The following is a 57671-nucleotide window of genomic DNA, read 5'->3' as shown; positions in this document are numbered from 1 at the left end:
AGTTGAAGTTGAATGCAGCATCCTGAGCATTGAAAAAAGCATCATTTAAAGCTTTTTCTTCAGTGAAAGTCGAAGATGATATGATTTTATCTGCTTCCTTAGAAGAGAATGGATATGTTCTGTGAAGTATCTGTCCCTGAGCAACATCCTTGCCGCTTGAATCCTTGCAAGCATTGTTGCAAAGCTTTATAACATGGATATTTCCTTTAAGATAGTTAACATTTGCGCCGTCATAGCCTACTGTATTCTGGAAGTGTGAACTTCTGAATTCCTCGACTTTAGCTGCAATATCTTCATCATCAACGCCGTCTACACCATTTGCATCGAGCTTATCAGATGTACATACCCATACATCTTCTGCATACTCCAGCTTACCCTGAAGGTTAAGCTGGATATTGTTTGCATAAGAATATGTTTTTTCTGAAAGAGCTGTTTTCTGGAACAATCTCTGTACCGGTCCTGTTAGTGCCATTACTGCAACCATAAGGATCGAGAATATCGCCATAACAACTATGAGTTCTACGAGAGTAAAGCCCTTTTTTACACGATGTTTCATTGACTTTCCCTCCTCATTATGTTGTTGGTTCTGTAGTTGGTTCTTCTTCTTTTACTTCAAAGAAATCGAGATTGAGCTTTCCGTTTGCTTTCTTCTGCATTTCTGCGATCTCCTCGTCAGTCATTCCGTCAGTCATAAGCTTCTCAGTGGAATACTTAGTGGCTTTCATATCAACAACTACATTACCGTCAGCATCACCATAAGATATCGGTATTTTTGAATTCGGATCATTAGGATCATCATCCCAGTATTTTCCGCTTGCATGGATCTTAACCTGTATATCCATTTCGCTTGCTGGAAGAGTAACAGGCTCACCTGATTCAGCATCCATTCCAATTTCTTTAATATGATTTGCCGCATAAGGCGACTCAACTACGACCTTATTTTTAAGATTGTTAGTTGCCTTTGAGGTAGCATCAATATGTGTACCTACAAGTATCAGCAAACCGCCCATTAAAGCAAATATAAATATAGATATGATCATTTCGATCAGAGTCATGCCCTTTAGCTTCTTTTTGCTTTTTTTCATAAGAACATTCCTCCTTTATGAACCTGTGAAATACGATATCTCGTATGTACCGATAGCTGTATAAGCTTTTTTAGTATTATTTGTTGCTCCGGCACCGCCTGAGTTAAGAACTCCGAAGCTGTTCTGTGCATCAGTGATCTTGTTAAAGAGCGCGCTACCAACGATAGGTGCCTGTGTATTAGTTCTTTCTACACCATATTCATCAACATACTTACAAGGTGTCTTACACTGAACCTTATTTGAGAATGTGGTATTCGGGCACATAAATGTACCAACTAATGTACACTCATTCTGATACATATCAATTTTAGATCCTTCAGTACCGTAATACTCAATGCCCCAGCATGACTTTGGAGTAACCTTACAGCCTGATGTGTAAGCCTGAACACCGCCGCCTGTTACTGTAGGTCTGATATCAGTCTTACTAATATCAAGTGTGCCGTCGATGAGGAAGCAAACCTTACCTGCTGATGTATCACAGAGGAAATCAAGATTGTGCTTTGATTCTGTGTGTACATTTCTCAGTATGATCCATATTCCTTCACCTGAACCCTGAATATTAACATTTCCGTTAGGTGTAAATGCCTTTGTATCATCCTCAGGATTTCCGATTATACATGAACGGATGATCTTGCCGCCTGACCATACACCTGAAGAAGTGTTTGGAGTGCCGTCTGCATTGTATGCATATGGCAGCTTGTTTCTCTGATCCTTGTTTTCAGCTGTGTTGTACAACGGATCATTAGGATCATCAATAAATGTATCATCACTTGCGTTAGTACAGAACTTCTTAGGAACGTGATTATGATAAACATTCTCATCATAGTCACCGTTTTTATCCATATTGAGTTCCTTTCTTACCTCAACAATGTTCTTTACGAGTTTTGTCTTGGAATCAGCAGGGATAAATTCGTGTGAATCAGGATCCTCTTTTCCGTAAATAGCTTCACGAGTCATTGAAGCCGGATATGCAGGTTCTTTACCGCTGCCCGAATATGCAGGGAAAGCACCTACTGTAACATTCTGGAATGCTTCTGCCTGGCTGACGATCTCGCCTGCCGGATTAGTATAATATGTACGAACAGCATCAGACTTATCAGCAGGATCACCTACTGTGCCGTTCTCATTAAGTTTGTAGTATGAGAACTCATCATCAGTTGGCTCGTCAAGTATAGTATCAATATCATTAGGATCAACCTTATATCTTGATACAGGTGAATCTATAATGTCGTCATGGTCTACTGTACCGTCATACTTTGTAACATAATATGGCTTATTTCTTGTCCACTTATTGCCAACGGCATAAATAGCGAATTCTTTTGCCGGTGCGCCTTCATAATCATCATTTTCCCAGCCAAGAATAGTAGGTTCTGTAGCACCAGGGAAAACTATACCAACTTTCCAGCCATACTCTTCTTTCTTCTCAGCCTGAATAAATTCATACTCTGTTTCCGGAACAGCATCATTATTATATGAAGCATTAGGAATTATTGTATAGCCGTCTACAAGCTCGTCACGATGCTCAGTATAACCAGGTTTAATCTGTGCTTCTTCCTTAGTTGTTGATACACCTGAAACGGTATCACAGTAGATTTTTCCCTGAACACTGTTAGTATCTCCGCCGTCAAAAGTAAGAGTTCCCTTAACTATAAGATCTTTCTTGATAGTAACGCCGCTCTTGATAGTACAGTCACCGTTTACTCTTACCTCACCGTTTACTGTACAGTTCTGGAGAGTAAGATTACCCATGCTGTATAAGTTACCGCCTGTTGACTTGTGCTGTGAATCTGTCTTATGAATGAAAGAGCTCTCCCAATCGTAAAGAACTGCACTGCTTGATGACTTACCGAAGTAATTATCACCCTTGACAATACCGGTTATATCATCGGTTGTAGATCTCGAAACGTCTTCCTTAGCTAACTCGTCAACACTGTAGCTTCTGTCTGCATACATTACTGTATACTTCTCAGATGGTGTATACTCATCTAACAGATAGAGATCAGCACCACCGATCTGGATATCATTGATCGTCTTAGTACAATTCAATGTACCGATAAATACATTGAACGGAGCCTTACCCTTTTGGTTTGCGTATGCATTGTTCTTTCTGACTCTGCCGATCTCAAGACCTGCATTGCCAGCTATTGTCTGATCAATATAGAGATAAGGGATATCCTTCTGTGAGTAGTCAGATGTCATCTCATAATCAAGATTAACTAAAGCCTTTGTATCACGAACATATACACTGCCCATGATAGCTGTCTTTGAATTTGGCATAAGCTTTACACCGCTTTCGCTGACAGGATTCTTTATATTGATCTCGAAAGATGATGTACCGATAACTAAGTTACCATTGATGAATGTTGATTTTGTCTCTACAGTAGTCTGGTTGTGTGCAACATAAAGACCTGTTGCATCCTTGGAAATACCAAGACCGAAACCACCTGTGATCAAACCACCATTACCAAATGAGTTACCGCCAACCTCCTGAAGTCCGTCAAGACCTCCGGGAGACTGCTCGTTATGAGTAGCAGCTGTCTTTCTAATGTAAGCAGAAGCAGTTTCTTCTTCTCTGCCCACTCTGCAAGTAGCTGTAACCTTAACAGCATTTACAGCTACCCACTTAGCACCGTTGCCATCGAGATCAGTATACATATAACTATCCGAATTTGCAACAGGCTCAATTATAATTTTTCCTTCTCTCCATACACCTTCGGAATAGCTTCCTATGACACCAAGTGATGGATCGTTGAGCTTCATCTCGACATCAAGTGGATCGGATCCCATATCCTCGATTGCAGCAGGGATACCAGCTTCACGTTCCATTGATTGTACAAATGCGTCGATTGCAGCTCTCGCTGTGTAACTTGCCTGTGATGATGCATATGACTTATGTGCTCTGTTACTCGAAGCTGATGCAAGAGCAAGAGTACCTGTCAGGAATATTATCAACAGTGCCATTACACAAATAACTGTAAACAATACAGAGCCGCGCAATGTTTTCCTGTTCTCTGTTTTCATTTTTCTCTAACCGCCTTTCAAGTTATAACAATTGAATAACCTTAGCGTATGGTATAGAAAGCCTGCATCTTAATTTGCAGAAGGAACTTCGTCAACATTTGGCTTTGTCATTTCGTATACTGAGTAAAGTGTAACGACGATTTTTACATCCTGTGCATTTGAGATTTTTTCACTACCAGTTTCAACTATTGTCTCCTCGTCAGCATCCTTTGAATCAGGAAGTGAAACGTTAGCAGCCTTTGCTTTATACTGACCGAAGCTGTAATCATCAATACCAACTGAATTGATATTAGCTGTCTTGTCAAAATTCTTGAGCTGTTCAAGATATGCCCATACAGCCTTCTTAGTGCCATGGATAATGATAGCATACTGTGTCTGCATAATTGATTCCTTAGCTCTCTGTGATACAGCTGTACTTTCAGCAGTCAAAGCCTCATATGCCTTTGTAAGGCTTCCGTCAGCATCAGCTGCTTTACGCATTTCTGCAAAATTATCTTCCTGTGAATTGTAATAATACTCAATAGGTGTGAGTTTAGCTTCCTTGAGCTCTACCTTCATAAGCTTTGCCTTTGACTTATCAGCAAATTCCTGCATATACTTATCAATAACTACAGGATCCTGTACTTCTGTGATAGGTACAAAGTTTGCAGTGATTACTGATGTATCCTCATAGATCTTTAAGATAGCTTTCTTAAGACCAGGGATCTCATCGATCTTAGCCTGGATCTCTGCCTGTGTTTTCTTAACGTCTTTAAGAGTCTCCTGATGTGTCTTTACATCCTTATACTTTGGTTTGATAAATGCAAAGAAACCGATCAGAAGAATTGTGATAGCTATAAGAATAGCAGCTATGATCTTATCTCTGTAATTAAGTTTCATTATTAGTTAGCCTCCTCATCTCATTCTGCTTTATCAGCGTTTTCCTCATCAGGTCTATAAGCACTCTTGAAACCTGTCAGCTTAGCACTTGAGGCAAACTGCATCTTATAAACAGGTTCCTTACCTGGCTCTTCAAACTTAGTTATATTGTATCCGCCGTAGCTTGAACCGCAGAACATTGGATCTGAAAGGATTTTGTCAACAAAATTTGAGGGAAGCTTCTGCGAAAACTGATCCTTATTAGCATCACATTCTACTGTAAATTGTATTGTACCGTCTGTGTATTTAGGAGTAAGGATCTTGAATTCCTCGATCTTCTCCTTCTCGCAGGTTTCTTTAAGGATCTTTTCGATCTCCTCGTAAACCTTACCTTCAACAACAGGCTTTGACTGATATGCATCATACGAGTTATTTACCTTTGTATAATATGCATTTACAGACTTCTTCATTTCTATGAGACGATCACGGTGTGCGAGCTTCTTAGCTGTATCATCTGAGTTGATGAAAGTCTCACACTCCTCAATGTCGCTCTGTATGCCCTTATCCTTGATGTAATACCAAGCATAAATACCGCCTGCGATAACAACAGAACCGATAAGTGCAGCTAACATGGCAACATTGCCTGAGCTTTCGTTTCTGATCTTGTTCTTAACAGCAGTACCGAAGTCAGTTTCAAGAAGATTGATCTTTTCGATCTCTCTGTTTCTCTTGAACATAGCACCGATAGCGTTAGCATACAGTGAGAATTCAAGATTTTCATGACCGTGGATCTGTGGTGGAACGTTGATAAGGCTTGTTTTAAGATCAAGCTTTTCAAGTTCGTCAGTAAGTCTTACATACTCGTGAGTATCGCCGTAGAAAATTACGTTCTCTATGGACTCACCTGTGTTACGGCTTCTGTGGAACTGAAGCATACGGAAGATGTTCTCGTTAACGGCTTCAAATACGTAGTCGTCCGAATATCCGTAGTCAGCAGCATCGATAGAAGCGAAACGTGAGAATGAAAGCTGTCCCTGCTCATAAAGGTTGAGAGAGATGAAGTTGTTGTCGATCTGTACAGCAAGGAGAGGCATCTTTGATCTGATCTTTGTATCAGCAAGAAGAACCTTTGTGATACAGTTACATCCGATCATTACTGATCTGAGTGTAATGCCGAGAAGCTTGAACATTTCTCTGTAACTGTTAACGATCTCGTAAGGACAAGCTGTAGCAAGTATCTTGTACGAAGGCTCGCTAACCTCACTGCTGTCTGCGTCACCAACTATGATGTATGACACGCTGTATGAATCATCGAGATTGAGTTCTGCCTGCATCTGAAGCTTTACTGTCTTCTGGAGATCCTGACCTCTGCCCTTGGCAACTGTCATTTCCTTGAAGATCGTAAGGTTGGAGGAGATCGAAACGATCGCTTCCTTATCAGGCATTCTGTGCATTTTGATTACGTTGTTAATGAGTGTTGCAACCGCAGGAACGTCCTTAACGTGTCCGTTAACGATAAGTCCCTCTTCAACATTGACTGTAGCAGCGGAATTGATCTTGATCTTTCCGTTACCCTCAACACCTCTTACTACTCGTATATTTCTATCTGTAATATCAAATGAAAGCATTTATCTTTCCACCTTTCCTTATTAACCGTTTTCGAGGCTTTCCAGTGAGCCGTAAAGTGCAGGGTAAATACCGCACACAACCAAACCTATGATAACACCCATGAAGATGAGAAGGCAAGGTTCCAGCATACCAACAAGTCTCTGAACAGCTGCATCTGATTCTTCTTCGTAGTAATCCGAAGTCTTTTCGAGGATAGTATCAAGAGCACCTGACTCTTCACCAACGTATATTACAGAGCAGAACATAGGCTCAAATATCTCTGTACGTGTTATTGCTGATGAAAGCGGTTCGCCCTGCTTTACCTCATCAATAACTGTCTCGAACTTTTCATCTATATATGAATTTCCGAGAATTGCTGAAGCTCTCTGCAGGCACTCTACCATTGGGATACCACTTGAATAGAGTGAAGAAAGGGTTCTGGAAAATCTTCCTGTGTATATCTTTGTTATAAGAGGACCAAATCCCGGTCCCTTTATAAGCATTCTGTCAAATTTCTTTCTGAAGCTTGGCACCTTCATTGCATATCTTAAGCCGAATACAAGACCGGCAACTACGATAATGAGGATATACCACTTAGTCTTCAGGAAGTCACTGATAGCTGCAAGTATCTTAGTGAGGAGAGGCATCTTGCTCTTATCCTCGAACATGTCGATAAATACTGGCATGATAAACGTAAAGAGGAAGATAACTATGACAATACAGAGGGTAAGAAGGATGATCGGGTAGACCATTGCGCCTCTGATCGTGTTTTTAAGTTTGTTTTCCTTTGCGTAGTGATCAGACATACGAGTCATGATGATATCCAGCGAACCGCTGCTCTCGCCCGCGCCGACCATGGAAATAAGGAACTCAGGGAATGAACCCGAGTGCATCTCGAGAGTTGACGAGAAAGATTCACCTTTCTGTACATTCTCGTAGATATCCTGCCATATTGCTCTCGCCTTTTCGTTCTCCTGCTCCTTGGTAAGGATATCGATGGCTTTTACAAGCGTCAAACCCGAAGTAAGCATAGCACTGAGCTGTCTGCAACAGAAGTTTAGTTCCTTCGTGTTGAACTTGTAGATTGATTTTGCGTCACCTGAATCGCTTTCCTTATAATCCTTAACATACAGTCCTTTTTCCTTGACTTTCTGTAAGAATTCCTGCTCATTTTCCGCATTGATGACTCCCTTGACCTGTCTGCTTCTTGCGTCCTGAGCTACATAGGAAAAACTCTTCATGAAACCACCTCCATAATTAATTACTTGTGATGAACGTTTCACACTGCCTTAATAATAACAATTATAACATTTTAATAGTTACTTTTCAATCGCTTTTTTGACATAAATAATCTACCGTTTTTTATCAATATTTACCAAGAAAAATACTATCTGTAATACCGACTGCTACAAACGGTTAGCTTTTTACAAAAACACAACATCAAAGGCAGCCCAATATATGGTATATGCACACGTATACCAAACATTGTTAAACTTCCACAATAATTATATCACACTCACTTTTAAATTGCAACATAAAAGCTCATATTTTCTGCTAATTTTTACAGAATTGTAAACTGCGGCAATTTGATTATTGCTAATTTAGTTATTTTGACTGTTATTGCATAAAAACGTTGTATTCACAGTCGAAAAACCGGAGCGCATTCTGTGGACAAGTTTGCTGTTTTAACTATATCTACACCGAAATCGGTCTGACCTGTTACGTATACTATTATAATATAATGATTTTTGATGTAATATTCCTGCTGATTTTTTCAGAGCTCCTGTATGGTTTTCCAGAGCTCCTTTGCGACCTCCATATTAACCCCGGCAGCAGCCGCAAGCTCCTCGGGAGAAGCACTGCGCAGATTGGTTATGGTCTTGTACTCCATAAACAGCTTCGCTGCCTTCTTTTCGCCTATTCCACGTACATTCAGCAATTCCGAGCTATAGGTCTTTTTCTTGTGGCGCGAGTGCATGAAGCTTACGGAATAGCGGTGTACCTCGTCCTGTATCCGCGTCACAAGGTCAAATACCGACCTCAGCTCGTTTATCTGTATCTCTCTTCCCCCCGTTGCAATAGCACGGGTGCGGTGCTTGTCGTCCTTGACCATGCCGAAGAGAGGTATGTCCAGACCTAATTCACGCAATACAGGCGCAACCGCGTTCACATGACCTTTGCCGCCGTCAAGGAGTATAAGGTCGGGCTTTCTTGTGAAGTACTCATCGCCCTCACCTGTTACGATGTGCATGAGCCGCCTTTTGAGTACTTCGTGCATACTGCCGTAGTCGTTCTGGAACTGCTGTTCCTTTATGGTGAAACGTTTATACGCCTTTTTCAGCGGTCTGCCGTCCTCAAAGACTACCATTCCAGCAACCATTGACTCCGACGACAGGTTGGATATATCGTAGGCTTCGATATATCGGGGCGGCTTTGAAAGTCCAAGGCTGCGCCCAAGCTGCTCAAGTGCAATGACCTCTTTTCCCGTACGGTCATTTTTTATGGCGGCGTACTCCGCACTGTTGTTTTTTGCAAGTTTCAGAAGCTCCAGCTGTCTGCCCTTTTGCGGCACATGGAGTTTCACCTTGTGCTGCGCCTGTTCCTCAAGCATCTCAGTGAGCAGTTCACTGTCCTCGGGAATATGATCAACTATGACCGAACGCGGTATGTCAGGCTTTTTATAGTAAAATTGCAACATGAAGCTGCTGAGTATGTCCTCACCCTCATCTGGCAGCGGAAGCTCAAATACCGCCTTATCGAAGAGTCTGTCCTCACGGTACATCAGCACGGAAATGTAAAGTCCGTCGTAAAATTCTGCTATACCGATAACGTCAGCTGACTCAACGCCGCTGTTTATTATTTTCTGCTTTTCGGAAGCCTTTTTCACCGCCGCTATCCTGTCGCGGAGCATTGCAGCTTTCTCAAATTCGAGTGCTTCGGCTGCCCTGTTCATTTCCTCTTCCATGCGCTCTACCGACTCGGAGCTTCCGTTTTTGATGAACTCTATCGCCTGCTCAACTGCACTTTGGTAATCTTTTGCACTTATCTTACCTCTGCAAACTCCCATGCACTGCTTTATATGGTAATTCAGACAGGGACGCCCCTTGCCGAAATCCTGCGGAAATTTCCGCTTACAGGTAGGCAGCATAAACACTCGGTTAGCCTCATTTACAGCTTCTTTGGTTATAGCTCCGCTGGTATACGGACCGAGATATCTGCCGCTCTGTTTTGTGTTTTTTTCGTTGGTTATGCGAGGGTACTCCTCATCTGAAATACGAATATAATGATATCCCTTGTCGTCCTTCAGAAGGATATTATACTTGGGTTTGTGCTGCTTGATAAGACTGCATTCCAGCAGAAGTGCCTCGAATTCACTGTCTGTAACGATGAAATCATAGTCATACACATTTGAGACCATAGCCGCCACTTTCGGCGTATGATCGGGATTTTCGCGGAAATAGCTGCTGACGCGGTTATGCAGGTTCTTCGCCTTGCCGATGTAGATTATAGAACTGTCCTTGCGCCGCATTATGTACACGCCCGGCGATGTGGTCAGTTTTGACGTCTTTTCGCGGAGATATGGCAATCTCGGGTTCATTTTATCTCACCTCTGTTCTTAAAATGCAGAGGACGCCATCAGGCGTCCTTTTCAAATCTCACTTCATCTTTCTGACCTGTCTGCGGATATAGCGGAACACCTCGTCCTCGCCCTTATCACGAAGCATGGTAAGGAGAAATTCCAGCTTTTCCGCTGTTGTTTTTTCAATCTTGCGGCGCGGCTTAGCTCTGAGGAAATACTCCAGAGGCATTGACTCATTGTACTTTTCCTTGTTGTATATCTTTGAAGCTGCCACACGGTCGCAGAACATCTCAAAAATGAAGATATCAGGCATTTTCACAGGTTCCATAAGCTTTGTTTCGGGATCATAGTCCGTCCAGTACTCAAAGTGGTGACGATTACGCCCCTTATGGTGCATCCACGCTTTTGAGCTGCCGTCCACTTCCCTTTCCTTCTCGTTTGGACTGCGGTCGCCCTGAAAGTACTTAACTCCCGGAATGAACTCCGTAGGCGAGAACTTTGACAGGTCATGTACAAATCCGCGCCACGGTATACCTGCTTTAACGCAGTGTATGAACACCTGATGTCTGTGCTGCTGAACGGTTTTAAAATGACCTAAAAAGTTTTGTATCTTCATTAAGTCACTCCCTGTTATAGCTGCCTGTTATATCAAGCACGCTCTCTTTTTCAATAAGCTTTCCGCTTATGATGCGTCTGCCCTCGGAATATGTTGGATCAGAAAGCTTCTTCGCCATAATTCCCACAGATACCTCTGCCATTTTCGCAAGGTCTACCTCTACCGTAGTTATGGTCGGTATGCATATGCTCGACACGGTGTAGTTGTCGTAACCGACTACGCTTATGTCATCTGGAACTCGAACGCCCTTTGTCTTTAAAGCTGATATAACGCGGAAAGCAGTCTCATCGCAGTTGCACACGAAAGCAGTCGGCATATCGGCAGGGAAATCAATCTTATCGTTGAGTATACCCTTTTCGTTTCTGTCGCCGATGACCCATTCTATGCGGAACTCAAGCTCGTTTTCCATTATGCACTTCAAGTATCCGAGGTATCTGTCATTGATACTGCTGGTAGCGTTGAGCGTACCGAAAAAGCCTATCCTGCGGTGTCCCTTTGAAACAAGATAGTCCGTAAGCATATATCCGCCGTTGAAGCTGTCGGATATAACTGAATCGACATGGTATCTGTTGTCGTAGAAATCCACGAAAATAAGCGGTATAGTCATCTTGCTGAGTATCTCTATGTAGCTTCTGTGTACCTGTCCGATAACGATAACGCCGTCTACCTTGCCGTCAACTATCATATTCGGCAGTATGCCGTCCTTTTCATTATCAGCTGATATACACTCGTATACTGTGCATACGTTGAGTTGTGAAAGCTGATTTGAGATACTTGCTGTAAGCTCCCAGTAAAAAGTGCCCCTCGCACCCACAAAACGCTCAGACGTAAGTATACCCACGTTTTTGCTTATCTTAGGTATAGTCATACGGCGTTTCTCGCTCTTGGTATTTGAAGGTTTGTAGCCCATTTTTTCAGCAGTTTCGCAGATACGCTTACGCATCTGTTCACTAACTCCGTCACGGCCTGCCAGTGCATTTGAGACCGTTACAACGCTGACGCCGAGCTTTGTGGCGATATCCAGCATTTTTACTCCGTTTTTCATAAAACTCCCCCGATCTATTAAGTTCTTGTATAGCTATGTTATGCATAATTACTTGTTGCTGCCGAAGTAACGAATTAAATTAACCTTGTCTATTATATCATGCTTTAAGTAATAAATAAAGTAGTTTTGCAAATTTTGGTACATATGTCAAATTTGATGTGTTTTTATTGTACATAATAACAAGACTGCGGAGGTTATTCCCCGCAGCTTTTAATGTTTTCATCTTTATCGCCGCCATATTCGGACAGATAAGGACAAACCTCATCGTAAGAGCTAAGCTGAACGCTGTCCCCTGCGGCAAAAGGAATAAGTCCCGTTATATCTCCCCACGAAGCATAGGGACAGATATATCCCTCTTCTTCGGGCTCGGGAACGGGTATTTTTTTCTTGCTCATTTTATCATCTCCCACAGTTATTATCTGTGAAAGCAACGTATTTATGCATAAAAAGGCACTTCCATTCGGAAGTGCCCTGATATTACTCTTCGGGTGAATTATTCACCGTCTGTGTTATATTTGGCTGTTCGCCTGTTGCCTCGTCTCCGTTTCTAACCAGCGGAGCATCAGGCTCGTATTTGAGTATGACCTTCTTGATCTCCTCATCGCGTGTAAGGTTGTATGTGAGCTTCAACGCTTTAAGAGCATTTGGGATATCCTTATCCATGAGATAATTCGCAGCAAGCTTTGCAGCTACAGATACAACATCCTCATTCGGTCCGTAAGGTATGTCGTACTTCTTCATTACTTCGTTTATATCTTCCTGAGTAGGAGGCTTTATCGGACTTCCCTTGCGCTCAGCAACATCTCTGAGTTCATACGGAATGGCAGGATGCGGAGCAAATATAAGACTTGCCGACAGGAACAGAGCTGCATCATCGTATTCACCCATATCCGTAAGCGCATAACCCACATTGGCATAGCATCTTGCTATCGCAACAGGTGAAGCTGCAACTTCAAGAGTTTCCTTTGTGGTCTCTATAAGCATTCTCTTGTTTTTAAGGAGCTTATACACCTCTGCAAGCTCAAATCTCGGGTTGCAGTCGAGGGGATTGTACTCGATAGCCTTTTCAAGTACGGGAATAGCATCAAGAGGCGAACCTGCTTCTGTAAGAAGATATGCATATGTAGTGATATATGAAGGGAAATCAAAGGGAGCACGGTTGAGCACCTTCTGATCCTTCTTGTATTTGAGCTGATACAGATTATCCTCAAAAGGATTTCTAAGCGAAACAAACCTTGCTGTTTCAGTCTCTCTGTAGTCAATGGTTATCTTCTTGTAAAGACGCTCAGCAAGCGACTTTGCCTCTGTTGTATTCTTCTCATTTATGAGCTTAACTATCTTATTCTGCATTTCATCGAGGCGCATACCGTCGAGATGAGTAAGTCTCTCGACCTCGTCCTTCTGATCCTGCGGCATTATTTCCACAAGAAGCAGTGCAGCGGCGTTCATGCCCTCTATGTTGCCCTCCTTGGCATAGGTCTCAGCCACGCCGCGGAGATATTTGGTATTTTCCTCGGTAGAGCCTGTGAGCTTTGCTCTCAGCTCTTCAAGGATCTTGTTTTCTGCCATTGATTTTCCTCATTTCATCGCGAGATATTAAACAGTAACCGTCAGGATCATCTGACGGTTACCATAACTGATTAGAAACCTCTCTTGGACATTTCCTTTCTGAACTTAGCATCGATCTTATCCTGCTTCTTCTTAGCCTTGAGCTCAGCCTTTGTCATGTAAAGGGCATCGTTCATTGAAGAAGACTGCTGTCTCGGAGCAGAGCTTCCGCCTCTGTAGCTTGTTTTCTGAGGTGCCTTATATTCATCAAATACAGGAACATTCTGCTGTGCCTGTGCCTTTGCCTGCATCTGTCTCTTTGCAGTCTCATCGCCCATTGTTGAAAGAACGTCCTCAACTGATGTAAGAACAGGGCTGTTAGCCTTGAGTCCCTGTGTCTCGATGAGGTTCTTGTCAGCATAATCCTTTGAGCTTGCGATAGCATTGATAAATGCCTGTGAAGTTGACTTGCTGTGTGGATTTACAGCGATCTTTGAGATATTTGCCGAAGGGATACCGCTCTGCTGTACAGGCTTTCTCGGAACAGGTGACTTTACCTGAGCCTGCTGAACAGGTGCTACAGGTCTCTGAGCCTGAGCCTGCTGTACAGGAGCTGCGGCTGCTCTCTGAGCCTGAGCTGCTGTCTGCTGAGCAGGAGCTGCTGCCTGCTGACCTGCAGGTCTCTGCTGAGGCTGTGCGCCAACAGGAACGTATACAGGCTGACCGTTCTGGTCGCGTCCTACAAGCTTCATCTGAACATACTTGTATACAGGCTGATTATTTGCGTCATATCCTGCAAGCTGCGGAACTTTGATTATCTGCTGAGGCTGCTGTGCCTGCTGTTTTGGCTGTTCTGCCTCGTTTGTATTTGCACCTGCGCCCGGTGCTACATAATTATAATCACTCATAATATTATCATACTCCTCTTCTGCCATTACTGGCTCATTAAATGTTTGTGCGGAAATATCCTCTATCACCGTTTCACCTGCATCGCCAAGTACAGGCATATCTTCAAATATCGGTGCTGTCAGATCTGCTGCTGCCGAAATATCATCAATTATCGGTGCAGCTGTGTGATCTGCCTTGGGTATTTCATCAAATGCCGGGACTGCAATATCTTCAACAGTGGGGATACCGTCGCTTACAGTATCTGCTGCTTCCTGAGCCATTGAGATATCGTCAATGACAGGAGCCTGTATATCCTCAACGCCTGAGATGTCGTCAAGAACAGGAGCTCCGATATTGGGAACGGAAGGTATTGCTTCTGGAATAGGTGCTGATATATCTCCTATAGCAGGGATATCAAGCTCATCCATTTCCTTCGGCATATTCTCGTTATACTGAGGATAAACGGGAGCTGATACAGGGACACCCTGCTGAATAGTCTCATCATATCCGTACATAAGGTTCGGATCGTACATTTCCGTGCCCTGTAATGGCTCGGCAGGATAGATCATATCCGGCTGGATATACTGTCCGTCAGGCTGAAAATACTGCTGATCCTGAGGTATATAAGGCTGAACGATCTGTCCGTCCTCCGTGTAATATACGGGCTGATCTCCGCCGTAGACAGGCTGCTCATAAACAGGCTGACCGTACTGGTTCTGACCGTATACAGGCTCCTGAACATTATTATCTATAGAGTACATCTGCATTATGTCCTCTTCGCTCTGTACCTGTTCGGGCTGAGCATACACAGGAGCAGCAGGCTGTACAGGCTGCTGATTATAATTAAAGTCAAGACCGTCCATCTCCTCAGGCTCTGTACCGTAATTTACAGGTGCAGGCTCGCCGCCGGGGATCGCCGACTGCTGAGGTGTAGGGATAGCGAACTGTGCAAGAAAATCGTCCTCTGTCACTGCCACATTGTTCTGAACAGGAGCTGCCTGAGCATCGGGCTTCTGGATAGCGAACTGAGCAAGGAAATCGTCTTCCTCAGATGCAGCAGGGGCATTTTCTTCTTCACGTGGTACATCTATTGCAAACTGTGCAAGGCTGTCATCCATAGGTATTCCCGTACCCGGGATATTGTTTACAGGTGCAGCAGGCTCGGGTGCAGCATTCTCGGCAGGTCTGTTGTAATACTCGATCGCCTCGTTTGCAGCCTCTTCATCGGCTTTTCTTTTAGCCTCGGCAGCAGCTCTTGCTTCTTCCGCAGCCTTTTTCCGTGCTTCCTCTTCTTTTCTTCTCGCATCAGGATCTTTGGTTATCCTTGCAGTAGTATTTCCGAGCGGTACGATTCCCTCGTCGCCATATCCGAGTTTTTCGCGCTTCTTTTCTTCCTTGAGAAGGAGTGCCATTTCCTTCTTGTCAGCCTTAATAAGCTTCTTTGCAAGACTTGCCTTACATTTCTCACAAGTGATCTCTTTAAGGTCTGTCATCCTTGAAGTCCTGTGGAAACGTGTTACATTTTCCGGCTTCAACAGGTTTATACCGCAGCCGGTTTTCTTATCATTATCGGTACCGTGAACGACCTTATCAAACGAAGAAGTTACCAGTGTTATATCCATAGTCCTCTCCCCACCGCAGAAAACTGCAGCCTCCGCTTTACGGCAGCGGACCGCCGATTTCCCAGATCGCCGCAGTTTTTCCGCGCAGAACCAGTTTAAACTGCTGCGAAACCTGCATGATGCGAACAACTATACAAGTATATTATACATGATACTTCAAAAAAAATCAACACTTTCTAAAAAAATGACGTGAAAAATTATACCCGAATTAAAATTTTCGGTGAAAATAACAAATCGTTATTGATTTTTTTGTCAAAATTCTCCTACACTGTTTAAGTTAAATTAGGTAATGGGAATAATTTACATTTTATCAAATAATTCCCCTATATATAAGGCGTTAAAGCGTTTTCCTATCAGATAGACCAAAATAATAACTCTTACCGGTTATTATTTTACATAGACGTAAAAAATTATGAAATCGTGAAATTTGCTATTGCATTATCAGTGATTTTGTTGTATTATTAATAGTGTATTGGCAGATAAAAAAACACTCTTTTTTATGAGCCGATGAAGCTTCTTTTGAAGGAGGAAAAAACGTGAAGCTCGTTTCAGTAGTAGTTCCGTGCTATAATGAGCAGGAAGTTCTCCCCATGTTCTACGAGGAGATCACAAAGGTGACAGGGCAGATGTCCAAGGACGATCCCGAACTTACCTTTGAATATCTGTTCATCAATGACGGATCAAAAGATACAACACTTGATATATTACGTTCCCTCGCAGACAGGGACAAGCGTGTAAGATACATTTCTTTTTCCCGTAATTTCGGTAAGGAATCGGGTATGTATGCAGGCCTGAAAAATGCCAAGGGCGACTATGTTGTCGTTATGGACGCAGACCTCCAGCATCCGCCGTCATTCCTGCCCCAGATGTACAGCTACGTCAAGAACGGCGAGTACGACTGCGCTACCACACGCCGCGTAAGCAGAAAGGGCGAGTCAAAGGTACGTTCATGGTTCGCAAGACTTTTCTACAGGATAATGAACAAGATCTCTCAGACCGAGATCGTTGACGGTGCTCAGGACTTCCGCTTCATGACAAGACAGATGGTTGACGCTATCCTTGATATGTCGGAATACAACCGTTTCTCAAAAGGCATATTCAGCTGGGTAGGCTTCAATACCCGATACATTGAATACGAAAACGTTGAACGTCCCGCAGGTACTTCCTCATGGTCGTTCTGGGGACTTTTCAAGTACTCCCTCGAAGGTATCATGGCATTCTCCACAGCTCCTCTGGCTATTGCCTCGCTGCTGGGAATAATCACCTGCTTTATCGCATTCATACTCATCGTTATCACAATTATCCGCTCTATATTCGGCTGGCTGGACGCTCCCGACGGATATCCCACACTGCTCTGTCTTATATTCCTTTTCAGCGGATTACAGCTCTTCTGCGTCGGTATCCTCGGACAGTACCTTTCCAAGACATATCTTGAAACAAAGAACCGTCCGATATACATAACAAAAGAAACTGAGGATATCTACAGACAGCGCAAGGCTGAAGCTCAGCAGAGCGGTGCTCAGAAGTCAGAAGCATCTGACAATGAGAGCAAATGACTCTAAGGAGGTGCGGAGACATTGACTAAGCATATGAGACTTATAATCTCCGTACTGTTTATCGTTATCATCGTCCTTGCCGTCGCTATCACCCGTTTTTATTCAAATACGGATCAGAGTGCCGAATTAAGCGGTACTCAGCCTGCCGTCGAGAAAAAGCTGAGCGCGGATAATTCCGGCAATCACATTTTCACGGACAGTGCAGGTCTTTACGGTATAATCGACAGCAATGAGCGCGTGATCGTTTACCCCGAATGGCAGGAGATAAAATTCACCGACAGCGACCTTTGTATCGCATCAAAGCAAATTCGCGGCAATAAGCTGTTCGGCTGCATCGACTATGAAGGCAATATCTCTATCCCCTTCGTTTATTCGGACATAACCGACACAAAGCTTTCAGGACGCACTTTTTATATTGCTAAATCCAATAATAACATCAAAGACGGCGTAAAAGACGACAGCAAAGATAAAATCACGTATGTCATCTACGACCATAACTTCAACCCGTGCTTTTCAAGAGCATGGACTTCATATAAAGAAGATGAAAACGAACTGGTCCTCACCTCGGAAAACGGAGTGTACAGATATTCCGTAACAGCTAACGATGTCATTCTCAGAAACGCTGTTATTAAAAGCGAAACAATGGACCACGCCTATGAGCTTGAGGTGACGAACAAGAACCTGCTCTCAAAGCTGAGTATCTCTTCACTTGAAAAAATGAGCAGGGCTGTTGATAAGTACATAGAGTATGCCTTTACAGGCAACAGCCGCCTGCTTACGAATATAGATGCCGAGCAGTCGGCAGTTTTCCTCACTCTTTTCCCCGAGGATCACTCCGTTACCTCAAAAACGCTCATGTCTCTGAATGATGTATCGGTATATTCATCTACATCTGATGATGATCTCGATCATTACAAGATCTACATAACTGCAAATATCTCTACCAATTCTAAAATGGCAGACGGTAAAATACAGTATCTTAGAGGTGATTACAAAGCCGTAATGGAATTCGTTTACGATCCCGAAAAGGGACTCCGCGTTCTTTCAGGCGACTTTGTTCCGAATAAGCTTTCTTATCCTGCAAAAGCAGCAGAAAGCAAACAGCCTGCGGATACAAATGAAAAGAAAAACGAGCAGCAGGCTCACTGACGGAGGTCATATCCATGAAGAAAAAAACAGCGTTCCTGTGTGCATTTATAATGCTTATGACCGCAGCCTGCGGCAAAATAGACAGCGGCAGCGAGACAGATGAAGAGACCACCGCAGCTTCAACGGAAGAGATCACTTCAGAAGCCGAAACCGAAGAAAATACCGAAGTATCGGAAAAATTCGGTGATGAATTCAATATATCCCCCGATATAAAGCTTGGCATGACAGAAGCCGAGGTACAGGCGATAATCGGTAATAATTACGATCGCAGCGTTGAGAAATATCTTGATGCAGGTCCTGATATCGCATATTACACAATACCCCTCGACAGCTGCCCGTTCCTCGGTATAGATATGGAGGGCTATGAGCTTTTAACATTCATTCCCGACGGCGAGCTTATCAGCATGAGCTATCATTTCGGAGTCATTGACAGGGACAACAATACCTCAAAAGATCACACCGAAGAAGAATTGAAAGCCGTATACGACAAGCTCTTCGAGCAGGTGCATGAATACTACGGTGATTATTACACCTCTACAGATGCGGGGACACCTTCACTGGGCAATCTCAGCTGGGACAACACCTACGGCACTCTTAACCTTTGGGGTACATATTACGATGACACCAAAGAAGGAAACGTTTCCTTATCTCTGAACGCAAATGACTTTGCTCAGAAGATACTTGATTATTCAAAAGAAAAAGCCGTATCTCAGCAGTCCCAAAACAACGGGCTGAACATTCTTGATCAGCTGAAAACAGGAATGACTATTGAAGATGTTTTCGCTGTTATCGGCAAGGATTACGACTATGAATACAGGGCAGGCTACAAGCCGTCTGTAGAATACGACTACAGCTTTACAGCCGACGAAGTTTTTGATACAGGGCTTCGCGGATATATGTTCGTGGAATTTGATGAAAAGACCGATGAACTCATCTGCTTCGGCTATCATATCGGAAATGTGGGGAATGTAGAGAACAGCAGCTACCCCTATTCGGAAAGCGAGCTTGAAGAAGCTTTCAATAAACTGCTGCCGTCTCTTGAAGAAGAATACGGCAACGCTACTGTGCCTTCGGCTTTTTCGGGCGAAGGTGTCAAAGCAGAATACTCATGGTCAATGGGAACAGATCAGCTCTGGGCTATATGGGGCACAGACCTGTGGGGCGCATCAAGCGGCGTAAACGAAATAATCGTTTCACGCTCCATTGACAGATAATATAAAGGAGAAATAACCATGTCTAAAAAAGTTGCAGTTATCATGGGAAGCGACAGCGACTTCCCTGTTGTAAAATCAGCTCTCACAGAGCTCAAAAAGTACGGCGTTGAATTTGAATGCCGTGTTATGAGTGCGCACAGAACTCCCGCAGAGGCTGCTGAATTTGCTTCAAACGCAAAGGCTAACGGCTTCGGAGCTATCATATGCGCAGCAGGTATGGCTGCTCACCTTGCAGGTGTAGTTGCAGGACATACAACACTTCCTGTTATCGGCATACCTATGAAGTCAAAGGCACTTGAGGGCGTTGACGCTCTCCTGGCTACAGTTATGATGCCTCCGGGAGTACCTGTTGCAACAGTAGGCATCGACGGCGCAAAGAATGCGGCTGTCCTTGCTGTACAGATGCTTGCTATCGCTGATGACGAGCTTGCCGCAAAGCTTGCTGCCGAGAAAAAGGCTATGGCTGACGGCGTTATCGCCAAGGACAAGTCTCTCCAGGAGCAGATCGCAGCTCTCTGATATTAACCAAGACCACTTTCACCCAAAGGAGGTAAAATATGACACCTTCAGAAAGAAAAGAACGCTCAGAAAAGATATTAAAGGAAAAAGGGATCGGCATAAACCCAAATCTTCCTCTTATTGAGGATGCTTCGCAGGTGAAGCTCAAAAGCCTTGATGACATCTGCAAAAGAGCAATTGCTGCTCTGCTGTGTACTCAGGTAGGCATAGAGCTCAGCGAAAACAACACAGATCAGTTGGGATTTTTCACAGGTCTTATACAGCATTTCGGCGTTGAGGACTGCCTTAACGCAAAGGAGCAGAGGCTCGTAAGCGGTAAAGGCTCGGAGCAGGATACTGTAGATGTTGTATGGGAGTATGAATGTTACTGGTCACTGCTGTGGGCACTTGGAATCGTTGAGGATATCACCGACGCAAACGCTATCTGCGACTGTACAGCGGCTATACGCGCTGTCTCTCAGTGTGAGGGCTTCGATGACTTCAAGAGCAGATGCTCTCTCAGGAGCACAGATGATATACTTGATATGCTCGACCTCTATTACCGCTATCACTGGGCAGTGGTCCAGAATGAACATATCGACAAAAACTGTCCTGTGGCTGATCTTGTGGGCGAAGTTGTATTCGAGCGCAGACGCGGTCTCGAATGGCTCATCTCCGATGAAAACGACTGGCACGATATAGAATTGGATACATGATAGATAATTTTGATACTCTTCTATTCGACCTTGACGGCACTCTCACAGACTCCACCGAGGGCATAGTTAAATGCATTGAACACGCTCTCACCAAAATGGGTTATGAGATGCCCGAGGATACGAACAAATTTCTCGGACCGCCGCTGTATCAGTCCTTTGCTGAGTTCTGCGGCATGAACGAGGAGCAGGTAAACGAGGCTGTAAAGATATTCCGCGAAAGGTACTCCACTGTGGGACTTTTCGAGAACCGCGTTTATGACGGTATCCCCGAAATGCTTGACAGGCTCAAAAAGGGCGGCAAAAGGATAATGGTCGCCACAAGCAAGCCCGAGGTGTACGCAGTGCGCATATTCGAGAAATTCGGACTTGCTCAGTACTTTGAAATAGTGGGCGGTGCAAACATAAACGGCACACGCAACTACAAGCATGAGGTCATCGAGTATGTTCTCGCAAAGGCGGATATCACCGACAGAAGCCGTGTACTTATGATAGGTGACCGAAAGCAGGACGCAGACGGCGCACATAAAACAGGTCTGAAATGCATGGGTATCCTCTGGGGCTTCGGCTCAATAGAGGAGCTTACTAAAGCAGGAGCAGACTATATTGCACATACACCTGAAGAAGCGGCAGATATGCTGCTCTCATAACATGATACAGGGGGGATAATATGTCAAACGTAAAAGTTGACAAGGAAAAAAATGAAGAACGCTTTGAGTTCATATCGGAACAGCAATATTGGGGCACCATATATTCTGTGTTTGTGGACAAAGTAACAGGTGTTACCTATTTATCGTCCATGCGCGAAGGCACAAGAGTAACCCCTTTGCTTGACAAGGACGGAAAACCATATATTGATCCGCGCTTCGGCGGAAATAATAAATAAACCTGCAAAAAGCCTTTTGAATTGTATGGTTCAAATTGAAGAACTTTCCAAAGCAGGTGCAGATCACATAGCAGAAACTCCGCAACAAGTCACAGATCTGCTTTTAAGAAAGGATTAAACACTATGTTCAATAATAATAAGGAAAAAGAAAAGCAGCGCTTTACTGAGATAAGCTCACAGACTATCGGCGCTTCAAAACAGATCGTCGTATTTGCAGACAACGAAACAGGTGTCTGCTATATGACTTCGACAGCAAGAGAGTCAGACATCATTATGATGAGAGATAAGTACGACAAGCCTCTTATCGCTAAAAATCTTATTAAAGAATAATAAGCCTACAATTTCCGTAATGATGCGGAATTGCATATATAATCATTTATATAATTCTCAAGGAGGAATTTTAAAATGTCAAACATCGAAAAGAAGGAACAGCTCTATGAGGGCAAGGCAAAAAAGGTTTACGCTACAAACGATCCTGATCTCGTTATCGTAGATTACAAGGACGATGCAACAGCTTTCAACGGCGAAAAGAAGGGCACTATCTCAGGCAAGGGCGTTATCAACAACAAGATGACAAACTATATGTTCAAGATGCTCGAAAAAGAAGGCGTACCTACTCACCTTGTTGAGGAGATCAGTGACCGCGAAACTATCGTTAAGAAGGTTTCTATCGTTCCCCTTGAGGTAATCATCAGAAACGTTGCAGCAGGCAGCTTTTCAAAGAGAATGGGCGTTGAAGAAGGCAAGAAGCTCCTCTGCCCTATCCTCGAATTCAGCTACAAGAACGACGATCTCGGCGATCCTTTCATCAATGATTACTATGCACTCGCTCTCGGTATCGCTACAAAGGAAGATATCGACACTATCGCTAAGTACGCTTTCAAGGTAAATGAGTTCATGGTAAAGTTCTTCAAGGGACTCAACATCGACCTCATCGACTTCAAGATCGAGTTCGGTAAGACTTCCGACGGCACAATTATCCTCGCTGACGAGATCTCACCTGATACCTGCCGTTTCTGGGATTCTACAACTCACGAAAAGCTCGACAAGGACCGTTTCCGCAGAGATATGGGCGGCGTTGAAGAAGCTTATCAGGAAATCATGAAGAGACTTATGGGAGAATAATCATATGGGCGGTTTTTTTGGTGCAGCCTCTAAAAACGACTGCGTTACCGACGTTTTTTTCGGAACTGACTATCATTCACACCTCGGTACAAGAAGAGGCGGTATGACATCATGGTCGGAGGAAAACGGTTTTCAGAGAAATATCCATAGTATCGAAAACTCCCCTTTCCGTACAAAATTCGAGAATGATGTTGTGAATATGAGAGGCAAGCTCTGTATCGGCTGTATCAGCGATACAGATCCTCAGCCTATCCTCGTCCGCTCAAAGCTTGGCATATATGCTGTATGCTCAGTAGGTATAATCCGCAATGCAGATGCTCTTGTTAACGAGCTCCTTGAACAGGGCTGTGCTAACTTTGAGTCAATGAGCAGCGGAAATATCAACTCAGGCGACCTTATCGGTGCTCTTATCGCACAGAAGAACAGCTTCGTTGAGGGTATCCGTTATGCACAGGAAAAGATCGAGGGCACTATGTCACTCATTATCCTCACAAAGAACAGCATAATCGCTGCAAGAGACAAGTTCGGCAGACTTCCTATCATCATCGGCAAGAGAAGTGACGGCTTCTGCCTTTCAACAGAGTCCTTTGCTTTCCAGAAGCTGGGCTATACCACATATAAGGAGCTCGTTGCAGGCGAGATCGTAGAGCTTACTTCCGACGAATGTAAGACACTTGCAGAGGGCGATCCTTCAAAGATGAAGATATGTACCTTCCTCTGGACTTACTACGGCTATCCCAACGCTGTTTACGAGGGCGTAAACGTTGAAGTTATGCGTACAAGAAACGGCGAGATAATGGCTGAAAACGATATCAAGAACGGCAGACTTCCTGACGTTGACTATATCTGCGGTGTACCTGATTCGGGTACTCCTCACGCTATCGGCTATGCTAACAGAAGCGGTATACCTTTCGCAAGACCTTTCATCAAGTATACCCCTACATGGCCAAGAAGCTTCATGCCTACAAACCAGAGCATGAGAAATCAGGTAGCAAAGATGAAGCTTATCCCCGTTCACGATCTTATCAACGGCAAGAAGCTACTCTTTGTTGACGACAGTATCGTAAGAGGCACACAGATGAGAGAGACTGTTGAGTTCCTTTATGAGCACGGTGCTAAGGAAGTTCATATGCGCTCTGCCTGTCCGCCTATCATGTACGGCTGCAAGTACCTCAACTTCTCAAGAAGCACTTCCGAGATGGAGCTTATCGCACGTCAGATAATCGACGAGTTTGAAGGCCCTGTAGGAGTAAAGCACATTGAGGAATACAGCAACTCAGCTACAGAAAGAGGACGCAGACTCAGAGATGAGATATGCAAGAGACTCCGCCTTACCTCACTTGAATTCCAGACACTTGAGGGTACAGAAAAGGCTGTAGGTCTTGACTCGTGCGGACTCTGCACATATTGCTGGAACGGCAAAGAATAATTTATTACAACGTTCGTAGGGGCTGGCGTCCTCGGCAGCCCGTAAGATCCATACGCTTTACGGGACGCCGAGGACGTCGTCCCCTACATTTATTCATGGAGGTAAATTAATGAACAACAGTTTTTCTGAAAGCTACAAAAAAGCAGGCGTTGACGTTACCGCAGGCTACAAGTCAGTTGAGCTGATGAAGGAGCATATCGCACGTACTATGATAAAGGGTGCGCTGTCAGGCATCGGCGGATTTGGCGGACTTTTCGAGCTTGATATGACAGGTATCAGCAAGCCTGTACTCGTATCGGGTACAGACGGCGTAGGTACAAAGATAAAGCTTGCATTTATCATGGACAAGCATGATACTGTAGGTATAGACTGCGTTGCAATGTGCGTAAACGATATCATCTGCTGCGGTGCAAAGCCACAGTTCTTCCTTGATTATATCGCTTGCGGCAAGAATTTCCCCGAAAAGATAGCAACTATCGTTTCAGGTGTTGCTGAGGGCTGCGTACAGGCGCAGTGTGCTCTTATCGGCGGAGAGACAGCCGAGCATCCTGGTCTTATGCCTGAGGACGAATATGACCTTGCTGGCTTCTCAGTAGGCGTTGTTGATAAGGACAAGATCCTCCAGCCAGATACTCAGAAGGCAGGAGATGTTCTCATAGCTATCAAGTCAAGCGGTGTACATTCAAACGGCTTCTCTCTCGTAAGAAGAGTATTCGATGTAAACGAGCAGAACCTCAATATGCACTTTGATGACCTGGGCACAACTCTCGGTGAATGTCTCCTTACTCCTACACGTATCTATGTAAAGGCTGTTATGAGCCTTCTTGATGCTGTTAAGGTAAAGTCTATATCACATATCACAGGCGGCGGCTTCTATGAGAATATCCCGCGTTCTCTCCCCAAGAACCTTGCTGCAAAGATCGAAAGAAACTCTGTACAGGTACTTCCTATCTTCGATCTTATCCAGAGAACAGGCGATATCCCTGAGAGAGATATGTTCAATACATTCAATATGGGCGTAGGTATGATCGTATCAGTTGACAAAAACGACGCTGACAAGGCTATCGCAGCTATCAAGGCAGCAGGCGAGGACGCTTACGTACTCGGCGAGCTCGTTGAGTCTGAGGAAGGCGTTATCATCTGCTGATAGAGCATTGATCTTATCATAATTCATAACATTAGCCGCAAAATTATCCGAATTCATTATTTTTGACTGTTTAAAGCAAAAAACACTGAAATCGAAACATGGGGTATGGGATTTGGAAATTTTAAAAGGTCGTGATGTTTATGAAAAAGCACATTCTTCTGGCTTCAGTGCTGCTTTCTGCCGCACTGACGGCTACACCTTTATACAGCGATGCGGTCGGAACCATAGATATGGACTACAACTCCGACGGTATCGTTGACTGCTTTGATATGATAACCGCAAGGCAAAACAGCGAGATATCAAGAGCAGAACTCAATGCTCTCCAGAAATTCCTGCTGGGCGTAAACGGTAAGACTCCCACAGAGTTTGAAGTACAGACCAACCCTATAGACGAGGACTGTATCCTCGAACCAAAGGGAACTGTACATACAGGCGAGGGCACTTTCTACGGCGGCGGTTATACAGGCGGTCACGCTATGCTTGACCCTGTATCCCACGATTACTGGATAGTCGCCATGAACCATTATGATTACAACGAAGCTCAGCTTGCAGGCGCATACCTTGAAGTTACAGGCGAGCTTGGCACTATAAAAATGCTTGTTACAGACGAGCTCCCCGAAGGCAAAAAGGGCGACCTCGACCTCTATACGGACGCTTTTCCGCTCATCGCTCCTGTTGAGAAAGGAAGAGTACCCGTTAGCTGGAAGATAATCCCCCTTGATACCGCGGAGACTGCTCCTATCTCATTCAAATACAAAGAGGGCAGCACGGAATTCTGGTGTGGCGTTCAGGTACGCAACCACCGCTACCCTATAACAAAACTTGAATACCTCAATGCAGACGGCGAATTCGTTGAGATACCGCGCCGCCCGTACAATTATTTCGAGTCCCGTGAAATGGGAAAAGGTCCTTTCACCTTCCGCATAACCGATATCTACGGTCAGGTGGTCATAGACAAGGATATCCCACTTTCATATGACGATACGGAAATAATACAGGGACACGTTCAGTTCCCCGAATAATTTTTACTCTTGCAATAAAATAATAGGAGAAAAAATCCATGAAAAATATAGTTGTTCTCGTTTCAGGCGGCGGCACTAATCTACAGGCACTCATAGATGCCGAAAAATCAGGTATCATCAAGAGTGGAAAGATAACCTGTGTCATCTCCTCAAAGGAAGGCGCATACGCTCTTGAACGCGCCAAAAACAACGATATATCTACAAGAGTTATCCCAAGAAAGGAATACTCTGACAGTGTGACCTACAGTCAGGCTATACTCAATGCACTTAATGAAGAAAAAGCCGACCTTGTGGTACTTGCAGGATTTATGACCATACTTGATGAGTGCGTGACAAAGGCTTACGCATACAAGATAATCAATGTTCATCCTGCACTTATCCCGTCATTCTGCGGCGAAGGCTACTACGGACTCAAAGTCCACGAAGCTGCTCTCGCTTACGGCGTAAAGGTCAGCGGCGCAACAATACATTTCGTAAACGAAGAAGCTGATGCAGGTGCTATAATCCTACAGGGAGTAGTAAACGTTGAAAAGGACGATACTCCCGAGATACTCCAGCGCAGGATCATGGAAAACGTTGAATGGAAGCTTCTTCCTCAGGCGGTATCTCTCTTCTGTCAGGACAGGATAGAGATAGTTGACGGAAAGGCTTATGTAAAATAAAACTATGAAAAAGATAAAGGAATTATTGGAAAAACAAACTGTACAGAAGCTGTTTCTCTGCTTCTGGATGTACGCTGTACTCGGCTGGATATACGAGGTATTCCTCGAAGTCGTAGTATACAAATGGGGTTTCAGAAATCTTGGTATAATGTTCGGACCATACTGCCCGATATACGCCGTAGGAGCTTTGCTGTTCCTGCTCTTCTTCGGAAAATTCATGAAGAAGGAAGGCGGCATCGGCTTGCAGATATCCCGTCCGTTCATCATATTCTTCGGCTGTATGTTTGTCGCCACCACCGTAGAACTTGCAGGCACTTATGTCCTCGAATTCTTCACAGGCGGCTGGCCATGGGATACATATGCAGATTATAAGATCAACTTTCAGGCAAGAATAGCACTCTCCCCTTCCCTCAGATTCGGTATGGGCGGACTGCTGTTCATGTACTTCGTACAGCCATTCTATGATTGGTTTCTCGCAAAGCCAAAACGCAAAACACTCAATATCATCACACTTATCGTACTTGTGGGAGTTGTCACAGACTTCATACTCACACTGATAATAAGATACTGATAAACCATTATCCGAAAGGAGTTATTAATATTATGAAAAAGCTTGATTTAGCACAGGAACTCAGTTCAAACGCTTACCCCGGAAGAGGTATCGTTATCGGTAAATCCGACTGCGGAAAGTACGCTGTTACTGCATACTTCATCATGGGCAGAAGCGAAAACAGCCGCAACCGCGTATTCATCGAGGAGGGCAAGGGCATCCGTACAGAGGCTTTCGATCCTTCAAAGCTTACTGATCCACACCTTATCATCTACGCTCCTGTAAGAGTTCTCGGCAATAAGCTCATCGTTACAAACGGCGATCAGACTGATACTATCTATGAGCTCATGGACAAGCAGCAGACTTTCGAGCAGTCTCTCCGCACACGCGAATTCGAGGACGATGCTCCTAACTATACACCTCGTATCTCAGGAATACTCCACTTCGAGGACAAGGGCTTCAACTACGCAATGTCTATCCTCAAGAGTGCAAACGGCAATCCTGAGTCATGTCAGAGATACACATTCACATACACAAATCCGCTTGCAGGTGAGGGACGCTTCATTCATACATATATGGGTGACGGCAATCCGCTCCCAAGCTTTGAGGGCGAGCCTAAGCTTGTAGGCATCAGCGGCAGTATCGACCAGTTCACAGATATGCTCTGGAACAACCTCAATGCTGACAACAAGGTATCTCTTTTTGTCCGCTACGTAAATCTTGAAGATAATACTGAGGAGACACGTATCGTAAACAAGAACAAGTAATGCTCAGCAAATGAAAAAATTCAGTATTCTGCTTGCAGCGGCATTGCTTCTTCCGCTTTTGGGCTGTAACTTTCCTTCGCTTTCGGGCAGTAAAAAAGAAATACCTGAGAATTTCTTGGCAATGCCCGATATCCTTTCTGATGACGAATTGAACATTGCTGAGAATGAACCGTCTTACAAATGCATCGAATCGCATTATGAGAATGGCGAACTCGAAGAAAAAAAGAAAAGCTCTACGATGAGCATGACCATATTATATCAGATTACAACCTTGATATAGTATCAGGTGAGCCGAAACCTGCTATGTACGGAAAAAGCGTCAATGAGTATGACTCGGACGGCAATTTGGTAAAGAGTATATGGTATTATTCGGACGAAAAAACTGTCTACACAGTTTTTATCAATACCTATGATGAAAACGGCAACCAAACAAGTATAACTGTGTATTACGACTATGACGGTCACCCCCAAAAGCACTCCTACTATGAAATGAAGTATGACGAGCACGGCAATGAGACCGAGTGGTTTGAAGTCAAAGCTAATAACAGCATCGGCACTGTCTGCAAGTATTCGTATGAGTACGACGATAAGGGCAATATCACCAAGAAAACCGAGGATAAGTCATATTCAAAAGATAAGATAATAGAGCATACATATACCTATGACGATGACGGAAATATGCTTACCGAGACTTCTGTCAGCATATCAAGAAAGTCGGGTAAGCAAAAGTCCGATCTTACCACATGGACATATGAATACGACATCAGCGGCAATCTTATCCGTAAGGTATCAGACAGCGTCGATGAGAAAGGCAGAGTCGAAACGACTTATGAATACGACGAAAAAGGCAGACAGATAAAATGTACAAGTATCAATGGTTATAATACTGTTGATGTAACAGAATACGAATACGAAGACCTTAAACTGGCTGATTGATATATACGGTTTCAGAGTGTATCATATCACCAGCGATGATACTGACCGGGCGGACAATATCCGCAAAGAGCTTGAAAGGATAAAAAGAAATCAGGACAGTTAACTGAGCCGTATAGCGGCTATATTAGGGGAAAGTGATAAAATGAACATAGTTACTATTGACTGCCCTCATTGCGGTGCGGCAGTTGAACGAAAAAAAGATGAATACTTCGGAGTCTGCCCTTACTGCGGCTGCGAGGTATGCTTTGATGAAGCAAAAGCAGAAGCTGAAGTTGAAGACTTACGCAAAAAAGTAAACGACCTTGACCGGAAGATCACCACCGATAAGCAATATAAAAAGCAGCTTGAAAAATGGAAGAAAGGGCGCAACAGATTATATATCGTCTCCTGCCTTTTGTCTACTGCAGGATTTACATTCGCAATGCTCAGTAAAGAGGTAGACGATGCTTCCATTACTATAGGCATGTCACTTTTAATATTGGCGGTGCTGCTCATACTCATTGGTGCGCCTTTACACTGTTTGCAATCCCCCGCATTCTTTGAGGGAAATGAAGATTTTTCAGGCAGCAAAACTTCCAGATTTAGTCTTTTAGGCAAAGTGGTCGGCATAGGTTTCCTTTTGCTATGTGGGTCCGCTTTCTGCTCTGCGATCATCTGCGCTATCTTCAGTTCCTGATATTTTGATTTTTCTATATAAAGCCTTTGTGCCGAATAATTATACATAAAGCATTATTAATTATGAATTAATATAAGGAGGACATTACCATGTCAAATGAAATGCAGTTAAAATACGGCTGTAACCCAAATCAGAAGCCATCAAGAGTTTATATGGCAGACGGCAGCGAGCTTCCTATCGAAGTGCTCTGCGGCAAGCCCGGCTATATCAATCTTCTTGACGCTTTCAACGGCTGGCAGCTCGTTAAAGAGCTCAAGGCTGCTACAGGTATGTGCGCAGCAACTTCATTCAAGCACGTATCTCCGGCAGGTGCTGCTATCGGCAGACCTCTCAGCGATGATCTGAAGAAGATCTACTGGGTAGACGATCTCGGCGAGCTCACTCCCCTTGCAAGTGCTTATGCAAGAGCAAGAGGTGCTGACAGAATGTCCTCTTACGGCGATTTCATCGCTCTTTCCGACAAGGTTGACGTATGCACAGCCAAGATGATACAGCGCGAGGTATCAGACGGCGTTATCGCTCCTGATTACGATCCCGAAGCTCTTGAGATACTCAAGTCAAAGAGAAAGGGTACATACTGCATACTCAAAATGGACGAGAACTACAAGCCTGCTCCTATCGAAACAAAGCAGGTATACGGCGTATCTTTCGAGCAGGGACGCAATGAGCTTGACATCAACCGCGAGCTCCTTGCTAACGTAGTTACCGAGAACAAGGATATCCCCGATGACAAGAAGGACGATCTCCTTATCTCTCTCATCACACTTAAATACACACAGTCAAACTCTGTTTGCTACGTAAAGGACGGACAGGCTATCGGTATCGGTGCTGGTCAGCAGTCACGTATCCACTGCACAAGACTTGCAGGTCAGAAGGCTGACAACTGGTGGCTGAGACAGTCTCCACAGGTAATGGGACTCCAGTTCGTTGATGATATCCGCCGTGCAGACCGTGACAACGCTATCGACGTTTACATCGGCGACGAATATGAGGACGTTCTCCGCGAGGGCGAGTGGCAGCGTATCTTCAAGGTAAAGCCTGCTGTATTCACAAGAGAAGAAAAGAAGGCTTGGCTGGCTAAGAACACAGGCGTATGCCTCGGTTCAGACGCTTTCTTCCCATTCGGTGACAACATCGAAAGAGCTAAGAAGTCAGGCGTTGAGTATATCGCAGAGCCGGGTGGTTCTATCCGTGATGATAACGTTATCGAGACCTGCAACAAGTACAATATCGCAATGGCGTTCACAGGTATCCGCCTTTTCCACCACTGATATAAAATGCTCAGGCTGCGGTCAACATCTGACCGCAGCCTTGTATTATGGAGATATACATATGAAAAAACTTCATTTCACTGCTTTTATAGCAGCTGCTTTAATGGCAGTATCATTTTGCAGCTGCCTTGATAAAAAGAATGATACCTCAGATACTAACGCTTCAACAGCTTCCGAAGCATCAACTGAGGGAACTGCTTCTTCTCCGCCTGTTCCCATGTCACCTATTATCGAAAATACAGAGTACAAAAACGGCAACTACAAAAGTCACTCTTTCTCAATGTATGCCGAACCTAATATATGGAAGTATGACAGCTCTGAGACTGTTACAGAAGGCGGAGCTATGCCCTGCGACCTGAAAATGGTCACTGACAGGGACTTCACCACCTGCGGCTTAAAGGTCTATGTTGCCGAGAACAATGACGGCAAGTCCGCTCAGGAAGCCATAAACTCCGAAAACAATGATAATATCATCTTCACAGGTACAACTGCTACTGCGAAATGTACCTTCTATTACTATGAATGGGCTGCAAACGATGATCTGCATTGCAGGTCTTATCTTGCTGACTTCGGCGGCAAATACCTTTGCGTCTATGCAGAGAGCACCAATTTCGGATACGTAGAAGGCAAAATAACAGAGATACTCTCAAGCATAAAGTAAATTGAAATAGGAAAGAAAAACTGTATAATACAGCCATGAGCCATTAGCCCAAAGAGTTCGCTTGCGCTCACATTATTTAAATTATTCGCCGAAGGCGACACATTTGCTAATAGCTAACGGCTAAAGGCTAAGGGCTTAGTTCCATGATAAATGAAAATAACACTTCCCTAATTCAATTATTATTAAATATGCCGCTTTTCAGCCTGTCTCCTGATTTCGAGCCGCTGTCGGAATAATGTCGAAACTCTGAAAAAAAACAGAAATTTATGCGATAATTTTTTCTTTTCGTCTGTTGCTATTTTCAGAATTATGTGGTATAATGTTATATAATGCGGTAATTGCGCAGCAATACTGATATTTTCAGAAACGAGGGGGATACATATGAGCAGCAATTATAATTCTATCTCACTAAAGAAACTATACATAACCGCAGCCGCTTTCACGATATTTTACATTATAATCTCTGTTATCGCTTATCTGACTTCGGGGCCTGTTTTCAATGCTCTCCTGAGCGATTCGATAAAGGATAATCACCCCGATATAGGTATGTCAGGCAAATGCAAAGCACTGCTGTGTGCGCTTCAGATAGTATGGCTGCCGTTTCTGATATATATATTCAGCTGCATGGGCTGGGCTTTCTCGGCAAAACGATGTAAGCGAACGCTTAAAGTCGCCCCTGCCCTATGGCTTATAGGTTTTATCATAGAGCACGTTATGGCTCTGTTCATATCACATACTTCAATGGCTGAAAGCCATGTTTCGGGACGCTGGCTGATACAGCGCACAGAATACGTGACATTCTTCTTCAGTATACTCCTTGTAGGCGCACTGGTGCTTATCTGCACCGCCGCTGCACTCGGTATAGATGAAGACCGTCATGTTAAGCATTTAAAATACAAATAAGGAGCATAAAAATGCAGAAATCAAACACACTAAAGATCACATTACTTACTTCAGCTTTATTTTGTATTATCAAACTCGCTCTCGACATATTTTTCATAATGTATAATCATCTCTCGCTGTATACGGCTCTTTTCGGAGAGACCGTAAAAAGTGAGACTCTTCCTGCCAATATCAAGTTCGGACTTATTCTGGAAGCCATTATCGTTTCCGCACCTATATGCGTACTGGCTTCCGTAAACTGTGCATATAAGGATCTCAAGAAAAAACGAGGCATAATCACTATTGTCCTTGCAGTATTACTTTTCCTGACAGATTATGGCTGCTCAATGCTGGTAAACCGTATCATACGCAACAATATCAAGGAAAAATACGGCAAAGACATCATGGACATCGTAACACAGGTAAACTCATTAAGGGGCTTGTCAGGTTTCCTTGTTTGTGCTGCATTCGTTATGGTATGCTGCTGTGCCTCAATAGAGATATACGGAGGAAGTCTTGCAGAAAGCATGAAATTAGAGAAAAAAAGTGCATAAACGTGCATTTTTCGGCGTTTTTAACATAAAATGCGCTTTTAGCGAATGAGCAGAAGGGGTTCTGTGCCGTTCGTTATAATATAATGATATAAGGAAAAAATCAAAAGGGGAAATTAACAATGAAAAAAATTATTATAGCACTCTCATCTATTCTTGTTCTTGCAGCAGCAGGTATTTCAGGAATTATTTACTATCACGCCATACCTTCAAAAGCATATAAAACAGATTATTTCAGCTTCAAAGTTCCCCAAAGCTTCAAAGCCACTTCAGAAGCATCATCAGGAGATAACTATTATACATTTAAGAGCGATGACGCAAGTATATCTATATGCAATTACGACATCATGAACAGCTTTGATACAATCAGCGCATATGCCACATTTCATTTAGAAGGAAAAGATACTGTACCCGAAAAGCTCTTAAACACTCCATACAATGGTTATTTCTTTTCATCTGAAAAGAATCTCAAAGACGACGGTAAGCTCCATATGAAATATGTCCTCAACGCAGATACTTATTTTATGAATATAGACGCATATTGCAAGCCTTCTGCTGAGGAACGTGTAAAAAAAGATCTGGACCGTATCGTCAAAAGAGTTAAATACAAAAATGATAACCACATTGAAAACAAGCCCGATGTATATGACTTCGATTATGTAAGCATAAACACAGGCTCAAAATACATCTGTGCCGACAGAACAATTGATTTTGAAGGCACACCTTTCAAAAGCGATCTCATTATCAGGGAGCAGCTTGCTGAAATAGATAATCCAGACAAACTGTTTCTTCCTTGTGTTAACATCGCTGTAAAAAAGTACTCCGATTCTTCACCTGCTGAACGTGCAGATGAATCATATAATTCAGCAAAAGATTCCCAAGAAAAACATCCAGCAATAATCAGAGATCAGCAGGAGATGTTCGGAGTCAAATGCGAACACGTTTATTTTGAACTCAACTCATCTTCGGATGGTGAAGAAAAAGACTGTATAAGCCGTGACCAGTATTTCTTTGAAAAAGACGGTTTGCTTTACGAAATATTCGCTTCTTACCACGCAGACACCGACAAGGCAGATATTAAGGAAATGCTTGACAGCATAACAATTAAATAAGCTTACAACGAATGAGCAGAAGGGGTTCTGTGCCGTTCGTTATAATATAATGATATAAAGGAAAAATCAAAAGGGGTAATTTAACTATGAAAAAAATCATTATCATTCTGTCATCTGTCATCATCGTTCTTGGTGCAGTATTGTTCGGTGTCTACTTCTATAATACTCATCCGTCCGACAAATATGAACTTGACTCTTTCAGTTTTGAAGTTCCTATGGGATTCAAGAAGGCAGACCATAAAGACGGCTATAAGTATACCTTCAAATGTCTTGGCGAAGAAATAGACATTGAGTGTGATCATCTCAACTGCAAGCCCGAAGCTGCAAAGGATCTTATGGTATACTATAACGATGATGAAAATGTCAAGCTTGAAAAGCTCAAGGGATATCCCTACGAAGGATATTTCCGTACATCAGAGAGAACTATAAAAGATAAAAAGAACGCGCTTATTTCATGCGTTCTCGGAACAGATACATACTATCTGTTTTTAGACTGCACCTGCAGTCCGTTAAAGGCAAAAATATTAAAGCCTGCAATTGAAAAAATTGCAAAAACTGTAAAGTATACATCGGATTTCCGCCTTGAAGATAAGCCTGAGATATATGACTATGATTTCTTTACTGTCAGCACAGGCGCAAAGTATGCCTGCAATGATGTTACCGGCGAGCTGAAAAGCGACAGTTTTCTTTGGGTAAGAGAAACTTATACAGAAGCTGATGATGTCGAAAAAATGTATCTTCCAATGACTTCTATACAGGTTTTTGATGACGGAAGCTCTCCTGCTGAACGTGCAGATAATTTATATAACCAAAAGGCTGAAAAAGAGAACTCATACTCCGTACTTACACGAGACCAGAAGGATATGTTCGGCTTTAAGTGTGAACATATTTATTATGAGCTCAACAATGAGAGCGATGACGGTGATGTAAGATGCCTTGATAATTATTATTTCTCAGACGATAAATACACATACAGTATCTATGTAACATACCTTAAAGATGCAGATGCTGCAGATGCAAAGGAAATGCTTGACAGCATAACCATTAAGAATAAATAACTTTTTACATACAGGAGGAATTTCCCAATGAAGAACGTATTAGTAGTAGGCGGCGGCGGACGCGAACACGCTATTATAATGAAACTGGCTGAGAGCCCAAAGATCGGTAAGCTCTATTGCGCTCCGGGAAACGGCGGTATATCCAAGTATGCTGAATGTTTCAACGTAGGTGCAACAGACGTTGACGGAATAGTTGCTCTTGCAAAGCAGCTCAAGCCCGATATGGTAGTAGTTGCTCCTGATGATCCCCTCGTACTTGGTATGGTGGACGCTTTGCAGAAAGAGGGCTTCGTTACATTCGGTCCTAAGGCTAATGCCGCTATTATAGAAGGCTCTAAGGTATTCTCAAAGGAGCTTATGAAGAAATACAATATCCCTACAGCTTTCTATGAAGTATTCACAGAGTCCGATAAGGCTATCGCTTACCTCAAAGAGCAGAACAGCTACCCTGCTGTTATCAAGGCTGACGGTCTTGCTCTCGGTAAGGGCGTTATCATCGCTCAGAATGAGGAAGAAGCTGTAGCAGCTGTACATGATATGATAGACGAACTCAAATTCGGAAAGAGCTCCGCACGTATAGTTATCGAGGAATTCCTCACAGGTCCTGAGGTATCTGTTCTCAGCTTCACTGACGGAAAAACTTTAGTTCCTATGATATCCTCTATGGATCACAAGCGCGCTCTTGACGGAGATCAGGGACTTAACACAGGCGGTATGGGTACTGTTTCACCTAACCCATGCTACACTGAGGATATTGCTAAGGAATGTATGGAGAAGATATTCATTCCTACTATGAACGCTATGAACGCCGAGGGACGCACTTTTGAAGGCTGTCTCTACTTCGGACTTATGATTACTCCAAAGGGACCAAAGGTAATAGAGTACAACTGCCGTTTTGGTGATCCCGAAACTCAGGTAGTACTTCCTATGCTTGATGCTGACCTCTATGAGATATTCGAGGCTATTTACAACCACGAACTTGACAAGGTGGACATAAAGTGGCATAATGGAAGCTGTGCCTGCGTTATCATGGCAAGCGGCGGATATCCCGAAAGCTATCCAAAGGGAATCGTTATGAACGGCTTTGACGATAAAGGTCAGGTTGAGGGCTGTTTCGTTTATCATGCAGGTACTAAACTTAGCGAAAACGGCGAATTCCTCACAAACGGCGGCCGTGTTATCGGCGTTACAGCAAAGGGCGATACTCTTCAGGCTGCACTTGATAAGGCTTATGAAGGTGTATCAAAGATAAGCTTTGAGGGTGCTCACTACAGAAAAGATATCGGTCAGAGAGCTCTGAAGTCTCTCAGCTAAGGAGCATATCATGCATAAACGTTTAAATAACGGTATAAAGTACTGTTTTATCGCAAATCTGCTGTTTTTTGCATTCAGCATCATATGCCTGATATATTACAAGACCTATAACAATACCTCTTCTTTTTCAAAATTACTCGAGATCATCGCATACACGGTGGAAATAGGCGGATTTTGTCTTTTCCTGTGGGGCGACTGGCTGATGTCAACGGCTATGCGATTCAGGACTATGATGAAAATATGTCTTACGATATATATTGTTGTCGAAGTTTTAATGATGATACTGGAGCTTAATTCCTACAGGCTCGACTTCTATCAGCCTTATTCGCTCCTGCTGGCTATGGTACATTCAGCTTTCTCGGGACTCACCTGTCTTACATTTTTACAGCTTGATCCCGATAAAAAGAAACTGGAACTTTTCACTATAATCAGCATTTCTATCATGTTCTGCGGAATGCTCGGTAATATCATCGGACTGCGTATTTATTTCAGTATCATGATAAATTCTATTGCGTTCGCTCTGCTGTTCTTCTCCATAGGCAAACTCATTGCCCGTGAGGACATCGAAGTGGACTGCCACGGCGATAAAGCCAGAGTTGCGGAATTTACAAGTTCTATCGTTGATGATTGAGAACGCTTTCATATATAGTCCGAAAAAAGGAGAAATTCAATGCATAAGCGTTGAATTTCAGAAAAATAATTTTTGAATTCTATATATCGCACAAAAACATACGCCTGCATTTGTGAGTTTTCACAATGCAGGCGTTTTTGGTGATCAGTGATTAGTGCTTAGTTATTAGTGATTAGTTTTCGGGCGGATAGTATCCGCCCCTACAAAAAAGGCGAACCCGAATAATTCGAGTCCGCCTTAATCTTTTATATCACTTTTGCGGAACGCCGATAACGGCGTTCCCTACAACCAACACGATTAACATAATCAGAAATAACGGGCGAGCGGAACTCGCCCCTACAATTATGTACACAAAAAGGCGAACCCATTTATGTAGGTCCGCCTTTAATTTTAATCACATTACCGCGCTGTAAGCGATATACAAGTCACGTTCCTGTTAAGAGTGAGCGCGCTTGCAAGCGTCAACGTGGCAAGCCTGCGGGGGCTCCCCGCTTAATACATTCCGCCTGCTGGCATTGCAGGAGCTGCAGGAGTGTCCTCCTTGATATCAGCTACAAGGCTCTCAGTTGTAAGAACCATTGAAGCTACTGATGCAGCGTTCTGGAGTGCGCTTCTTGTAACCTTAGTAGGATCAACGATACCTGCTGGTATCATGTCTGTGTATACCTCGTTGTAAGCATCGAAGCCGTAGCCTACCTTACGTGAACGTACTATCTTGTCGATGATAACACTGCCCTCAAGACCTGCGTTCTCAGCGATCTGACGTACAGGAGCTTCAAGTGCCTTGAGGATTATCTTAGCACCTGTCTTTTCATCGCCGTCAAGTGTTGGGATAAGCTTGTTTACAGCTGGCATAGCATTTACGAATGCTGTACCGCCGCCTGCTACGATACCCTCTTCAACAGCTGCCTTTGTAGCTGCAAGAGCGTCCTCGATACGGAGCTTCTTCTCCTTCATCTCGATCTCTGTAGCAGCACCTACCTTGATAACTGCAACACCGCCTGCAAGCTTAGCAAGTCTTTCCTGAAGCTTCTCACGGTCGAAATCAGAAGTTGTAGTCTCGATAGCCTTTCTGATCTGTGCAACTCTTGACTTGATAGCATTCTTGTCGCCTGCACCGTCAACGATGATAGTGTTCTCCTTCTGGATAACTACCTGCTTAGCCTGACCAAGCTGGTCGATAGTTGTCTCTGTGAGTTCAAGACCGAGCTCGGAAGAAATTACCTCGCCGCCTGTGAGAATTGCAATATCCTTGAGCATTTCCTTACGTCTGTCACCAAAGCCGGGAGCCTTAACAGCTGCAACCTTGAATGTACCGCGGAGATTATTGAGGATAATTGTTGTAAGAGCTTCGCCCTCAACGTCCTCAGCAATGATAACAAGCTTCTTGCCCATTTTTACGATCTGCTCGAGAAGTGGGAGTATCTCCTGGATAGAAGATATCTTCTTGTCTGTGATAAGAACGAAAGCGTCATCGTAAACAGCTTCCATCTTGTCTGCATCTGTTACCATATATGGTGAGATGTAGCCTCTGTCGAACTGCATACCTTCAACAACTTCGCTGTATGTCTCAGCTGTCTTGCTCTCTTCGAGAGTAATAACGCCGTCAGCAGTTACCTTTTCCATAGCCTCGGCAATGAGCTTACCTACTGCCTCGTCAGCAGAAGAAACTGTACCTACTCTTGCGATATCCTCGCTGCCCTGTACAGCCTTTGAGTTGTCAACGATAGCCTTTACAGCAACGTCTACAGCCTTAGCGATACCCTTCTTGAGTACCATTGGATTTGCACCTGCTGCGATATTCTTCATACCCTCACGAACGATAGTCTGTGCGAGAAGTGTAGCAGTTGTTGTACCGTCACCAGCTGCATCGTTTGTCTTTGTAGCAACTTCCTTAACGAGCTGTGCGCCCATGTTCTCGAAAGCGTCCTCAAGCTCGATATCCTTAGCGATAGTAACACCGTCATTTGTAATGAGGGGAGCACCGAACTTCTTGTCGAGAACTACGTTTCTACCCTTAGGTCCCATTGTTATTCTTACAGTATCAGCAAGCTTGTCGATACCTGCCTGAAGTGCTTTTCTTGCGTCTTCGCCGTACTTTATATCCTTAGCCATGATAATTTACTCCTTTATAATATAGTTTACAGTTGAGAGTTTAGAGTTGAGAGTTGTTGTGTCCCCTGACGGGGACAGATTGAAAAATTTTCCAATCAATCGGCGTAAGCCGATACATTAACTCTCAACTTTCAATTCTCCACTCTCAACTTATTACGCATTACTTTACTGTTGCGAGGATATCTTCCATCTTTACGATGATGTACTCTTCACCCTCGAGCTTTACGTTTGTTCCTGAATATTTAGAAATGAGGACTTTATCGCCCTTCTTAACTTCCATTTTAACGTCAGAAGTGCCGGGACCTACCTCAACGACCTCAGCTACCTCAGGCTTTTCCTTTGCTGAACCTGAAAGAATGATACCGCTCTTTGTAGTCTCCTCAGCCTCGACCATTTTTACGACAACTCTGTCCTGTAAAGGTTTAATAGTCATGATATATACCTCCTGATAATTAATTACGGATAAATGTTTAGCACTCTTTCTCTTTGAGTGCTAATTATATTTTACCACCTTTTTACAATAAATCAAGCCTTTTCTGCAAGCTTTCACAATTTTTGTCACTGTACACAAATCGCGCCTTATAAAGTGAATTTTTATGTGCTTTCGGCTGGCTTTTTATTGCTTTTTCCGCTCATTTCACACATAAGCATCACCGTCATCAGCACTAACATTACTGACGATACGGACGAACCGCCGCTGTTTCTGCTCACTGTTAAAACTGATACTTCCACAGTTTCGTATTCCATGAAATACGGCAGTATCATGCGGCATATCCAGAAACTCATTAAAGCTGCGGCAATTCGCATCATTATCAGCGGTCTCAGCGATATCCTGCCTGCTGAAACTGCCGAGAGCTGAAACATAACACATATTCCGCCAAAGGAAACCAGCGCACTTATGTAAGGCAGCAGCAGCCAGTCGCCGCAGGGCAATGCCGAAACATTTGTTATATCAAGCAATGCGGCGACTAAAGCCTCGCCGCTCCTGCGGTCGAGGCAGGTGAGCTTCGCAAGAAGCTCACCAACTGCTGCTGCCGTCCCGATGCGTATAAGAAGTGAATTCACTACCGAAAAAGCAGTTATCATAATGCATATATCCGCCATTGACCTGCCGCTGTGGACAACAGAGTCCGTAAGCATATCCGATGACAGGCTGCATTTCCTGCAATTTCTGCTCTCTCCGCAGCTGTTCCTGAGAAAAAAGGACATAAACAAGGCAAGAATAAAGTTTGCGGAGATATTGGATATAAGTATAACCTTTCCTGCTTTGTCGGAGCTGTAGAGCTGATGCGATATGCAGCCGAATGTAAACGCAGGACCTGCTCCGAAGCACAGTCCTGCAAGCAGCTCTGCCCGTTTTTTTGATATTCTCCCTGCGTCGTACTCCTCGCAGAGCATTTTTACTCCCACAGGATAACCTGCGAACATTCCGAAAGTAAATATGGGAAAAATATTCCCTTCCATTCCGAAAACGAACCTGCTTATGCGTCCGCACCACCTTGGCATAACTGTAAGAGCCCCGCTCCTTACAATAAGTGCAGATACTATCATCATGGCGAAAAGTGACGGTATCACCACATTCAGACAGCGCAGAACACTGCCATAGACCGCTTCTGCGGCTGCCGCAGTATCGAATGTGCAGAACATGACAGCTGCCGCAAGTATTGCAAGCTTCACCGTTTTTGCAGCTTTTTCTGCAAATATCTTCATAATCATCACCACTTTAATCATATTATTGGAAGTGAAAAAATATACAGGAGTGAAGCTTATGTTTGAATGGCTTGCGGAGCTTACCCGTGAAACTCTCTATTTAAACTCAGGGATACACATTTCCGACAACAAGGAGCTTATAATAGATAACTGCCGCAGGATAGAGGAATATAACGAGGTCTATATGCGGCTGGTCTCGGGTGGACTTTATATAAGTATACACGGGAGCGACCTGAGAGCCTATGACTTCCGTACAGGCGGACTTGTCATACGCGGATATATCGAAAAAATAGAATTTACAGAAAGGAACAAGCATAATGAACGTGAAATTAAGAGGATCTACGAGGATAAACGCACAGGGGAAGAAACTCTATAAGTTCATAAATCTTATGCACGAAAACCGCATAGAATGCAGAGGGCAGTACTGCCGCGGTGAAATATTCCGCGGTGATGTGTTTAACAGGGATATGAAAAGGATACGTGAACTTGCAAAGGAATGCGGCGTAGAGCTGAAAACCGCCGAATACGACAGCCTTTCCGCAAGACTCCGCCGCTATCGGAAACGAATAGGTCTGTTTATGGGACTTATCCTTGCAGCCGTATCGGTGCTTTATTTCTCTCAGACTATCGTCACTATAGAGATCGAAGGAAATACTTCAATAAGTGATAATATTATCCTCTCAGCCCTTGCAGAGCTCGATGTAAAAGCAGGCACTCCCCTTTACCGCCTTGACCTGCGTGAATGTCAGAACAGACTCAAAACAATGGTCAAGGGCATAGCTTGGGCAGGCATAAGACACACAGGCAGCCGTATTGTTGTACAGATACGTGAAGCCGAACCCAAGCCCGATATGTCTCTTGAGCGTGTCCCCTGCAATATAGTCGCAAGCCGTGATGCAGTAATATCCTCGGTGCTCGTTCAGAGCGGCGAGCTGAAACACATAGTCGGGGACTACGTTCCAAAAGGCACTCTCCTCATCAGCGGAGTTTCCGACGGTCCGAACGGCAAGACTTTCATTTATCACGCTATGGGCGATATCCGAGGTACTTATGAGGAAAATGTAAGCTTCTCCGCTCCTTTCATTTCGCAGGAGCTTGCTCCTACAGGCAAAAGGAAGATACTTCGCAGGCTAAGGCTTTTCAGTCTCGATATACCGCTCTCTTTCGGACATAACGACTATGCCCACAGTGATGCAGAAAACTCACAAAAACGCCTTGAACTCTTCGGTAAAGAGCTCACCATAGGTATCGACAGGACCGATATAACCGAGCTTTCACCTGTGGAAAATACATTCACAGAGGAAGAACTGTCACAGCGTCTCATGGAAAGAGTATACCTTTACGAAAATAACTTCCTTGACGGCGATACACGCATAATCTCACGGACCATTGATACCTCAAAAACCGAAGATACTTTGACTATAAACGTTAAATACACCCTCGAAAGCAGTATCGCTCTGCAAAAAGATATATTTATAAAATAGAAGTAGTCATTTTTTACAAAAAAATATTGACAAAGCTCTCTTTTCAATGTAAAATAGTAAGCAGGGGATCAATTTTCGCCTTGAAAGGAGAGACTTTCCATGATATCAATTAAAAGCGATGACTTTAATGATAATTATGAGCTTTTCGTAAAACTGTGTTCTATAACCTCAGAACCTATGAAACTCGTAAACGATAAATGTCAGGATATGATAGTCATGACTGCTGAAGCTTTTGAGCGCAGAAATAAATTGCTCGATCTCCGTGAAAAATTCCTCGGCACCGACACGGATAAGTGTCTGAGTTCAGAAAATACCGACTTTAAACAGCTGGGACAATATATTAATGAACTGGAAAAAAACGGGGAATAAATTGGTAATAATGCGTTCACACATAAGCCTGATAAATGAAAATCAGATGAAATCGTCTGATTTTTTATTGACAACCACAAACTTTTACAATATAATAATCTTGTGGTACAAGGGGTGTACCTGAAACACATTGTTACATGAAACAGGAGGATTATAAAAATGGGTGTATTCAGAAGATTAAGCGACCTTCTCAAGGCTAACGTAAACGATCTTATCGACAGAGCAGAAGATCCTGAGAAGATGGTCAAGCAGATCATCATTGATATGCAGACAGAGCTCACAAAGGCTACTCAGAACTACGGCAAGGCTAAGGCAAGCGAACGCCTCGCTGAGAAGAAGTACCTTGATGCTCAGAAGATATCAGCTGACTGGGAAACTAAGGCTAAGGCTGCTCTCGCTAAGGGAGATCAGGACCTTGCTAAGCAGGCTCTCGCAAGAAAGGTCAAGGCTGACGAGGACGTTGCAAACTATAAGGAAATGTACGATTCCATCTCTTCACAGACAGACGCTATCGGCGATCAGGTAGAGGTGCTCAAGGCTAAGCTTGAAGAGGCTAAGAGCCGTCAGGCAATGCTCATCGCTCGCTCACAGATGGCTGATACTCAGAAGAGCCTTGCTAAGGCAGCAGGTACTTTCGATCCTAACTCCTCTTTTGAGAAGTTCCAGAGAATGGAAGACAAGGTCGTACGCAAGGAAGCTGAAGCTGCTGCTTTCACTGAGATTGCAGGCGATGCACTCGGCGGTGGATCAGGCGACGAGCTGAAGGATACTTTCAATCAGCTTGCTTCAGATGCAAAGGTAGATGCTGAGCTCCAGAGACTCATGGCTGAGATGAATGGCGGCGCAGCTTCAAACAACGCTGACTGATAAAAAACTAAAAGCAAAGGAATTTATTTTATGAGCCGCAAAAAAGAAAATGTATATTCCGCAAAAAAAATGTTAAGGGAGTCAATGCCCATACTTTGTGCACTATTCATTGGAATGGTTTCAGTAGCATATATTCTTTTCCGCAGCTGGAGCAACAAGCTCTACTATGAGAAGTGGAAAGAATATGAAGATTGCGGTATCTAAAGAAGTCAAAGCTCCGAAGCACTATGCTTCGGAGCTTTCTAATGCATAATTCATAATGCGTAATTCATAATTGAGGTGTCCGCTTACGCGGACATATTTTGCGGACGACCAATGGTCGTCCCTACAATTTTAGACAGGCAGATAAAAAAGCTCCCCGATAATTCAGGGAGCTTTTAAATTTGTCATTACTTGGTCGGATCAAGACTTGTTATCTTATTGAGCAGGAACTCCTGTATGCGGAGCGCATCATTTGATGTGATGCCCTTGCTTGAAGCATCAACGTCTGCATTTGCAGAACCTGTTTCTGTAAGATGATGATCGTCTGTACCTTTAAGTCCGTACTTGTTCGGATTTGCAAGGCTCTGCATGATAAGAACTATATCAGACATATCAACATCGCCGTCACAGTTAGCATCGCCGTATTTAGTTACCTTAGGCAGATTTGCGCCGTCTGTAGTAACTGCAACTGAAGTTGTTGTGATCTCAACAGGCTGTGTAACCGTAGTTGTTGTGCTTGTAGTAGTCTCTGATGTAGTAGATGTGGTTGTAGTTGTGGTGGTTGTTGTCTCATTTGGCTTTGTAGTAGTTGATGTAGTTACCTTTGGAGTATCACTGCCTGTGCCGCCGAGTCCGTCAGCCTTTGTGCCGTCAGGCTCTTCGCCGTAGTAAAGCTTGCCGTTGATATAAACAGGTACATAAGGTGACATAACACCTATAGTTGAACCATCAGCACCCTTTGCAGTCTTGCCAAGTCCCTGATTTGAGAAATCGTTTGAACCATCCCAGCCGCTGCCGTAATCAGGCATTACAAGTGCAAGGAGTATCTCGCACTGCTGCTGTCCTTCGGAAATAGGAAGAACGACTCTTCCGTCAGGAAGATTTACTTCGATATAGTAGATATTGCCGCTGTACTGGATAGGCTTTGATATCTCAGCTGCCTTGTAGCCCTTGCCTGAGTACATTGCTGCCTGGTCACGGTCGCAGCGGATAACGAGATCCTCAGGCTTCTTGCCTGCTGCGATAACTTCACTGAGATCCATGTAGTATCTGAATGAGATATTGTCCTGTACTCTTGCAGGCCATGCAGAGTGGTTAGTTACCTTGAAGCTGATAGTCTGTCCGCTTGAATCGCCGCCCTTTGAAAGCACCTCAACGTAAAACTCAGGGCTGTCGTGAACTTCCTTTGCAGGGAAACTTGGATCCTTTGTTCCGCCGTACTTGGATACCATCTTACAAAGCATAGCTGTGAAGCCTGCATTATAGTCTGTAGCCACCTCGTTGTTTATAAAGTCCTGACGGTCATCATTGTAAGAGCCATCCTCGTTAGGGCCGCCTACAAGTGCGCCATAAAGGATATGGCGAGCGTGTGAAGGTATCTTCAGATCGTTCTTCCATGAACCGTGTGATGTACGGTGATGAGGATTCTGAGGATACTTGTCTCCAAATCCGACAACATAGCTCTGCTTGAGCGGGTTGTCACCGAGAGCGTAGTTTACCTGTGTCTCAGCAAACTCAGCATATTTGTCAGCCTCAGACTTGAGGATAGTATCGCTTGCTACTGTTGCAAGGAATGCAGCTGTGTTTGCATATCTGAGACAACCCCAGTTGCTGAGCCAGCGGAGTCCGCCGCTTATCTTCTTTGCTTCATCGCCGTTTACCCAGCGGTCACAGTGCTTCTTAACGTGTGCAATAGCTGTAGAATCGTTTGAATTTATAGCGTAGAGCAGCATACCGCCCTGTGTATTATCGTCCCAGCAATGGCCCCAGCCGTAAGCAGTACCGCCTTCACCGCGCATCTCAGGGAGCTTTGAGATATAGCCCTTAGCTTCGTCGAGATATGTCTGCTCGCCTGTTGCGATGTAGAGCCAGTTTGCAGCATAGAAGAGCTCATCATAGAAGTGGCTTGACTGATAGAAGCCCTGAGCGTCACTCTTATTGTAAACATCATCACCTGGTGATGATTTTGCTATCTTGTAGATATTTTCAGCGTGCTTGATATAATCAGCCTTCTTTGAAGCTGAGATATCGCCGTCGAGAGCTGCTGCACCTGCTGCGAGAGCAGCTGCCATTTCACCGAATACAGCTGTACATCCCTTTGATGATTTCAGTGCTGCACGTGCTTCTGCAATTGTATGTGAGTTATCCTCCATACCGTATTCGAGAAGCTCAACAGGTCCCCACCATGTATGGTCATGCTTACCGATGCCGACCTGATATACGACCTCAGTGCCCTTATCACAATCTGCAAGATAATCAAGAACGAATTCAAGGTTATTTACGTATGTGGTTTTAAGTCCTGCCTTTTCAACTCCCTCAGGGTACTGATAAAGTCCCCATGCGAGCATTGATGCTGAATAAGCCATAGGCAGATTGAATTTTACGTGGTCGCCTGCATCGTACCAGCCGCCCAGTACGGGATCCTGCATAGTAGAATCGGCTCTCCACTCAACTCTGTTCCATTCAGGAAGCGGTCCTGCCTGCTGGACCTCATAGAAGTACAGAGACTTATCAAGTGCGTCAGCGTAATTGAACTTTCCGTCAGCAGCTGTTGCAGTATCAATAACAGCCATAGGTACTGAGGACATCACAGACGCTCCGAGAATTACAGCGGAAAGCAATCCGCTTGTAAACTTTTTAAGCATAGTAAAACTCTCCTCTCATTTTTTATTGCTGTGTATAAACAATACACAGCTTCCTCACGAGTATACATAGCTATACAATTTAGATTATGCCATATTATCGCAGGATTGTCAAGGGTATAAACTACAGAAAAAGGCTGTATAACGAGAAAAGTCACAATATTTTATCACAATGACCAATTTCATGACTGCTATTTTGTGAAAGCTGACAAGGCGCGTTATACTGCCCGTTTTTTCTGCTCTGAAAGCACATTAGGCAGCAACTTTTTTTCCCCTTCTGTTGATTTATCGAGATCCATATGATATAATATTGTTATTATATGATATATGGGGGAATATCAATGAAAAAATTCTTAAAGTCTCTCGCTTTTTCCATGATGTTACTTTGTCTTGTAGTCATACCGCTGGGGACTCGTGCGGATTTTGGTGATTTCGCAGGGGATTCGGATTATGACAGCGGCTGGGACAGTGACTGGGACAACGACTGGGACAACGATTATGACAGCGACTGGGACAGCGGTCACAGCTATGACTGGGACGATGATGATGACTATCACAGCTCGGGCAGCGGCGGTTTAAATGGTTTTTCATTGGCTGTTGGAGCAATAGCTGTATTTACGGTCATCGGTATGTCAGCAAACAGCAGCAAAAATAAAAAGAAGCCCGAACATCATACATATACTCTCAAGCCTGAGGACAACCTCAGAAGCATTTATGAGTATCTGGATATTGATCCTGATTTCTCAATATCCGATTTCATCGAAAAGGTATCAAATCTCTATGTACGCTTCCAGAATGAGTGGCAGAATAAAAACATAGAGCCTCTCAGACCTTACATGACAAGTGCTATGTTCGCTCAGATGGACAGACAGCTTGACAAGTACCGTCAGAACAACCAGACCAACCATGTTGAGCGCATAGCTGTGCTCAATACTGAACTTCTCGGATGGAGACAGGAGGGTGGCCTTGATGTAATCGTTATCCAGCTCGATACACGTATCGTTGATTACGTTACCGACGACAATACAGGTGCTATTGTCCGCGGTGACAATACTCACGAGAAGTTCATGACATACGAATGGACTCTCGTCCGCACAACAGGCGTGACAACGTCAAAGTCTACAGGCACGACCTCACAGACCTGTCCGTACTGCGGTGCTCATATCGACATAAATCAGAACACAGTCTGCGAATACTGCGGCTCTGTTCTTACTACAGATACATTTGACTGGGCTGTAAGCAACATCAAGGGTATCTCACAGCACACTCAAAAATAAATAACGCTCTATCATACCGTGCTTCTATCCTGACAGAAGCACGGTATTTTATGCAATGAGTAAATATTTTCACTGAATTTACAATTCGTATGCTGAACATTTAGTGATTTTTCAAAAATTTCTACTTCTATTCAAAAAATAGTTATTTTTGATTGACATTTTTGTAAAATTGAGTTATAATAATTTTAATATCTTATTGCAATGGGCAGTTGTTTTATGCCCGTATTATTGAAATTATTTAGGGGTTAAAATACTTTCTTTGCAAATGTGCAAATAAGGGGAAGTATAGGTTCAATACGGAAGGAAGGTATTAACAATATGGCTAACGAAAAAAATCCAAAAGTCCTTATAGTTGACGATGACAAGAACATCTGTGATCTTCTCAGACTTTATCTCGAAAAAGACGGCTACAGTGTCCTTCTTTGTCACGACGGCGATGATGCTGTTGTTAAATTCAAGGCTCTCAGCCCGGATATGGTGCTGCTGGATATAATGCTTCCCGGAAAGGACGGCTGGCAGGTATGCCGTGAGATCAGAAAGATCTCCAACGTCCCGATCATTATGATAACTGCTAAGGGTGAAACTATCGACAAGGTCATTGGTCTCGAACTTGGTGCTGATGATTACATCGTAAAGCCATTCGATGCTAAGGAAGTCATCGCCCGTATCAACGCTGTAACACGCCGCGTTGGAACAGGTATGGCTGAGCCTGAACAGAAAGAAGTACACTATGACAAGCTTTCTGTAAATATGGACAGCTATGAGCTGAAAGTTAACGGAAAGAATATAGATACTCCTCCTAAGGAGCTCGAACTTCTCTATTATCTTGCTTCCAACCCGAACAGAGTTTATACCCGTGACCAGCTCCTTGACGAAGTGTGGGGCTTTGAGTACTACGGTGACTCACGTACCATTGACGTTCATATCAAGCGTCTGCGTGAAAAGCTTGAGGGAATTTCCGATAAGTGGACTCTCAAGACTGTATGGGGTGTTGGCTATAAGTTTGAAGCCGACGAAGAGGAATAAGCTCTCATTATATCAAACTGCAAATGTCCGATATTTTTCGATACGCATGGAGTGAGCGTATTTACGAGGAATGAAGATAATTTCAAATCATCAAGGGGACCGACTGTCCCCTTATTTTATATAGAGGTGATCCTGCTTGAAAACAAAAAAAAGCTCATATGACAAGCTTTTTATATTTCTGATCTTTATTGTTCTTTCAGTAAATATCGTTATCGGCGTTATCATTATAACTATAAGCTCTTCGATATATAAATCATCAAAGCTTGACGAGCTTCAGTCTATCGGAGATCTGTTTATAAGCTGTATGCAGGATAATTATTCCGAAACGCGCGATACACGCTCAGAGATGACAAAAACTCTTCACAAGAAGTTTTCAAGCAAATACCACCTGATGATATACATCTACGATGACAACGGCAACTGCGTCCTCTCAGACGCTGACTATAAAGAAACGCCCAAAAAGGTAGTAAAAAACAGCGATAAGATCTCCGCTACGGAAATGGAAAGTCTCGATGCCAACGACTATCTTGACCTCGAAACAAAGAATATCTCGGCAAATGAACCGTATATGCTTTACGGAAGCAGCTTCTTCCTGAAAGGTAAAGACGATATCGTCCCAATGCATATGTACTCCAAGATATACAGCAAATCAGACGGTATCAACTCTTTTGCGCTGAAAATAGCCTTATTCTACACTCTCATATGTGCGCTCAGCATAGCGGTACAGCTTTTGCTCATAAAGAGAAGATTCAACAAGCTTGACGAATACGAAAGGATATTTGCAAGGATATCCGAACAGTACGCAAGACGCGACTTCTCTGAGACTATCCCTACAAATGTCCCGTATACCTCATCAGAGATCGCTGATTACGTCAATACAGTCGCTGCTGACGTTGCAAAGAGTGAAGAGACAAGTAAGACCTTCATTGCCAATGTCTCACATGAGCTCAGGACTCCTATCACTACAATAGGCGGATTTGTTGACGGTATCCTTGACGGTACTATCACTAAGGGCAGACAGAATGAGTACCTTGTTCTTGTTTCAAAGGAGATAAAGCGTCTGCGAATACTCATCTCGTCAATGCTCAATATGTCGAGATTTGAAACAGGTACTCTCAGACCTAATTTCCGCGATGTAAACCTTACCGAGATAGTTATACAGACTGTTCTCATGTTCGAGAAAAAGATCGAGGACAAAAACCTTGAAGTTGAAGGTCTCGGAAGTGAAAGAATGACCTGTGAAGTCGATGCAGATCTCTTACAGCAGGTAATATACAATCTCGTCGAAAACGCCGTAAAATTCATAAATACAGGCGGAACGCTCTCATTCCGCTTTGAGCGTTCCGTAAACGGTAATTGTACCATAGGCATAAAAAATACAGGCGAAGGTCTGAAAAACGACGAGATAACTCAGGTCTTTGACCGCTTCTACAAGACAGATTCATCACGAGGCAAGGATACTACAGGTCTTGGTCTCGGTCTGGCTATATCACGTAAGATAGTTCATCTCCACCACGGTCATATAGTTGTTAAGAGCGTGTACGGAGAATATACCGAGTTTCTTATTCAGCTGCCTGAAAAGCAGCCAAAAGCGAAAGGATAAACAATGGACGAAAGAGATAATATTTACCGCGAGCCGTCTGAAAATGACTCTCAGCAGCCATATACTCCTCAGCATGAGAGACCTGCTGATAACAGCGGTGCAGGCGGTATGCAGAATACAGAGCAGAATAACGCCAACACAGGCTATGCTCCGCCTCCGCCTCAGAACACCGCTTACAGTCAGCCTAACGGCTATTCACAGCCGCAGAACAACTACAATAACGGCTATCAGAACGGATACGGGCAGCAGCCCCGAAATTTCTACGATCAGCAGCCTTACGGTCAGCCACGCAGACCTGTGTACGACAAATTCATGTACGAGCCAATAGGCTTCGAGGAGCTTGAACGCGGTCAGAACAGCAGTATGAGTTCAGAGGGTGCAGATGATGCAAACCACCGTCCGAAAGGACAGTCTGCTGTACTCATAATGTTCGTCGTACTTATAATCATTGCAGCACTTATGGCTGTTTGCGGAATAATCTATGATATCATCAACAGCAAAAATGTAGTTGATAAAATAGGCACTCCCAAGCCTGTGATACTGTATAGGGAATCAAAGCCCGAAGGTGCTGCTTCCGAAGCAAAATTCAAGGACGAAAACGGCAAATATACTCCCGAAGGAGCTGCCGCACTGGTAAAGCCTTCTATCGTAAAGATATACACCTATAAGGATTACAGCAACTTCACATCAAAGCACCCTATAGGAACAGGCTCAGGCATAGTTCTCAATGAGGACGGCTATATTGCTACCAATGCCCATGTTCTCGAAGCAGACGGTTATCATGTAGTAGAAACGGTCGACGGCGAGACATACACTGCAAAGGTCATCGGCAGAGACTCAAAAACAGATATTGCTGTCGTAAAGGTCGAGGCTGACGGACTAAAGCCTGCTATACTGGGCAACTCCGACGAAGCTGTTGTAGGCGAGCAGGTCATCGCTATCGGTAATCCCGCAAACCTTGCAAGTACCGTAACAGACGGAATAGTTTCGGCTGTAAACCGTAAAATAAGCAGCGACTCAGGCGGCTTTGAAATGGACTGCATACAGACAAACGCTGATATAAGCCCCGGTAACTCAGGCGGTGCCCTTGTAAATATGTACGGTCAGGTCATCGGTATCACATCTTCAAAATATGTAAGTGCCGAATTTGAAGGTCTGGGCTTTGCAATAACGATAAACGAAGCAACTCCTGTCATAGAAGAGCTTATCAAAAACGGCTATGTCGGCGGACGCTTCAAGATAGGCATACAGCTCTATGATATGAGCTCTGAGGGCAATATCAAGAAGATACAGGAAGAACTTGGCTTTGATCTTCCCGAGGACTTCAAGGGAGTATACATCATAAGGATCGAAAAGGATTATGATATCGCTAATACCGACCTCAAAGAGGGCGACTTTATAACTGCTATAGACGGTACTAAGGTCAGCACCTACCACGAGCTTTATGATGCCATAAGCAGCAAGTACAAGGCAGGAGATACAGTACCTGCTACCTGTGCTCACATTGATAAAGACGGCGAAATAACCTATTATGACATTAAATTCAAGCTTGTAGAAGATACCTCGGGCAATTATTGATCCCTGAGATTCTTCGGACGCTTTGAATTTACACCTGCGACTCCTCCTGCTGCACCGAAAGCGGTCAGCAGAAGGAGTTTTTTTATGCCTGCCCATTCTCCAAGTATTATTACTGCCAGTGCGTTTATAACAGCGTACAGCAACGCTCCGCATACTGTACCGCAGACAAGTCCTTTTCTGCGCCTGTATTTGCCGCAGATATAAGCAGCTATGTACGCACCTGCCGCAAGAGATACTCCTGCAAAGGCTCTTATCATTGTCATATCTTTCATAACGAAATATACTATCGCAGCTGTTAGAACTGCACCTGCACCAATGCATAAAGCTCCTGCAAGAACAGCTACGAGCACACTGCTCCCCCAGCCTGACCACAGGCTTTTCCGTTGTCTGCGCATAAAAAACCTCCGCTTTAGAATTATTACTAATTCTATGCGGAGGTCTTATTATTTATTCTTCGTCGTTCTTCTTTTTCTTTGACTTCTTATCGTCGTCATCGTCAACTACCGCAGCAGCTTCAACTGTTGATGAGGAGGAAGTCTTGCCTGCTGCCTTAGCTTCCTTGAAACGCTCAGCAGCTGAAACATTCTCTGTGATAGCCCAGTTCTTTATTCTGAGCTTGTGCTTGGCACCGCCTGTTTCGATAACAACTGTATCCTCGCCCACGCTTACAACGATACCAACGATACCGCCGCCTGTAACTACTTCATCGCCTACCTGTAAGCTCTGCTGCATTTCCTTGAGCTCTCTGTCGCGCTTTTTCTGAGGTCTGATTGCCATAAAATAAAGCAGAACGAACATTACGACGAGCATGAGAGGCATTGTAAGCAGACTGCCCATGCTTGCCTGCTGCTGGTTTGCTGTAGTTGTCTGCTGTGTATCCTCGGCAAAAGCAGACATAGCTGTATATCCAGCCATTGCAGCTGTTGAGGCAGCAGCTGTAACAGAAGCAATTAACTTATTGATCTTCATATACTAATTCTCCAATCGTTTTGATTTGTATTTCATACGTTGTATATTATATCATATCCCGAATATTTTTGCAAGTACTTTAAGGCGATTTTTCGTATTTTTTTATTATATGTATACAGAAAAGCCGCTCCCTTGAAGGGAACGGCTCTTGTAATTAGATATCTGCGATCAAACGAGCTTGATGATAGCCATTTCAGCAGCGTCACCACGGCGAGGACCGATCTTTACGATCTGTGTGTAACCACCGTTCTTATCAGCATACTTTGGAGCGATCTCGTCGAAAATCTTCTTTGCAACGGACTCCTTAGTGATGTATGAATATACCTGACGCTTGGAGTGCAGATCATCATTTTTACCGATAGTGATCATTTTTTCTGCAACTGCACGTACTTCCTTAGCTCTTGTTACGGTAGTTTCGATCTGACCGTTCTCAAGCAGGAAAGTTACCATGCCTCTGAGCATAGCCTTTCTATGATCAGATGTTCTGCCCAGCTTTCTTGTACCCGGCATTGTATTCACTCCTTTTTATAGTTGTGCGCTTTACGCACGTTTTAAGATTTATTCCTCTTCTGATGAGAGGTCGAAGCCCAATGACTGGAGCTTTTCCTTAACCTCATCGAAGGATTTCTTTCCAAGGTTTCTAACCTTCATCATTTCTTCCTCTGACTTATTGATCAAGTCATCCACGGTATTGATTCCTGCACGCTTCAGACAATTGAATGAACGTACAGATAAGTCAAGATCCTCAATGGTCATCTCAAGGATTTTTTCCTTACCCTTCTCGTCCTTTTCAACAAGGACCTCAGCAAGTCCAGCCTCTTCTGAGAGGTCGATGAACAGCTTCAGATGCTCGTTGAGGAGATTGGCTGCCTGTGATAAAGCTTCCTTAGCAGAGATAGTACCATCGGTCCATACCTCCATTGTAAGCTTATCATAGTCTGTGACCTGACCGAGTCGTGTATCCTCTACGGTATAATTAACCTTAAGAACAGGAGTATAGATGCTGTCTACAGCGATAACATCAACTGGGAGGTTGATCTGCTTCTTGTTTCTTTCTGCTGAAACATAGCCTCTGCCTCTGTCGATAGTGATCTCCATATAGAGCTTAGCGTCCTTGCCAAGTGTTGCGATATGCATACCTGGATCCAGGATATTTACCTCTGAATCTGTCTTTATATCGCCGGCAGTGATCTCACATTCGCCCTCTGCCTCTATATATACTGTCTTAGGACCTTCTCCGTAAAGTTTTGCCGTCAGTCCTTTAATACTGAGGATTATTTCCGTAACGTCTTCTTTTACGCCCGGAATAGTTGACAACTCATGGTGAACTGTACCATCCTTGCCCGAAAGCTTTACAGATGTTACAGCCACACCAGGAAGTGAGGAGAGCAGCACACGTCTGAGGCTGTTTCCAAGTGTAATACCGTATCCACGCTCCAGCGGTGCTAAAACGAATTTGCCGTATTTGCCGTCACTTTTAAGCTCGACAATATCAATATCAGGCTTATTAATTTTTTCCAGCATAAAAACCCTCCTATTTCGCAATTAATGTTGATTTCGAATACTGACGCTTCAAGCAGATCCTCTTTCGGATTACTTGGAGTACAGCTCGACGATGAGGTGAGTAGCTACCTCGTAGTCAATATCCTCAGCTGAGGGGAGACGATTAACTGTAGCAGAGAAATCATCCTTGTTAGCTGTGAGCCATACAGGAACGAGTCTGTCCTTAGTTTCCTCTACTGTAGCCTTGAACTTTTCAGAAGTTCTGTCCTTCTCCTTGAGAGCGATAACGTCGCCAACCTTAACTCTATAGGAAGGAATGTTTACCTTCTTGCCGTTTACTGTATAGTGGCTGTGTACAACGAGCTGTCTTGCTTCTCTTCTTGTAAGAGCGAGACCCATTCTGTATACAACACTATCAAGTCTGGATTCGAGAACAGTGATAAGGTTATCACCTGCTTTACCCTCCATCTTTTCAGCGATTGAGAAATAATGTCTGAAAGGCTTCTCAAGTACGCCGTAGATAAACTTCAGCTTCTGCTTTTCCTTGAGCTGAAGTCCGTATTCAGAGATCTTCTTTCTGTTGTTAGCGTTCTTGAAACGGATTGACTCCTTCTTTGAAACGCCCATTACAGCAGGGCTGATGCCCAGATATCTGCACTTTTTAAGAATTGGTTCTTTCTGTACTGCCATTTTAATACACCTCCAATTTGATCAGACACGACGTCTCTTAGGCGGACGGCAGCCATTGTGCGGGATAGGTGTTACGTCCTTGATCATTCTTACCTCAAGGCCTACTGTCTGAAGTGCTCTGATAGCTGCTTCACGACCTGCACCAGGTCCCTTTACGTATACTTCTACATTCTTGAGTCCGTGCTCCATAGCAGCCTTTGCAGCTGTTTCAGCAGCTGTCTGTGCTGCGAAAGGAGTTGACTTCTTTGAGCCTCTGAAACCGAGCTCGCCTGCGCTTGCCCATGAAATTGCGTTTCCGGCTGTATCTGTAATAGTTACGATCGTATTATTGAAAGTGGACTGAATATGAACTGCGCCGCTTTCGATATTCTTACGTTCTCTACGTCTTCTGATAGTAGTAACTTTTTTACCCTTCTGCTGTGCCAAAGCTCATAACCTCCTTACTTCTTCTTGTTTGCGATAGTCTTTACAGGACCCTTACGAGTTCTTGCGTTTGTCTTTGTTCTCTGTCCTCTTACAGGGAGACCCTTACGATGACGAACGCCTCTGTAGCAGCCTATTTCAACAAGTCTCTTGATGTTAAGAGCAACTTCACGGCGGAGGTCACCCTCAACTGTGTAATGCTCGTCTATATAGTCACGAAGCTTAGCTACATCCTCTTCTGCGAGATCCTTAACTCTTACGTCAGGATTTACGCCTGTTGCTGCGAGGATATTTGTTGCAGTCTGACGACCGATTCCGTAGATATAAGTGAGACCGATTTCGATTCTCTTATTCTTTGGAAGGTCAACACCGGCTATTCTTGCCATATTAAAATTGCACCTCCATTAATGCGTCGGGATTAGCCCTGGCGCTGCTTATGCTTTGGGTTTTCGCAGATAACCATGATTCTGCCTTTACGTTTAATAACCTTGCACTTTTCGCAAATAGGTTTTACTGAAGGTCTGACTTTCATTGAAAATACCTCCTTTAGCGGATAGCGGATATATGTGATATCCTGTAATATTACTTAACGCGCCATGTGATACGGCCTTTTGAGAGGTCGTACGGTGACATTTCAAGCTTTACCTTGTCACCAGGAACGATTCTGATATAATTCATTCTGAGCTTGCCGGACACGTGTGATAATACCTCATGACCGTTTTCAAGCTGAACCTTAAACATTGCATTTGGCAGAGCATCTGTTACGACGCCCTCAACCTCGATTACATCTTCTTTTGACACTTTACATAACCTCCTTTACTCAGCGTCGCTGAACTGTTTCAGCATATTTCTGAGTTTTTTATCAGTTATATCGTTTAGATCGATCATACTGTCTGTAACGCGGATATGCTTTATATTCTTCCGCTTCGGGCTTGCGAGCTTCCTGCTCTTGCCGTCTGCGATGAAGCAATACTTTTCACCGGCGTCCACGACTGCGAAATACTTTCCGCCGTCTCTGCCTGCCTCCGCCTTTACAACAGAGCCTTTCAGCAGCTTCACGATAATTCCCTCCGTCAGGGCTGTGTCAGAATGACGGGACCGTCAGGAGTTATTGCGATAGCGTGCTCAAAATGAGCCGACAGTGAACCAGTTTTGGTAACCACGGTCCATCCGTCATTGAGAGTTTTTACATCGTCGCCTCTGACATTTATCATAGGCTCGATACATATCGTCATACCCGCTACCAGTCTCGGTCCGTGACCTGCACGTCCCCAGTTCGGTACTTCAGGTGATTCGTGAACCTCTCTGCCGATTCCGTGGCCGCAGTAATTTCTTACGATTCCGTAGCCTCGTGAAGCACAATACTCTTCTACAGCATGAGAAATATCTCCGATTCTTGCGCCAACCTGAGCCTGTGCGATACCTTCATAGAGGCTCGCCTCGGTTACCTCAAGCAATGCTTTATCTTCATCAGAAATTTTACCCACAGGGAAGGTCCAGCAGCTGTCTCCGTTGAAGCCCTCATAAGCGGCT

62 protein-coding genes (1 of these 62 running past the window's edge) are annotated in these 57671 nt (G+C 43.9%); 35 read left to right on the top strand and 27 right to left on the bottom strand.

Annotated elements, in window-relative coordinates:
• The 12 genes from QZZ41_RS13735 to QZZ41_RS13680 all read right to left on the bottom strand — a co-directional run.
• A protein-coding gene (locus QZZ41_RS13735; protein ID WP_295073320.1) for a type II secretion system protein crosses the window boundary here: on the bottom strand, positions 1-556 show its 5' portion. 470 nt of this gene lie to the left of the window's left edge; only the first 556 of its 1026 coding nucleotides appear in the window; it begins with the start codon at positions 554-556; its stop codon lies off the left edge, out of view.
• Between the two features lie 16 nt (positions 557-572).
• Positions 573-1085, bottom strand: a complete 513-nt coding sequence (locus QZZ41_RS13730; protein ID WP_295073317.1) for a type II secretion system protein — start codon at positions 1083-1085, stop codon at positions 573-575.
• Positions 1086-1100: 15 nt separating this feature from the next.
• A complete protein-coding gene (locus QZZ41_RS13725; RefSeq protein WP_295073314.1) occupies positions 1101-4106 on the bottom strand; it encodes a hypothetical protein in 3006 nt (1001 codons plus the stop codon).
• 69 nt (positions 4107-4175) lie between these two features.
• Positions 4176-4985 carry a hypothetical protein gene (locus QZZ41_RS13720; RefSeq protein WP_295073311.1) on the bottom strand — a complete coding sequence of 270 codons (810 nt, stop codon included), beginning with the start codon at positions 4983-4985 and terminating at the stop codon, positions 4176-4178.
• A gap of 20 nt (positions 4986-5005) precedes the next feature.
• Positions 5006-6592: a pilus assembly protein PilM gene (gene pilM / locus QZZ41_RS13715; RefSeq protein ID WP_295073307.1), complete on the bottom strand. Its 1587-nt coding sequence runs from the start codon at positions 6590-6592 to the stop codon at positions 5006-5008.
• A 21-nt stretch (positions 6593-6613) separates the two neighbouring features.
• Complete coding sequence (locus QZZ41_RS13710) at positions 6614-7813, bottom strand: type II secretion system F family protein (RefSeq protein WP_295073304.1); 1200 nt, start codon at positions 7811-7813, stop codon at positions 6614-6616.
• Positions 7814-8346: 533 nt separating this feature from the next.
• Positions 8347-10170: an excinuclease ABC subunit UvrC gene (gene uvrC / locus QZZ41_RS13705; RefSeq protein ID WP_295073300.1), complete on the bottom strand. Its 1824-nt coding sequence runs from the start codon at positions 10168-10170 to the stop codon at positions 8347-8349.
• 58 nt (positions 10171-10228) lie between these two features.
• A complete protein-coding gene (locus QZZ41_RS13700) occupies positions 10229-10768 on the bottom strand; it encodes a DUF5662 family protein (RefSeq protein ID WP_295073297.1) in 540 nt (179 codons plus the stop codon).
• Between the two features lie 4 nt (positions 10769-10772).
• Positions 10773-11813, bottom strand: a complete 1041-nt coding sequence (locus QZZ41_RS13695; RefSeq protein ID WP_295073295.1) for a LacI family DNA-binding transcriptional regulator — start codon at positions 11811-11813, stop codon at positions 10773-10775.
• Between the two features lie 194 nt (positions 11814-12007).
• Positions 12008-12208 carry a hypothetical protein gene (locus tag QZZ41_RS13690; RefSeq protein WP_295073292.1) on the bottom strand — a complete coding sequence of 67 codons (201 nt, stop codon included), beginning with the start codon at positions 12206-12208 and terminating at the stop codon, positions 12008-12010.
• 82 nt (positions 12209-12290) lie between these two features.
• On the bottom strand, positions 12291-13382 hold the full coding sequence (locus QZZ41_RS13685) for a tetratricopeptide repeat protein (protein WP_295073289.1): 1092 nt from the start codon (positions 13380-13382) through the stop codon (positions 12291-12293).
• 71 nt (positions 13383-13453) lie between these two features.
• The gene (locus QZZ41_RS13680) at positions 13454-15871 is read right to left on the bottom strand and encodes a hypothetical protein (protein WP_295073287.1); all 2418 of its coding nucleotides are present in this window, start codon (positions 15869-15871) and stop codon (positions 13454-13456) included.
• Positions 15872-16407: 536 nt separating this feature from the next.
• Here QZZ41_RS13680 and QZZ41_RS13675 point away from each other — a divergent pair.
• The 26 genes from QZZ41_RS13675 to QZZ41_RS13550 all read left to right on the top strand — a co-directional run bounded on the left by QZZ41_RS13675 (position 16408) and on the right by QZZ41_RS13550 (position 37681).
• The gene (locus QZZ41_RS13675) at positions 16408-17427 is read left to right on the top strand and encodes a glycosyltransferase family 2 protein (protein ID WP_295073284.1); all 1020 of its coding nucleotides are present in this window, start codon (positions 16408-16410) and stop codon (positions 17425-17427) included.
• A gap of 21 nt (positions 17428-17448) precedes the next feature.
• The gene (locus QZZ41_RS13670; protein WP_295073282.1) at positions 17449-18576 is read left to right on the top strand and encodes a WG repeat-containing protein; all 1128 of its coding nucleotides are present in this window, start codon (positions 17449-17451) and stop codon (positions 18574-18576) included.
• A 14-nt stretch (positions 18577-18590) separates the two neighbouring features.
• On the top strand, positions 18591-19790 hold the full coding sequence (locus QZZ41_RS13665) for a hypothetical protein (RefSeq protein ID WP_295073279.1): 1200 nt from the start codon (positions 18591-18593) through the stop codon (positions 19788-19790).
• Between the two features lie 18 nt (positions 19791-19808).
• On the top strand, positions 19809-20309 hold the full coding sequence (purE, locus tag QZZ41_RS13660; protein WP_295073276.1) for a 5-(carboxyamino)imidazole ribonucleotide mutase: 501 nt from the start codon (positions 19809-19811) through the stop codon (positions 20307-20309).
• A 38-nt stretch (positions 20310-20347) separates the two neighbouring features.
• Positions 20348-21004, top strand: a complete 657-nt coding sequence (locus tag QZZ41_RS13655; RefSeq protein ID WP_295073273.1) for a DUF4272 domain-containing protein — start codon at positions 20348-20350, stop codon at positions 21002-21004.
• The gene (locus QZZ41_RS13650; RefSeq protein ID WP_295073270.1) at positions 21001-21651 is read left to right on the top strand and encodes an HAD hydrolase-like protein; all 651 of its coding nucleotides are present in this window, start codon (positions 21001-21003) and stop codon (positions 21649-21651) included. The genes QZZ41_RS13655 and QZZ41_RS13650 overlap by 4 nt, the downstream gene beginning before the upstream one ends.
• Positions 21652-21671: 20 nt before the next feature.
• Positions 21672-21887, top strand: a complete 216-nt coding sequence (locus QZZ41_RS13645; RefSeq protein ID WP_295073267.1) for a DUF6440 family protein — start codon at positions 21672-21674, stop codon at positions 21885-21887.
• Between the two features lie 123 nt (positions 21888-22010).
• Positions 22011-22217 carry a DUF6440 family protein gene (locus tag QZZ41_RS13640; protein WP_295073264.1) on the top strand — a complete coding sequence of 69 codons (207 nt, stop codon included), beginning with the start codon at positions 22011-22013 and terminating at the stop codon, positions 22215-22217.
• Positions 22218-22292: 75 nt separating this feature from the next.
• Entirely contained in the window at positions 22293-23012 is a 720-nt protein-coding gene (purC, locus tag QZZ41_RS13635; RefSeq protein WP_074715717.1) for a phosphoribosylaminoimidazolesuccinocarboxamide synthase, read from the top strand.
• Between the two features lie 4 nt (positions 23013-23016).
• Positions 23017-24441 carry an amidophosphoribosyltransferase gene (locus QZZ41_RS13630; protein WP_295073261.1) on the top strand — a complete coding sequence of 475 codons (1425 nt, stop codon included), beginning with the start codon at positions 23017-23019 and terminating at the stop codon, positions 24439-24441.
• 109 nt (positions 24442-24550) lie between these two features.
• Positions 24551-25588 (top strand): phosphoribosylformylglycinamidine cyclo-ligase, encoded by a 1038-nt coding sequence (purM, locus tag QZZ41_RS13625; protein ID WP_295073258.1) that lies wholly within the window; start codon positions 24551-24553, stop codon positions 25586-25588.
• 140 nt (positions 25589-25728) lie between these two features.
• On the top strand, positions 25729-26610 hold the full coding sequence (locus QZZ41_RS13620; protein WP_295073255.1) for an expansin EXLX1 family cellulose-binding protein: 882 nt from the start codon (positions 25729-25731) through the stop codon (positions 26608-26610).
• Positions 26611-26648: 38 nt separating this feature from the next.
• The gene (gene purN, locus QZZ41_RS13615) at positions 26649-27272 is read left to right on the top strand and encodes a phosphoribosylglycinamide formyltransferase (RefSeq protein WP_295073251.1); all 624 of its coding nucleotides are present in this window, start codon (positions 26649-26651) and stop codon (positions 27270-27272) included.
• 4 nt (positions 27273-27276) lie between these two features.
• Positions 27277-27843 carry a putative ABC transporter permease gene (locus QZZ41_RS13610; protein ID WP_295073249.1) on the top strand — a complete coding sequence of 189 codons (567 nt, stop codon included), beginning with the start codon at positions 27277-27279 and terminating at the stop codon, positions 27841-27843.
• 32 nt (positions 27844-27875) lie between these two features.
• Entirely contained in the window at positions 27876-28589 is a 714-nt protein-coding gene (locus tag QZZ41_RS13605) for an IMP cyclohydrolase (RefSeq protein WP_295073246.1), read from the top strand.
• A 10-nt stretch (positions 28590-28599) separates the two neighbouring features.
• On the top strand, positions 28600-28869 hold the full coding sequence (locus QZZ41_RS13600; RefSeq protein ID WP_295073243.1) for a hypothetical protein: 270 nt from the start codon (positions 28600-28602) through the stop codon (positions 28867-28869).
• A gap of 23 nt (positions 28870-28892) precedes the next feature.
• Positions 28893-29525, top strand: coding sequence for a hypothetical protein (locus QZZ41_RS13595; RefSeq protein ID WP_295073240.1), 633 nt, complete (start codon positions 28893-28895; stop codon positions 29523-29525).
• Positions 29526-29667: 142 nt separating this feature from the next.
• Positions 29668-30201: a hypothetical protein gene (locus QZZ41_RS13590; RefSeq protein WP_295073237.1), complete on the top strand. Its 534-nt coding sequence runs from the start codon at positions 29668-29670 to the stop codon at positions 30199-30201.
• An 89-nt stretch (positions 30202-30290) separates the two neighbouring features.
• On the top strand, positions 30291-31472 hold the full coding sequence (locus QZZ41_RS13585) for a phosphoribosylaminoimidazolecarboxamide formyltransferase (RefSeq protein WP_074715734.1): 1182 nt from the start codon (positions 30291-30293) through the stop codon (positions 31470-31472).
• A 61-nt stretch (positions 31473-31533) separates the two neighbouring features.
• Positions 31534-32133 (top strand): hypothetical protein, encoded by a 600-nt coding sequence (locus QZZ41_RS13580; protein ID WP_295073232.1) that lies wholly within the window; start codon positions 31534-31536, stop codon positions 32131-32133.
• A gap of 381 nt (positions 32134-32514) precedes the next feature.
• Positions 32515-33036, top strand: coding sequence for a hypothetical protein (locus tag QZZ41_RS13575; RefSeq protein WP_074715739.1), 522 nt, complete (start codon positions 32515-32517; stop codon positions 33034-33036).
• Between the two features lie 11 nt (positions 33037-33047).
• Positions 33048-33569 (top strand): hypothetical protein, encoded by a 522-nt coding sequence (locus QZZ41_RS13570; RefSeq protein WP_295073228.1) that lies wholly within the window; start codon positions 33048-33050, stop codon positions 33567-33569.
• A 119-nt stretch (positions 33570-33688) separates the two neighbouring features.
• On the top strand, positions 33689-34678 hold the full coding sequence (locus tag QZZ41_RS13565; RefSeq protein WP_295073226.1) for a hypothetical protein: 990 nt from the start codon (positions 33689-33691) through the stop codon (positions 34676-34678).
• 86 nt (positions 34679-34764) lie between these two features.
• Positions 34765-35736 carry a hypothetical protein gene (locus tag QZZ41_RS13560; RefSeq protein ID WP_295073224.1) on the top strand — a complete coding sequence of 324 codons (972 nt, stop codon included), beginning with the start codon at positions 34765-34767 and terminating at the stop codon, positions 35734-35736.
• 27 nt (positions 35737-35763) lie between these two features.
• The gene (purD, locus tag QZZ41_RS13555; RefSeq protein WP_295073221.1) at positions 35764-37050 is read left to right on the top strand and encodes a phosphoribosylamine--glycine ligase; all 1287 of its coding nucleotides are present in this window, start codon (positions 35764-35766) and stop codon (positions 37048-37050) included.
• A 10-nt stretch (positions 37051-37060) separates the two neighbouring features.
• Positions 37061-37681: a hypothetical protein gene (locus QZZ41_RS13550; protein WP_295073218.1), complete on the top strand. Its 621-nt coding sequence runs from the start codon at positions 37061-37063 to the stop codon at positions 37679-37681.
• Between the two features lie 492 nt (positions 37682-38173).
• On the opposite strand, the gene groL is transcribed toward QZZ41_RS13550, so the two are convergent.
• From groL to QZZ41_RS13535, 3 genes are all read right to left on the bottom strand, one after another.
• Positions 38174-39796 (bottom strand): chaperonin GroEL, encoded by a 1623-nt coding sequence (groL, locus tag QZZ41_RS13545; protein WP_295073215.1) that lies wholly within the window; start codon positions 39794-39796, stop codon positions 38174-38176.
• 160 nt (positions 39797-39956) lie between these two features.
• Entirely contained in the window at positions 39957-40229 is a 273-nt protein-coding gene (groES, locus tag QZZ41_RS13540; protein ID WP_028517955.1) for a co-chaperone GroES, read from the bottom strand.
• Positions 40230-40390: 161 nt separating this feature from the next.
• The gene (locus QZZ41_RS13535) at positions 40391-41506 is read right to left on the bottom strand and encodes a hypothetical protein (RefSeq protein ID WP_295073212.1); all 1116 of its coding nucleotides are present in this window, start codon (positions 41504-41506) and stop codon (positions 40391-40393) included.
• Positions 41507-41564: 58 nt separating this feature from the next.
• Between QZZ41_RS13535 and QZZ41_RS13530 the strand changes: the two genes are divergently transcribed.
• The 5 genes from QZZ41_RS13530 (at position 41565) to QZZ41_RS13510 (ending at position 44430) form a co-directional block, all read left to right on the top strand.
• Positions 41565-41882, top strand: coding sequence for a YabP/YqfC family sporulation protein (locus QZZ41_RS13530; RefSeq protein WP_295073209.1), 318 nt, complete (start codon positions 41565-41567; stop codon positions 41880-41882).
• Positions 41824-42990, top strand: coding sequence for a sporulation protein YqfD (locus tag QZZ41_RS13525; RefSeq protein ID WP_295073206.1), 1167 nt, complete (start codon positions 41824-41826; stop codon positions 42988-42990). Before QZZ41_RS13530 ends, QZZ41_RS13525 begins: the two co-directional genes overlap by 59 nt.
• Before the next feature lie 99 nt (positions 42991-43089).
• Positions 43090-43359, top strand: a complete 270-nt coding sequence (locus tag QZZ41_RS13520) for a hypothetical protein (protein ID WP_295073204.1) — start codon at positions 43090-43092, stop codon at positions 43357-43359.
• 159 nt (positions 43360-43518) lie between these two features.
• Positions 43519-44226 (top strand): PspA/IM30 family protein, encoded by a 708-nt coding sequence (locus QZZ41_RS13515; protein WP_295073201.1) that lies wholly within the window; start codon positions 43519-43521, stop codon positions 44224-44226.
• A gap of 30 nt (positions 44227-44256) precedes the next feature.
• A complete protein-coding gene (locus QZZ41_RS13510; protein ID WP_175460903.1) occupies positions 44257-44430 on the top strand; it encodes a hypothetical protein in 174 nt (57 codons plus the stop codon).
• Positions 44431-44615: 185 nt separating this feature from the next.
• Here QZZ41_RS13510 and QZZ41_RS13505 read toward each other — a convergent pair whose 3' ends face one another.
• Positions 44616-47072, bottom strand: a complete 2457-nt coding sequence (locus QZZ41_RS13505) for a glycoside hydrolase family 9 protein (protein ID WP_295073196.1) — start codon at positions 47070-47072, stop codon at positions 44616-44618.
• A 338-nt stretch (positions 47073-47410) separates the two neighbouring features.
• On the opposite strand from QZZ41_RS13505, the gene QZZ41_RS13500 reads away from it, so the two are divergent.
• The 4 genes from QZZ41_RS13500 (at position 47411) to QZZ41_RS13485 (ending at position 52553) form a co-directional block, all read left to right on the top strand.
• Positions 47411-48346 carry a zinc-ribbon domain-containing transport protein gene (locus tag QZZ41_RS13500; protein WP_295073193.1) on the top strand — a complete coding sequence of 312 codons (936 nt, stop codon included), beginning with the start codon at positions 47411-47413 and terminating at the stop codon, positions 48344-48346.
• 318 nt (positions 48347-48664) lie between these two features.
• Positions 48665-49372, top strand: coding sequence for a response regulator transcription factor (locus tag QZZ41_RS13495; protein ID WP_295073190.1), 708 nt, complete (start codon positions 48665-48667; stop codon positions 49370-49372).
• Between the two features lie 136 nt (positions 49373-49508).
• Positions 49509-50975 carry a cell wall metabolism sensor histidine kinase WalK gene (locus tag QZZ41_RS13490; protein WP_295073187.1) on the top strand — a complete coding sequence of 489 codons (1467 nt, stop codon included), beginning with the start codon at positions 49509-49511 and terminating at the stop codon, positions 50973-50975.
• 3 nt (positions 50976-50978) lie between these two features.
• Positions 50979-52553: a trypsin-like peptidase domain-containing protein gene (locus tag QZZ41_RS13485; RefSeq protein ID WP_295073185.1), complete on the top strand. Its 1575-nt coding sequence runs from the start codon at positions 50979-50981 to the stop codon at positions 52551-52553.
• Here the strand turns inward: QZZ41_RS13485 and QZZ41_RS13480 are convergent.
• From QZZ41_RS13480 to map, 11 genes are all read right to left on the bottom strand, one after another.
• Complete coding sequence (locus tag QZZ41_RS13480; protein ID WP_295073183.1) at positions 52547-52948, bottom strand: TIGR04086 family membrane protein; 402 nt, start codon at positions 52946-52948, stop codon at positions 52547-52549. The genes QZZ41_RS13485 and QZZ41_RS13480 overlap by 7 nt on opposite strands.
• Positions 52949-53000: 52 nt before the next feature.
• On the bottom strand, positions 53001-53522 hold the full coding sequence (gene yajC, locus QZZ41_RS13475; protein ID WP_295073181.1) for a preprotein translocase subunit YajC: 522 nt from the start codon (positions 53520-53522) through the stop codon (positions 53001-53003).
• A 168-nt stretch (positions 53523-53690) separates the two neighbouring features.
• Positions 53691-54032: a 50S ribosomal protein L17 gene (rplQ, locus tag QZZ41_RS13470; RefSeq protein WP_074715783.1), complete on the bottom strand. Its 342-nt coding sequence runs from the start codon at positions 54030-54032 to the stop codon at positions 53691-53693.
• 48 nt (positions 54033-54080) lie between these two features.
• Positions 54081-55046, bottom strand: a complete 966-nt coding sequence (locus QZZ41_RS13465) for a DNA-directed RNA polymerase subunit alpha (protein WP_028517941.1) — start codon at positions 55044-55046, stop codon at positions 54081-54083.
• Between the two features lie 69 nt (positions 55047-55115).
• Positions 55116-55715, bottom strand: a complete 600-nt coding sequence (gene rpsD / locus QZZ41_RS13460) for a 30S ribosomal protein S4 (protein WP_072951437.1) — start codon at positions 55713-55715, stop codon at positions 55116-55118.
• Between the two features lie 21 nt (positions 55716-55736).
• Positions 55737-56141, bottom strand: a complete 405-nt coding sequence (rpsK, locus tag QZZ41_RS13455) for a 30S ribosomal protein S11 (RefSeq protein ID WP_009984961.1) — start codon at positions 56139-56141, stop codon at positions 55737-55739.
• A 14-nt stretch (positions 56142-56155) separates the two neighbouring features.
• Positions 56156-56524, bottom strand: coding sequence for a 30S ribosomal protein S13 (gene rpsM, locus QZZ41_RS13450; RefSeq protein ID WP_024860932.1), 369 nt, complete (start codon positions 56522-56524; stop codon positions 56156-56158).
• Between the two features lie 32 nt (positions 56525-56556).
• Positions 56557-56670 (bottom strand): 50S ribosomal protein L36, encoded by a 114-nt coding sequence (gene rpmJ / locus QZZ41_RS13445; RefSeq protein WP_009984964.1) that lies wholly within the window; start codon positions 56668-56670, stop codon positions 56557-56559.
• Positions 56671-56720: 50 nt separating this feature from the next.
• Positions 56721-56939 (bottom strand): translation initiation factor IF-1, encoded by a 219-nt coding sequence (infA, locus tag QZZ41_RS13440; RefSeq protein WP_009984966.1) that lies wholly within the window; start codon positions 56937-56939, stop codon positions 56721-56723.
• Positions 56940-56954: 15 nt separating this feature from the next.
• Entirely contained in the window at positions 56955-57197 is a 243-nt protein-coding gene (locus QZZ41_RS13435; RefSeq protein ID WP_295073167.1) for a KOW domain-containing RNA-binding protein, read from the bottom strand.
• A 14-nt stretch (positions 57198-57211) separates the two neighbouring features.
• The coding region (gene map / locus QZZ41_RS13430; protein WP_295073165.1) for a type I methionyl aminopeptidase at positions 57212-57671 on the bottom strand (460 nt) is incomplete at its 5' end.

It is taken from the genome of Ruminococcus sp., assembly GCF_016283395.1.
The sequence above is the reverse complement of the archived record's forward strand: the minus strand, read 5'-3'. Positions and strand labels throughout refer to the sequence as shown.

What these genes read in the sequence shown, in the direction of transcription:
- QZZ41_RS13605 (WP_295073246.1), top strand. Translation starts at nt 27,876, where the DNA reads ATGAAAAAGCTTGATTTAGCACAGGAACTCAGTTCAAACGCTTACCCC.
- QZZ41_RS13665 (WP_295073279.1), top strand. Translation starts at nt 18,591, where the DNA reads ATGAAGAAAAAAACAGCGTTCCTGTGTGCATTTATAATGCTTATGACC.
- QZZ41_RS13520 (WP_295073204.1), top strand. Translation starts at nt 43,090, where the DNA reads ATGATATCAATTAAAAGCGATGACTTTAATGATAATTATGAGCTTTTC.
- QZZ41_RS13590 (WP_295073237.1), top strand. Translation starts at nt 29,668, where the DNA reads ATGAACATAGTTACTATTGACTGCCCTCATTGCGGTGCGGCAGTTGAA.
- QZZ41_RS13630 (WP_295073261.1), top strand. Translation starts at nt 23,017, where the DNA reads ATGGGCGGTTTTTTTGGTGCAGCCTCTAAAAACGACTGCGTTACCGAC.
- QZZ41_RS13535 (WP_295073212.1), bottom strand. Translation starts at nt 41,506, where the DNA reads ATGAAGATATTTGCAGAAAAAGCTGCAAAAACGGTGAAGCTTGCAATA.
- QZZ41_RS13570 (WP_295073228.1), top strand. Translation starts at nt 33,048, where the DNA reads ATGCAGAAATCAAACACACTAAAGATCACATTACTTACTTCAGCTTTA.
- uvrC (WP_295073300.1), bottom strand. Translation starts at nt 10,170, where the DNA reads ATGAACCCGAGATTGCCATATCTCCGCGAAAAGACGTCAAAACTGACC.
- QZZ41_RS13610 (WP_295073249.1), top strand. Translation starts at nt 27,277, where the DNA reads ATGAAAAAGATAAAGGAATTATTGGAAAAACAAACTGTACAGAAGCTG.
- QZZ41_RS13480 (WP_295073183.1), bottom strand. Translation starts at nt 52,948, where the DNA reads ATGCGCAGACAACGGAAAAGCCTGTGGTCAGGCTGGGGGAGCAGTGTG.
- QZZ41_RS13595 (WP_295073240.1), top strand. Translation starts at nt 28,893, where the DNA reads ATGTACGGAAAAAGCGTCAATGAGTATGACTCGGACGGCAATTTGGTA.
- QZZ41_RS13685 (WP_295073289.1), bottom strand. Translation starts at nt 13,382, where the DNA reads ATGGCAGAAAACAAGATCCTTGAAGAGCTGAGAGCAAAGCTCACAGGC.
- QZZ41_RS13695 (WP_295073295.1), bottom strand. Translation starts at nt 11,813, where the DNA reads ATGAAAAACGGAGTAAAAATGCTGGATATCGCCACAAAGCTCGGCGTC.
- rpsM (WP_024860932.1), bottom strand. Translation starts at nt 56,524, where the DNA reads ATGGCAAGAATAGCCGGTGTTGACCTTCCAAAGAATAAGAGAATCGAA.
- QZZ41_RS13560 (WP_295073224.1), top strand. Translation starts at nt 34,765, where the DNA reads ATGAAAAAAATCATTATCATTCTGTCATCTGTCATCATCGTTCTTGGT.
- QZZ41_RS13505 (WP_295073196.1), bottom strand. Translation starts at nt 47,072, where the DNA reads ATGCTTAAAAAGTTTACAAGCGGATTGCTTTCCGCTGTAATTCTCGGA.
- QZZ41_RS13620 (WP_295073255.1), top strand. Translation starts at nt 25,729, where the DNA reads ATGAAAAAGCACATTCTTCTGGCTTCAGTGCTGCTTTCTGCCGCACTG.
- QZZ41_RS13550 (WP_295073218.1), top strand. Translation starts at nt 37,061, where the DNA reads ATGCATAAACGTTTAAATAACGGTATAAAGTACTGTTTTATCGCAAAT.
- QZZ41_RS13710 (WP_295073304.1), bottom strand. Translation starts at nt 7,813, where the DNA reads ATGAAGAGTTTTTCCTATGTAGCTCAGGACGCAAGAAGCAGACAGGTC.
- purN (WP_295073251.1), top strand. Translation starts at nt 26,649, where the DNA reads ATGAAAAATATAGTTGTTCTCGTTTCAGGCGGCGGCACTAATCTACAG.
- rpmJ (WP_009984964.1), bottom strand. Translation starts at nt 56,670, where the DNA reads ATGAAAGTCAGACCTTCAGTAAAACCTATTTGCGAAAAGTGCAAGGTT.
- QZZ41_RS13645 (WP_295073267.1), top strand. Translation starts at nt 21,672, where the DNA reads ATGTCAAACGTAAAAGTTGACAAGGAAAAAAATGAAGAACGCTTTGAG.
- QZZ41_RS13585 (WP_074715734.1), top strand. Translation starts at nt 30,291, where the DNA reads ATGTCAAATGAAATGCAGTTAAAATACGGCTGTAACCCAAATCAGAAG.
- QZZ41_RS13510 (WP_175460903.1), top strand. Translation starts at nt 44,257, where the DNA reads ATGAGCCGCAAAAAAGAAAATGTATATTCCGCAAAAAAAATGTTAAGG.
- QZZ41_RS13730 (WP_295073317.1), bottom strand. Translation starts at nt 1,085, where the DNA reads ATGAAAAAAAGCAAAAAGAAGCTAAAGGGCATGACTCTGATCGAAATG.
- QZZ41_RS13485 (WP_295073185.1), top strand. Translation starts at nt 50,979, where the DNA reads ATGGACGAAAGAGATAATATTTACCGCGAGCCGTCTGAAAATGACTCT.
- yajC (WP_295073181.1), bottom strand. Translation starts at nt 53,522, where the DNA reads ATGAAGATCAATAAGTTAATTGCTTCTGTTACAGCTGCTGCCTCAACA.
- groES (WP_028517955.1), bottom strand. Translation starts at nt 40,229, where the DNA reads ATGACTATTAAACCTTTACAGGACAGAGTTGTCGTAAAAATGGTCGAG.
- QZZ41_RS13530 (WP_295073209.1), top strand. Translation starts at nt 41,565, where the DNA reads ATGTTTGAATGGCTTGCGGAGCTTACCCGTGAAACTCTCTATTTAAAC.
- QZZ41_RS13690 (WP_295073292.1), bottom strand. Translation starts at nt 12,208, where the DNA reads ATGAGCAAGAAAAAAATACCCGTTCCCGAGCCCGAAGAAGAGGGATAT.
- QZZ41_RS13565 (WP_295073226.1), top strand. Translation starts at nt 33,689, where the DNA reads ATGAAAAAAATTATTATAGCACTCTCATCTATTCTTGTTCTTGCAGCA.
- purD (WP_295073221.1), top strand. Translation starts at nt 35,764, where the DNA reads ATGAAGAACGTATTAGTAGTAGGCGGCGGCGGACGCGAACACGCTATT.
- QZZ41_RS13465 (WP_028517941.1), bottom strand. Translation starts at nt 55,046, where the DNA reads ATGCTGGAAAAAATTAATAAGCCTGATATTGATATTGTCGAGCTTAAA.
- QZZ41_RS13650 (WP_295073270.1), top strand. Translation starts at nt 21,001, where the DNA reads ATGATAGATAATTTTGATACTCTTCTATTCGACCTTGACGGCACTCTC.
- QZZ41_RS13500 (WP_295073193.1), top strand. Translation starts at nt 47,411, where the DNA reads ATGAAAAAATTCTTAAAGTCTCTCGCTTTTTCCATGATGTTACTTTGT.
- rpsD (WP_072951437.1), bottom strand. Translation starts at nt 55,715, where the DNA reads ATGGCAGTACAGAAAGAACCAATTCTTAAAAAGTGCAGATATCTGGGC.
- QZZ41_RS13640 (WP_295073264.1), top strand. Translation starts at nt 22,011, where the DNA reads ATGTTCAATAATAATAAGGAAAAAGAAAAGCAGCGCTTTACTGAGATA.
- QZZ41_RS13725 (WP_295073314.1), bottom strand. Translation starts at nt 4,106, where the DNA reads ATGAAAACAGAGAACAGGAAAACATTGCGCGGCTCTGTATTGTTTACA.
- QZZ41_RS13680 (WP_295073287.1), bottom strand. Translation starts at nt 15,871, where the DNA reads ATGGATATAACACTGGTAACTTCTTCGTTTGATAAGGTCGTTCACGGT.
- QZZ41_RS13720 (WP_295073311.1), bottom strand. Translation starts at nt 4,985, where the DNA reads ATGAAACTTAATTACAGAGATAAGATCATAGCTGCTATTCTTATAGCT.
- purC (WP_074715717.1), top strand. Translation starts at nt 22,293, where the DNA reads ATGTCAAACATCGAAAAGAAGGAACAGCTCTATGAGGGCAAGGCAAAA.
- rplQ (WP_074715783.1), bottom strand. Translation starts at nt 54,032, where the DNA reads ATGCCGGGTACAAGAAAGCTGGGCAGAACATCTGATCATAGAAAGGCT.
- pilM (WP_295073307.1), bottom strand. Translation starts at nt 6,592, where the DNA reads ATGCTTTCATTTGATATTACAGATAGAAATATACGAGTAGTAAGAGGT.
- purE (WP_295073276.1), top strand. Translation starts at nt 19,809, where the DNA reads ATGTCTAAAAAAGTTGCAGTTATCATGGGAAGCGACAGCGACTTCCCT.
- QZZ41_RS13600 (WP_295073243.1), top strand. Translation starts at nt 28,600, where the DNA reads ATGAAAAAATTCAGTATTCTGCTTGCAGCGGCATTGCTTCTTCCGCTT.
- QZZ41_RS13515 (WP_295073201.1), top strand. Translation starts at nt 43,519, where the DNA reads ATGGGTGTATTCAGAAGATTAAGCGACCTTCTCAAGGCTAACGTAAAC.
- QZZ41_RS13655 (WP_295073273.1), top strand. Translation starts at nt 20,348, where the DNA reads ATGACACCTTCAGAAAGAAAAGAACGCTCAGAAAAGATATTAAAGGAA.
- QZZ41_RS13525 (WP_295073206.1), top strand. Translation starts at nt 41,824, where the DNA reads ATGAACGTGAAATTAAGAGGATCTACGAGGATAAACGCACAGGGGAAG.
- purM (WP_295073258.1), top strand. Translation starts at nt 24,551, where the DNA reads ATGAACAACAGTTTTTCTGAAAGCTACAAAAAAGCAGGCGTTGACGTT.
- QZZ41_RS13580 (WP_295073232.1), top strand. Translation starts at nt 31,534, where the DNA reads ATGAAAAAACTTCATTTCACTGCTTTTATAGCAGCTGCTTTAATGGCA.
- groL (WP_295073215.1), bottom strand. Translation starts at nt 39,796, where the DNA reads ATGGCTAAGGATATAAAGTACGGCGAAGACGCAAGAAAAGCACTTCAG.
- QZZ41_RS13495 (WP_295073190.1), top strand. Translation starts at nt 48,665, where the DNA reads ATGGCTAACGAAAAAAATCCAAAAGTCCTTATAGTTGACGATGACAAG.
- QZZ41_RS13575 (WP_074715739.1), top strand. Translation starts at nt 32,515, where the DNA reads ATGAGCAGCAATTATAATTCTATCTCACTAAAGAAACTATACATAACC.
- QZZ41_RS13700 (WP_295073297.1), bottom strand. Translation starts at nt 10,768, where the DNA reads ATGAAGATACAAAACTTTTTAGGTCATTTTAAAACCGTTCAGCAGCAC.